The sequence below is a fragment of the Sneathiella sp. P13V-1 genome, from assembly GCF_015143595.1.
In the GTDB taxonomy this organism is placed as follows: Bacteria; Pseudomonadota; Alphaproteobacteria; order Sneathiellales; family Sneathiellaceae; genus Sneathiella.
On record NZ_WYEU01000002.1, the window covers coordinates 859116 to 915520 of the forward strand.

Sequence of the window (56405 nt, forward strand, 5' to 3'; positions counted from 1 at the left end):
AAGCGCGTTTGATATTGACGCCTTGGATATCTATGGCCTGTCAGAGGTTATGGGACCCGGTGTTGCCAGTGAATGTCTGGAAACAAAAGATGGTCTGACTATTTGGGAAGATCATTTCTACCCGGAAATCATTGATCCGGAAACGGGTGATGTTCTGCCAGACGGTGAAAAAGGTGAGCTTGTCTTCACATCTCTTACCAAAGAAGCTTTCCCGGTTATTCGTTATCGTACAGGTGACCTGACACGCTTGCTCCCGGGAACAGCGCGTTCCATGCGCCGGATTGAAAAAATTACAGGCCGTGTGGATGATATGTTGATTATCCGCGGCGTGAACCTCTTCCCTAGCCATGTTGAAGATCTAGTCGTTGCAACGGAAGGTTTAACTGCTCATTATGTGTTGGAAGTAACACGTGAAGGAATTCTGGATGAGTTGACCATCCGCGTTGAAAAAGATCCTGTTGCCCCTGCAGATGATAGCGCGGCTGGATATCTTCAGAAACGCATTAAGGGTGTTCTTGGTGTTTCAACAAAAGTAATCTTGTGTGATCCAGGTGAAGTAGAGCGTTCAGTTGGCAAGGCGAAAAGGGTAATTGATCGCCGAAACCTCTAACAGATAGGCGATAAAATGAGCGGAACATTCAACGGTTTTTCCAAAGATCTTCTGAAATTTTATGAAGAGCTAAAAGAAAATAACACTCGCGAATGGTTTCAGGAAAATAAGCCCAGATATCGAGAGGTCGCGCTTTTACCGATGTGCGACTTCATTCAGGATTTTGCAGAACGCCTTGACGATATAGCCCCTCGATATATTGCGGATCCGCGCCCAAATGGCGGATCCGTTTTTCGTATCCACAGGGATGTTCGGTTTTCTAAAGACAAAAAACCCTACAAGGAACATCTGGCGTGTCAGTTCCGCCATCAGGCAGGTAAAGACGCCCACGCGCCAGGCTATTATCTTCATGTGGATTTAGAAGGGGTCCGAATGGGCTGTGGTATCTGGATGCCCCCTGCCCCAAAACTTGCGCTGATCAGGGCCGCTATTAATGAAAACTCGGACAGGTGGAATGAAATCAGGACGGCACCAGAAATTCTGGATATGTTTGATGGTATCCACGGGGATGGCCTGAAGACGACCCCTAAGGGATATGCAAAAGATCACCCCAATATCGAAGATCTTCGTCGCAAAACTTTTTTCCTTATGCGAAAATGTCCACACGACATCCTGTTTAGCGAAGAATTATTAGATGTTGTTGAAGAGACATACCGCAAGGCTGATCCGTTCATGAAATTCATGACTGATGCAGTGGAACTTCCCTTTCAATAAGGGAAATCAGCTAAATCCTTAAAATTACGAAAATTTTAACTTCTGGCTGTTAGCATTCATATAAATTGGCTTTATCGCTAAAACAGGCGAACGGAGTTGTGTGATGATGAATGTAATTGAATTTCAACCGGATTCTATGCTGGACCTATACAGCACGGCGCATTTTATGATCATGCAACAAGGTGAAAACGCGATCAACCTTCTGGACGAAGAAGCGCAGTCCCTCAGGAAAAAGGGCGCGACTGAAGAGCTGAATGCTTGCCTACATCTCTTGAGAGTAGTTCAGGAGCTGATTGATATGGAAATCAAAGGCCCCATTCACTAATAAAAAAACCTCCCAAATGGGAGGTTTTTTCTTTGGTATTTTCGAACGATCAGTTTTTGAGAACCACACGTCCCATAACTTTACCTTCACGAAGATCATTAAGCGCTTGATCTGCCTCACACATTGGGCGGTGATCCAAGTTCAGTGTCTGCAACTTTCCTTGCTTGGCAAGATCCATCAATTCGTGCATCTCCTCTAGGCTGCCCACGAATGTACCTTCGATTGCGATCGCTTTAATCGGGAACATTGGAAGCGGCATAGAGAACCCGCCACCAAACAGGCCAACGATTACCAATTTACCGCCTTTTGCCAGTACGCTTGAGCCGAATTTTGCGCTGCTTTCTGCGCCAACAAAATCAATGGCACCGTTCACACCACCGTTGGTCAGACGCATCAGTTCTTTGAATTGATCGCGGTCATTTGGATCAAAAGCAGCGTCTGCGCCCGCATCAAGACCCATTTGACGTTTTTCAGGATCAATGTCAGCAACATATATTTTTGCGTTGGTAACGGATCTGGCAATGGCCAATCCAGCCATACCAACACCACCGCAACCGATAATCAGCAAAGATCCATTATCTGTTCTGGATTTAACCTTTTTAAGAGCGCTGTAGGCGGTCAGGCCTGAGCATGTGTAGGTACAAGCGGATTCTTTGTCGATGCCTTCATAATCCAACAGGTATTTTGCATCAGGAACAACAAGGTGGTCGCTGTAACCGCCATCCACATCAATGCCGAGGGCCTGTGGCCGGTTGCACAGGTGACCATTACCCGCTTCGCAGATATGGCATTCGTCACAGCCGATCCAAGGATAAACAACGCGCTTATCGCCAATGTTTACACCGGAGACGTCATCTCCAACAGCAACAACCTCACCCACGATCTCATGACCTAGAGTAAAGGGAAGTGGGCGTTTACCCTTAACATCAAGATGTTTGCCGCCACCAAGGTCAAAATGTCCTTCCCATATGTGAATGTCACTGTGGCACACACCGCAGGCGGAGATTTTCATCAACACCTGTTTACCGCTCACTGCTGGGGCTTCTTTTGTGTTTTCTACGAGTGGCTGACCATACTCTTCAAACTGATAGCTTTTCATGATTATCCCTTGCGCTCCTGCTGGATCTTATTGCTTCTTTTTATGAAATCCTATGGAGACACAATACCAAGCCGGGCAGCTTAGTAAAACACCTATTTATGACTATCCTGTCGAAGCTGGTAAGAATTGCCCTCCGTCTTCAAGAAACTCTCTGATAGCCTTGTCAAATGGAGCCACCAGATTTCTATTCTTGCTGGAAAGCCATACATGGTAGGTTAATTTAGACGCCAACAGGATTGTTTTTTCTTTTTCCAGCTTAAAAGCATTCACCATTCCTTCTGGCAGTAAAATGGCATCAACGCGTTTTTTTCGAAATATTGAGTGAAGAGTATCTATATTATCTACAGCTACTATATTTCGAGGGACGAAATTTTTTACAGCTTCATCCATCCAAACCCAACCCCGCAGAATTCCTATTTTCCCCTTATAATCCTGATATTTTTTCAAATCTGGGACGCGGCTGACAAACATTCCATTTGTCGTGAAAAGTGGAGTTGGAACCTTAATGGCGCTGCTGCCTACCCGTCTTTTATAATAGCTGATCCGCCCAACTTCTCCGTCAATATCGTGACTGAGAAGCATTTTCGTTCCACGTTTTCCTGGAATGTACAAAATTTTAGCGCAAATGCCGTTTTTGGATAACTGTTTCTCTAGTTGAGAGGCTAGTGAGGGATAGTTTTCAAAGCTCGAATCTGCAGCCAGGTTTAAGCAATCCGCATAGGCATTAGCGCTCACTAGTAGTGACGCCAAGCACCCTAGAATAAACTTAAACAAAACACCCATTCATCAACTACCTTTCGCCCCCACACTTAAGATAGTGCAAATATATCAGTTTAGATAAGCATTACAATAATATAGGGATAGAGAGAAATACCAAAACAGCGTTTTTCAGCTTGGTGAAGCGTGATGACGCTTCACCATATTTCTTGTCAAAAAGACTTAAAAACGGCCTGCCTGATAATCATCAAAGGCTTGAAGCACTTCCGATCTTGTGTTCATGACGAAAGGCCCACCCCTGACGATATCTTCCTTGATCTGCTTACCAGAGACAAAAAGGCAACGAGAAGGTCCGTCTTCGGCCTTCACAGTAACTTCGTCGCCATAATTCAAGACAGCGAGGTCACCTTGATGGATTTCTCTTTCGCCAACCGTTGTGATGCCTTCAATACCAAAAACAAAAGCATGATGATCTTCATCTACCGCTTGCGTGAAGTCTTGGCCTTCTTCAAGTTCAATATCCATAAACTGAGGTGTGGTAATCTCGTTGGTCACCGGCCCAACATCACCCGAGGATAATTCACCCGCCACCAATCTGACATTCACACCATCAACATTGATGACGGGGATGCTTTCAGGTGGAAATTCCTGATATCCCGGGTCCATCATTTTATGTGTAGAAGGCAAATTCACCCAAAGCTGGAACCCTTTTAAGAGCCCCTCTTCCTGTTCCGGCATTTCAGAATGGATAATTCCACGGCCAGCTGTCATCCACTGTACACCCCCCGGGATAATCACGCCTTCATGGCCTGCGTTATCCTTGTGTCGCATACGGCCCGCCAAAAGATAAGTAACGGTTTCAAACCCGCGATGAGGATGTGAAGGAAAACCCCCGATGTAATCCTGCGGTTGGTCCGTACCGAACACATCAAGCAGAAGAAACGGATCCAGATTATCAAGTTCCGGACCGCCAATATATCGCCGAAGTTTGACACCATCGCCATCTGAAGCCTCGACACCTTTCAGATAACCAAGAATTTCGCGTTTTTTCGTTGTCATCGTTTCAACCTTAAAAACGCACCCCTTTCGGCATAACATAAGGTCAAATGACAGGAATTAAACCAAAATCTTTGAAAAAAGTATGAAGAGTGAGATGCATGGCGGGAAGTTGCCTCCCCTGGACTAAACTTCCCGCCGTCTCCCCCCTCTGGGAATTGCATTAATAATTCTGTCCGCCTTCCGGAGGCTGGAACACAGACAAGATTTTCTCTTTCCAAACCTTGTCTTCATAAAAATCGCCTGGCTCCTGATAAGAAATGCCGCGGCGTTTCATTTCCGCGCAGAAAATATCAGCGACCAACTGTGGTGTTAAATCATGTGTGTGATCATCATATGACGCGGCTTCAGCCTCGTTTTTAAAACAATGAGCTTTCCACAATACGGACACCCGGACCTGTCCGAAGTCAAAAACCTCCCGCAGCTTTCCATCGTCGATCAGTTCCCATTGATCTTTTTCATTGAGTTGCAGGATCGCGTCATAGCCAACATCATCATAATTCTGGCGCTGTTCTGCAGGACCAATCCCGCCAACGCGATGATACATATATTCGTTATCCGCCAACACACAGCGATTAAAGTATGGCGGAGATTCTGTTCTCGACGGTTGCCCAAGTCCGTCTGGCCAATATTCAAATTCACCGCCAATTCCGTCGTAAAACCATGTAATGGCCGATGCTACAGGAATTGCCCATTCGTGAAACAGGCCCGAATACCCCATAGGTGCCAGCATCCAGCTTGGAACTTCCTTGTTCTGAGCCCCGCGGAAGAACGGCAGGTCCAAATGAAAAGGCGCTTCGGGTGTCGGTAGGTTCAGGTTTGTCATCATGGCGACAGGGCGAATAACTTCCGCTTGAAATGATGACTTGGCGGCTTCGATAAAGCGTTCATTGTGAAAGAACGGCTCTGCGCCCTCAAAAACCACATTCCCACCTAACGCCCAAAAATTACGGAACCAGCCACCAGCCAATTGTTCATCATTCTTATGGACTGCCGCTAGAGTCTTATAGGGTGCCCCTTTTCGAATGAGGTTCATGATGCCATCAGCATCATCAAATGCTTTGTCCATCTTTATGGGAGGTGCTAGCAGGTTTTTGCTGCGAACTATTCTGTTCATGACCGTTATCCAGTTCTTTTTGTTCTGAAGATAGGTAACTTGCGCAGCATGCTATCCAGACATTCGTTCTACAGCAAACGACTTATATTTGCGCATGCATTAGAAAATGTTATGCTGGGTTAGATAATGTGAGGAATAATGAAAAGAGAACTTCCCCCACTCAATCAGCTTAAGAGTTTTGAAGCCGCTGCAAGACATCAAAGCTTCGCTGCAGCAGCACTGGAGTTACACGTAACACCAGCTGCGGTCAGCAGGCTTGTGAAGTCACTGGAAGAATATCTGGAAGTACCTCTTTTTAACCGTGGAGCCAGTCACGTCACTCTCACATCGCACGGGCAAAAATATCTGGGACGTATCACTGGTGCCTTAGATGAAATTGCTGTTGCAACATCAGAAATAAGAGGCGAATGGGAGCGAAAACTGACCATCGCTGCTTTTCCATCCGTTGCCCAAAGGTGGCTCATCCCAGTGTGGGCCGAATTTTCAAAACGTTATCCCAATATGAAGATTGAAGTCAGGAACACGATGACCCCACCTGGTCATGGTGCTGATGGAATTGACGCCTCCATCCGCGTGGTCCCTCCCAACGACACAACCTTGATTTGGGAGAAAATCCACAACGATACTTTATTCCCTGTATGCAGTCCTTCTTATCTCAAGCAATGTGTAAATGGCCGTTATACGCGCATACACTGCCGAACGCGAAACTACGATTGGGGTAACTGGTATGAACATGCAAAAATCCCCAAACCCCAAAGTCAGCACATTGCGGACATGGAATTCGATAGTCTTTTGTCCGCGATTGAGGCGGCTATTCAGGGAATTGGCGTTACAGTTGCCATCAGAAGCGTCGTGGAACCTGAGCTAAACTCTGGCGCTCTTGTTCCTGCTTTTCCGAACATCTCCCCCATACCTTGTCCTTTTTACCTTACCTACCCCCAGTTTCGCGCCAACCACCCTACCCTTACGGCGTTTATGGAATTTGTGACGAAAAAGTAAGAGTTGATTGGCAGCTTAAAATCAACCTTGTTTAGTTTTTATAAATTACATTATGTTATGTATAAACACCTCAATAACAAGGAATGTAAATGTCAAATCGCACCCTCGATATAGATGCAGTACAGGCATTTGTTCATGTCGCTGAACTGGGCAGCTTTACCCATACGGCCAAAGCCATGCGGACGACCCAATCTGGAGTGAGCCTTAAACTAAAACGCCTAGAGGAGCGATTAGGCTATAAACTCTTGGAGCGAACCCCACGCCGCGTCAGCCTGACAGAAAAGGGGTCCATTTTTCTCGATAAAGCGAAAGATCTGCTTGTAGCCCATGAAGATGCCCTTCAAATATCAAATAACACCAAGATCAAGCTAGCAATCGGCATTAGTGATCATGTCGCAGGTCCAGAGCTGCCGTCACTCATTTCCAGAATAAACACACATGACCCAAAATTGTTGATTGAAATCCGCATCGCCTCTTCCGCCGATTTGTTACGCTCTTTTGATCAGCGGGAACTGGATACCGTTTTGGTAAGGTTCAACAAAGATCGCACAGACAGTGAAGTAATAGCCTATGAAAAATACAGCTGGTTTGCGGCACCAAATTGGAAAATGAAGGCTGGAGATCCTCTTCCACTTGCAACAATGCCAGAACCTTGTGGTGTGAGGCATATGGCCGGTTTACTTCTGGATGAGGACGGCATCAAGTGGACCGAAACTTTTGTTGGCGGCGGCATACCTGCTGTATCTGCGGCCGTCATCGCAGGCCTTGGCATTTCAGCACTTCCCGCACGCATGTTGCCTATGGGTGCCAAAGATGTTGGGCAGGAACTTGGCCTTCCCGAATTGCCTCGCCTGCCGATTACGCTACATACGCGGGTTGTTGATCAGCGTTCCCGGCAAGCGATTGACGTTCTATCTGCGGCTTTCAAAGCTGTTGTGCGTGATTAAAACGACCCAGCAACAAAGGATCGCTTCAATCAGCCAGCGCGTATTGCGCTAAGCCATTGCCCATAGACCAGTTTTCGGGTTGAGCCTCAACGATATTGATGAGGATGTCTTCTGAGCGCACGCCAGGATCCAGCCGAAGCCGTTCAACAATTTTTTGAAATAGTGCTTTCTTCTGATCCTTATTGCGGGTGTTCATCGCAAAGATCTGTATATAGATCAAATCCTGACTTCTTTGTACATTCAGATACTTGCCGTTATAGCTAAAGTTGGCTGCTGACAGTTCATTTACAGTCATGAATTGATCATCTTCAGGAACATTAAAAGTCTCACGCATCGCTAAATAGATGTTATCCATAACAGAACGGCGATAACTGTCTGATTTACCTTCAATGAGTGAGATATTGACCAAGGGCATACACGTTTCCTTTCACAAGTATTAGTGCCTGCCTGGAAGATATTGCGAATATATTTATTTTTAAATCCGATAGAATCAGATTTCTGTCATAACAAAATTTAATTTATGAAAATTCACCCCGAGAAATTTGCCTTTGTGTTTAAATATCCTACCCTTCCTGTAGAGACATTTTGTATGAGGTTTTCTATGAAGTTCACGTTTTTATTCCTGATCAGTTTCTTCTTATACGCCGTTGGGCCAGCAATAATTAATCCCGGCTTACAACAGGGCTATGCTTTGGCAAAAAGCGACAAAGCCAAGAGCAAAGTAGATGGCCTCAGTAAAAGCAAAGAGGTGAGAGACGGTAAAAGTGACCGTATGCTCGAGAAACTAGAAGGAGAGCGCGACAGGAAAACGGAAAAAGCGCAAGATCAGTATGATCGAAGCAGTGACAAAGCCTCGCGAACTGAAGATGAGGACAAAAAAGCGAAAACCATGGAAAAAGCGACAACTAAACAAGATTCCATGATTGAGAAAACAAACAAGAAGTTCGACAAAAACTCCAGCAAGCTCAAAAAATAGGTTTTCTTTCCTAGAAAAAGAAAAGGGCAGTAGAAAATCTACTGCCCTTTATTCTGGCGATCCCGGTACGACTCGAACGTACGACCTACAGATTAGAAGTCTGTTGCTCTATCCAGCTGAGCTACGGGACCTTTATGAGTAACCTTTAACCGCGGACGCGGCTAAAAGCAAAATTATCAGCGTAAGCTTTGATGTTCAGTTTGCGCTCTTTTGGCTCCTGCACATTAAACGGAATACCGTTTTTCTCGCAGAACGCGATAGCACTTTCTTTGTCATCAAAGTTCAGGGAAACCTGTGCGGAAGTATCACGGGAGCCTGTCCAACCCATCAAAGGATCTGCAAAGCGGGCGCTACCCGGTGTATAATCCAAACGCCATTTCTTCATCCGGCCGCGGCCAGATTGCATGGCATTTTTTGCAGGTCTGTAAATTTTAGCTTTCAAGCTCATACCTGTTATTTCCCAATATGCGCAAATGCCGTCGCCGGCACATAATCAATTTCTTCCGGTCCAGGCGGATCCCAGTATAGTTCCAGCGTGGACGTATTCTTCTTCTCAAAGTAGAGAATACGCACCGGATACCAGCCCGGCTCAGAAATCTCAAGCGTTATTTCATCTGAAAACCGATCTGCGTGAACATCAGGGTCTTCATGAACGAGTTTTCCGCCAATTGTTACACGTACACCATCATTAGAGTGTACCATGACAGTATAATTGCCAGTTCTTTCGAAATTGATAAAACCTGTGATATCGGCTCCCACTAAATCATTCGCCCCGGATGTCAGCACGTCCCCAGTGCCGACCTGATAATTTAGCATAGGAATTGGGGGGCCATCTTTGCCCTTTTCATATTCCATCCACTCTTCGAACTGGCGAATACTATTGAGTTTCACGCCATAGTATTTCACTGCCAAGCCTGGCTTTAAATTTTCTGCGGTTGGCTGAGGGCTTGCCGGGGCCATTCCAGAAATGGATGACGCCAGTGTAACCCCAGATGTAAAAGCGAGCGCCCCTGTAACAACTGAAAGAGCTGCCACGCCTGTCTTTAACTTCCCTATTAATGACTTCGTGCTTTTCATGAATGTCCACCTCCCAGTGAAGATTGGATTTATCTTAAAATCCAATTGCGTCAAAGAAAAGTCACCATTTAGGCTCGGGGTGGAAAAAAATAGACGACAGAATCAAAAAAGCCTCTCAAGTTTATGACTTGAAAGGCTTTTTGATGGTCGGGGCAGCAAGATTCGAACTTGCGACCTCTCGCTCCCAAAGCGAGCGCACTACCAGGCTGTGCTATGCCCCGTCGGTGGCGTGGCGCATGATTTAAACCATAGTTCGTAACCCTGCAAGCGATTTTAAAAAAAAATTCAAATTTTTTTCGTTTTCATCCAAGAACGGCTATTTTCTGGGCCTCAGGAAATTGAATATCGCATCTGCCTTAAATATTGCACGGTGGCCAACCCTTAATTCTCCGCGTGCAAATGCGAGACTTCGAGTCTCTCTTACCAGTTCGCAATGTGCCTCAATCCAATCCCCTTTTCGGGCAGGAAGAAGAAACTCAGAATTCATTTTGAGAGTGACGCCTCGTTTATCAGAAGCATGGAAGATTGTTCTGGCAAGCGCCGAATCCATAAAAGTCATCAACATGCCCCCATGAACAAAATTGAGACCATTTAGATGGCGATCATCAACTCGAAAGCCCCGGATGATTTCAGAACCCACTCTTTTTTCATAAAAGGGGCCATTTCGTATGGTAAACTCTCCTCGCCCATCACCTTGAACATATCCTTCTGGAATATTATCCATTGGGGTTTCAGTCTTTTTCATTCTTGTTATCCTGAATATCAATCTCGCAGGGAATGATAGGTCAAAATGTCTCCAACCTGCATCCCCTTTTTTCCGGCGAAGCCCCCCGGAACCTCCAACACCCATCTAACCGGAGTTCCTGACGTGATCGTTGTCAAATCGTGAGGTATAGCATTTTCATGTATCTTAACAACTATCCCTTCGGTATCCGCAAAAACCATATCCAAGGGGATCAGCGTATTCTTCATCCAGAAATAAACAATTGTCGGTTTTTCGAAATCGAATAGCATCCCAGACCCTTCGGCAAGTTCTGTCCGATACATAAGCCCTTCGGATCTTTCCTCTGGTGATTTGGCAAGCTCAACATGGACGGTAACCTCTCTATTCTCACCAGATACAACCACCCTACCGTTTTCAGCTGTGGCCGAGGATGAAAAGAAAAAACATGCGAACAGAATACCCAAAAAAAGAGAGCCATAATTCTGCAATAAATACTTTGCCATCAGAATTTGTATCCTTATATTGAACCAACTCCTCGGGGGGAGCCATGGTGGCTGAGAGGTTCTGAACGGAACGACCCCTGTACCTGATCAGGTTAGTACCTGCGTAGGAACGAGAGCATCATGGTTGTTGAAGATACATCACGCCGCTTGTCTATGGCAACAGAGGGTGACCTGCCAGCAAAACCGCTGGAAGTTCTCTTGCGGCTGAACTCGCTCAGTTTCGACCAGACCACCATCCTTAAAGATATTTCTCTGGATTTACCTGCAGGGAAATTCACATGCCTGTTAGGCCCAAGCGGTGTTGGCAAAAGCTCTATCCTTCGTATCCTGAGCAATTCTCTTGAGGGGATTGCTGAATACAAGATTGAGACTTCTGATGACCTTCCTCTTAAGGGGCGCGTTGCCTATATGGCGCAAAAAGACCTCCTTCTTCCATGGTCGGATTGTCTACAAAATGTCATTATTGGAGAGAAATTAAGGGGAAAGATTGCAAATCTTGCCAAAGCAAAAGAACTGCTGAATGACGTTGGTTTATCGGATGCAATAAGTAAAAAGCCTGATGAATTATCAGGCGGCATGCGACAGCGCGTAGCTTTGGCCAGAACATTAATGGAAGATGCCCCTCTCGTTCTGCTGGACGAGCCTTTCTCTGCTTTGGATGCCATCTCCAGACATGATTTACAAAATCTGACAGCTAAGAAACTCTCTGGGCGAACCGTATTAATGATCACCCACGATCCACTTGAAGCACTACGAATGGGACATCAGGTCCTGGTACTCGCTGGGCGTAATCCGAAGCTATTCAAAATAGATGGGTTATCAGAAACAACACCGAGGGAGGTTAGCGACGCCGATCTACAACAGGCCTATGCAGAAATCCTCTCTATCATTGGTATGGAGAAGACCTGATTATGGGAAAGGCACTTCGCATATCGATCACATTTGGAGGGTTGATTTTAATCTGGGCATTTATTGCTTGGGCAACTGAGCTTCCAAAATTCATCTTGCCGAGCCCCGTTCTCGTCTTCACAACACTTTGGCAGAAATTCCACATTATTCTGCCTCATGCCACCACAACACTTGTTGAAATCCTGCTAGGTTTATTTTTTGGAATACTTGCTGGGATGATTTCTGCATTGATAGTATCTTTGCACCCTGGCATCAAACGTTGGGTTTTACCTTTGTTGATTGCGAGCCAAGCTGTTCCTGTCTTTGCCATCGCACCGCTTTTAGTTTTGTGGTTTGATTACGGCATGACGTCAAAAGTCGTCATGGCGACCCTGATCATCTATTTCCCGGTTACTGTTGGATTTCTGGATGGCCTTAATCGCACCTCCAGCGATTGGAAGGAAATTGCCCACATCATGCAGGCCAGTGGGGAAGCCTCCGCTGCCTTAAACGTCATTAGACTGTATCGTTATATCAAGATCCCTTTCGCTTTGCCGTCACTTGCCTCTGGCATTCGCGTGGCAACCGCTGTTGCTCCTATCGGTGCTGTTGTGGGCGAATGGGTAGGATCGTCTTCAGGTCTTGGGTATCTGATGCTTCACGCTAATGGGCGCATGCAAACTGATCTTCTTTTTGCTGCACTTATTACTCTCACAATTATCTCTATATCATTGTTTTACATTATTAATTTTATCGTCAAACGCTATCTCAACTGGGAAACTGAACAGGAAACCCTTTCATGATTAAACTTCTGAAATCCAAGACCGCACTCGCCGCGGCTTGTCTCTCAGCCCTTCTTATTTCCAGTCCTGCCAATGCAGCTGAGAAACTCACTGTATTATTGGATTGGTTTGTAAATCCGGACCATGCACCTCTGATTGTTGCCAAAGAAGCCGGCATCTTTAAAAAGAACGGTCTGGAGGTTGAACTTATTGCTCCTGCAGACCCAAACGATCCGCCTAAATTGGTGGCTGCGGGTAAAGCTCCACTTGCAATCTCCTACCAACCTCAGCTTCATGTTCAAGTTGGTGAAGGCCTGCCACTTAAACGTATCGGCACCCTCGTCGCGACACCGCTTAATAGCCTTGTTGTATTGGACAACAGCCCGATTAAATCCATTAAAGACCTGAAGGGAAAGAAAGTTGGTTTCTCTGTTGGCGGGTTCGAGGATGCCCTTCTGAAAGCCATGCTTGAAAAAGAAGGACTGGCCCTTTCAGATATTGAACTGATCAACGTGAATTTCAGCCTGTCACCGTCGCTTCTTGCGGGGAAAGTCGACGCTGTTATTGGGGCGTTCAGGAACTTTGAACTGAACCAGATGGATATCGAAGGCTATCCAGGACGAGCCTTCTATCCTGAAGAAGAAGGTGTTCCGTCATATGATGAGCTGATCATTGTGGCAAACAACAAAAACCTTGATGATGCGCGCTTCCGTCCGTTTCTGGATAGCCTTGAAGAAGCAACACAGTACATCCTGAACCACCCCAAAGCGTCATGGGAGTTGTTTATTAAAAACAACAAAGAACTGGATGATGAGCTAAACCGTCGCGCATGGAAAGATACTCTTCCGCGCCTTGCAATGCGCCCAGCAGCCTTGGACACTAACCGCTATGATCGCTTTGCAAAATTCCTGGAAAAATCAGGACTTATCAAAAAAGCCTTACCGGTTGCCGATTACGCGATCGAAGTAAAATAAGCAAAAAGAAACGGCCTCTGAACAAGTCAGAGGCCGTTTCAGTAACAGAGCAATTAATCAGGTTTTTCTATTTCGGCAACCTGCGGACCTTTGTCACTATCTGCAATTCGCACTTTCAGGGATTGACCTGCCTGTACAGGTAAGAAGCCTTCATTTCGAATTGTCTCCATATGAATAAAGATATCCTGTGTATCTTCACCGCGGGTGACAAACCCATATCCTTTAATAGGATCAAACCACTTTACAGCCACATCCACAAAATCCCCTTGTCCCTTTAGAACGGGATGTTTTGCGATATTGCTGGGTTCAATGGGGCTTGGCAAGAAAGGTACCGCGGTTGAAGTATCAATATCTAAAATCTTTATCGCTTGCAGCCCTTTGTCACGACGCACAACCTGACAGCTCAGCGTGACCCCCTCTGCCACAAATTCATGACCGCTTTCCCGAAGGCAAGATAGATGGAAGAAAATATCGCCATTTCCTTCCTCAGGGACCAGAAAACCGAATCCCTTTGTTGTGTTAAACCACTTCACTCGCCCCTTTAACTCGAAACTCTCTTCGCCTGCAAGATAGGTTACATTATCAGCAGCCTTATCCTGCATTGCGTCCACTTTTGCTGACATTTGGATACTCCCACTCCCGTCATAAGTTCGTCTCCCCCAAGACGTAGTACCAATTAACTATATATTATCCCTAATATTAGGTTAAGTTAATTTTAATGTAAATCTAATCCAAATAGAAATCAAACGCAATAGTTCTCCCATCGGACCTAATCTAAATAATAAACTATTTCTGAAAAAAGATTAGTTCGTCAATTGTACTGTCTTATGAAACGCCTATATCTCCGAATAGTCAAATAGTCATATTGTGAACGACACTGCTTTTAGGTGCTATCTTCTTGCGAGAAGGCGCCTCTCATGGCATACACAGTGCGATCAAAGGGAAAGTCGACGATTTAACAGGGTGGAGAGAAGTGAGACTAATAAGTCTGATTTTGGTTACTTTTGCCGTATGGCTATTATTTTCAGGTATTTACACACCGCTATTAATTGGTTTTGGCATAGCGTCTTGTATACTTGTTGCAATCATTGCGCGGCGTATGGATGTGATTGACCATGAAGGGCATCCGATACACTTAAACCCCGGAATAGTCAGTTACTGGTTTTGGCTTTTCTGGGAAATTGTGAAATCAAATATTGATGTCGCTAAATGTGTCCTGTTCCCTGGCAAATATCTCCAGCCAAGTATGTTTAAAAGTAAAGTCAGCCAGAAAAGTGATCTGGGAAAAGTAATTTACGCAAACTCGATTACCCTGACACCCGGGACAGTTACTGTCGATTTGGATGACGATACGGTCCTTGTTCACGCGCTAACACAAGGTACCGCAGACGGCGTTAAATCTGGAGAAATGGATCAACGCGTTACCCGGGTGATGAGGGAAGCATGATTATTTACGTAGTAGCCGCCATTGCCATTCTGGTCAGCATTGCCATGGCCCTTGGTCGTGCATTACTGGGCCCCACCGCTTACGACCGTATTTTGTCCGTAAACGCAATTGGGACCAAAACAGTACTTTTGATTGCTGTTGTGGGCTTTATGAACGGACGCCCAGACTTTTTGGATCTCGCCATTGTTTACGCGTTAATGAATTTTATCGGCACTCTTGCTGTTCTCAAATACTTCAAATTTGGAAGCCTGAAAACCGGCCTCTCCCGTACTAGATCAGGAGGGGATAAGTAGTTATGGATTTGATACTTGATATACTCACATGGGCAGCCATCTTAGGCGGTTGTTTCTTTGTTTTCATTACCGGGTTAGGACTTCTTAGATTTCCTGATCTTTATTCCCGCATTCACGCGGGTGGTATGGCAGATACCCTTGCTTCTTTCTTGATATTGGGTGGTTTAGCGCTACAAAGTGGCTTTACGCTCGTTACAGTAAAATTATTTTTCATTGTCGCATTTCTGTTTTTTACAAGCCCGACAGCAACTTATGCCCTTGCGCAGGCCACTTTTGTCGCCGGCTTGAAACCGCGCATGGATGGGTTTTCCACTTCTGAAACTAAAAACGAAAACAAATCAGAAGAAGGAGATCGTTAATGGAAGAATTTACAGACATTTTCCTGATGCTCCTTCTAATAGCTGGAACATTGGGGGTTTTATATGTGAGCAACCTGTTTGTTGCTACGATGTTGCTCGGCGCGGTTAGCCTGATTGTGGCGCTTATCTTTGTCACATTGGACGCAGTCGATGTTGCCTTCACCGAGGCTGCCGTGGGCGCCGGGATCAGCACAGTACTATACCTTGGCACTCTGGCGATGGTGGGATCAAAGGAAAAAACAAGGTCCAAGAAATCCCCATTGCCCTTGCTGGTTTCATTGGCAGTCGGCGGACTGTTGATCTATGCAACTTTGGACCTTCCGGTCATTGGTAGCCCTGATACGCCGGTTCAAACAAGTCGCCTAACAGATCGCTTTATTAATGTAAGCCCCAATGAAATTGGTGTTCCCAATATGGTGACCTCAGTTCTGGCTAGTTATCGTGGCTTTGATACCTTCGGTGAGGTTACTGTTATTTTCACTGCTGGGATCGCGGTTCTGATGATCTTACGACAGAGACACACACGACGTGAAGAAGAGCCGATAGAAAACCCAACTAATCCCGATCAGAAAGGCAGTCTACACGACATCGTGCCCCATGTGGTCTCGAAACTGCTGATCCCCTTTATTTTGCTTTTTGGTTTGTATGTACAGTTCCATGGCGATTTTGGACCGGGGGGCGGTTTTCAGGCCGGCGTAATCTTTGCAGCTGGTTTCATCCTTTATTCCCTGGTCTTTGGATTGGATAATCTAAAACAGCTCATTTCAGCACGATTTGTTGAATTTCTTCTGGCCGCCGGTGTCCTGCTTTATGGAGGGGTCGGTGTTGTCAGCATGTTAATGGGCGCAAATTTCCTAGATTACAACGTACTAGGATCAACGCCTGTAGCAGGCCAGCATCTAGGTATTTTGCTTGTTGAGCTTGGTGTCGGCATAACAGTGACAGCTGCCATGCTCGCCATTTTCTTCGGTTTTGCGGGTCGTCCTGACGAAATCGAAGATAGTAACGGACATTGATCGGGGCGGCAGAGAATATGTTTTTTGATCATTTTAATTATTGGATCTTCGTTATCCTTTTGATGATTGGTTTGTACACGGTTATGAGCCGATCGAACCTCATCAAGAAGATGATTGGCTTGTCTATTTTCCAGATCGCCGTTTTCCTTTTCTATATATCCCTTGGAAAAATTGAGGACGGTACCGCACCGATCTTGCTAGAGGGAGATGGTGTGATCTATTCCAATCCTCTTCCTCATGTTTTGATTCTGACGGCCATTGTGGTGGGGGTTGCAACGACTGCCCTTGGCCTTGCGTTGATTGTTCGTATTAAGGAAAGTTTCGGTACGATTGATGAAGATGAAATTCTTCTACAGGAGGAAGACAAGTAAATGAGCGCCTTGTTTTCCCAAGCCCCCGTTTTAGCTATTCTTATTCCGCTGATGGGTGCCCCTATCAGTGCCGTGTTCCGTGGCCCTGTTTTGCCATGGGCCCTTGCCACTATTTTAAGTGCCGCATCGTTCTGGCTAAGCATTGATCTACTCATTCATGTTAATACACATGGTCCCATTTCATACGAACTTGGGGGATGGCCGCCTCCTTGGGGTATTGAATATGTCGTTGATCCGCTAAGCGCTTTTGTCATGCTGATCATCAGCGGCATTAGCACCGCCGTTCTGTTTTATGCCCGTGAAAGCATTTTGAATGAGGTCGCAGCCAGTCGCTTGGGTATGTTCTTCGGTGCGTATCTATTGGCTCTGGCAGGTATGATGGGAATTACCATCACTGGTGATGCCTTTAACATCTTCGTTTTCCTGGAGATCACATCCCTGTCTTCATATGTGTTGATCTCCATGGGCGAAAAAACCGATAAGCGCGCGCTCACGGCTGCGTTTCAGTACCTTATCATGGGCACAATCGGTGCGACGTTCATTCTGATCGGTGTGGGCCTCCTTTATGCCATGACGGGTACACTGAACATTGCCGATATCGCATCGCAGTTTGACCGAATTTCTGGAACGACACCCTTAAGGGCCGCAGTTGCGTTTTTGCTGGTGGGTATTGCCATCAAATTGGCTATGTTCCCGTTCCATATTTGGCTACCAAATGGCTACACATATGCGCCAAGCATTATCACAGCCTTCTTCGCGGGTACCGCAACCAAGGTATCTGTCTATCTTCTGATCCGCTTTATCTACACTGTTTTTGGCGCAGATTTCAGTTTTGGGGAGTTCCCGCTGACATCCATGCTACTGCCTCTTGGCATCGCTGCATTCTTATCCATGTCAGTTGTGGCTATCTTCCAAGACAACCTGAAACGATTGCTAGCCTATTCCAGTGTGGCGCAGCTTGGATATATGACAGTTGGTATTGCCCTTGCCAGCGAAGCAGGTCTGGTTGCCGGTATCGTTCATATGTTCAACCACGCTATTGTAAAGACAGGTCTGTTCCTGTCTGTTGGGGCCATGTTCTTTGTGGCAGGCAGCACGTACATCAAGGATCTTGCTGGTATTGGGCAGCGAATGCCAATCACGTCGTTCGGATTTGTCTTGGGTGGACTGGCTCTCATCGGTGTTCCGCTCACACCGGGCTTTATCAGTAAATGGTATCTGGTTCAGGCCGCTTTGGAGCGTGGAGACTTCGTTGGATACGGCTTGGTCATTGCTATGCTCATCTCCTCACTGTTTGCAGTGATTTATATTTGGCGAGTTGTAGAGATTATGTATTTCCGCCCTGCCCCTGAGGGTACAGCGCGTAAAGAAGCACCTTTGTCACTGGTTGTTCCATGTTGGATTGTTATTCTTGCGAGCTTCTATTTCGGTATTGAAACGAGTCTGAATATCGGATTTGCTGAAAGCGCAGCATCCTTCCTGATGGGAGGAGCAAAATAATGCTGACACCTGATCTTCAAGTCGCACTTGCGCTCGTCATTCCACTAATTGGCAGTGTTGGCATTGCCCTCGCAGGTTCTGCGCCTAACATTCGTGAAACAGTAACCCTGGTGACTGCGGGTGCGCTATTCTTGAATGTTATCAGCCTATTACAGGTTGTTTTGAATGGCGGAGCACCTGAGTATTCGTTAATTTCCAATCTACCCGGTTTGGAAATCGCCTTCAAAATTGAACCACTGGGTATGATCTTCGCGATGGTGGCCTCCACCTTGTGGATCATCAACTCGATCTATTCCATAGGTTACATGCGTGGAAACAGAGAGCCCAAGCAGACCCGTTTTTACATCTGCTTCGGAATAGCCATTTCCGCAGCTATGGGTATTGCTTTCGCTGAGAACTTACTGACGTTGTTCATTTTCTACGAGGTTCTCAGCCTTTCCACCTATCCGTTGGTGACCCATAAAGGTAATGACGCCGCGTTGAAAGGCGGGCGTATCTATCTTGGTATTTTGCTTGGTACGTCTATTGGCCTGTTCTTGCCAGCTATCATCTGGACATGGGTCCTAACAGGCACAACAGATTTCACACCGGGCGGTATTCTGGCGGGTCATGCCACACCATTGGTCACGGCTATTCTGTTGTTCCTCTTCATGTATGGTATTGGTAAAGCCGCTTTGATGCCAATTCATCGTTGGTTGCCTTCTGCCATGGTGGCCCCAACACCAGTGAGTGCATTGTTGCACGCCGTTGCCGTTGTGAAAGCAGGCGTATTTTCGGTTCTGAAAGTTGTGATCTATATTTTCGGTATCGATTTCCTGAACGGACAGGTAGCAACTGAAATTCTGATGTGGCTTGCAGCCTTTACGCTGCTCGCAGCGTCAACAGTTGCGCTTACCAAGGATAATCTAAAAGCCCGGCTTGCTTATTCCACCATCAGTCAGCTTGCATATATTGTTCTTGCGGCATCTTTGGTGACACCAATGGCGATGGCAGGCGGCGCGATGCAAATTGTGATGCACGCTTTTGGTAAAATCACCCTCTTCTTCTGTGCGGGTGCGATCTATACAGCGACGAAGAAAACTGAAATTTCCGATATGCGTGGACTTGGCCGCCAGATGCCATTTACCTTCTTTGCCTTCTTCATCGGAAGTCTCAGTATTATTGGTATTCCGCCTTTGGGGGGAAGCTGGGCGAAATTCTATATCATGCTGGGCGCTGTGGAAGCGGAGCAGCTTGTCGTACTTGCTGTGCTGCTGATCAGTTCACTTCTCAATATTGCTTATTTGATGCCGATTGTTGTTCGCGGGTTCTTCTATCCACCACTTGGAAAATCAGATCCCGAAACCCCAATTGGTCAGGAGCAATCTTTCATTACCCGCGCAAGTATTCAGGAAGCTCCGCTTCTGTGTGTGGCGCCGCCTGTTGTGACAGCATTTGGATGTCTGGTTCTATTCTTCTTCATAGATCCTATTTACCAATTCTTGCTGCCTATTCTGACGCCATAAGGATTTGTAGAAATGTCTGATAAAGAAAACAAAACCTACTGGTTTGAAAAAGACGAGAATAAGGATCGCCTGTTCTATTGGCTGATTGCTTTGGCGGCTGTTATGGCTCTGCCTGACATCCTGTCCCTGCTTGGCATCCTCTATGAGACACATCCTTACACGAAAGCAGAAGAAGTTCCTGTGTTTTACGGTTTGTACGCAGCCATTGGCATGATGGCGGTTTTGACAATTGGTCGCATGTTTTCCCACTTCCTGACAGTGCGGGAGGACTATTATGATTGATGGTCTGAACCCCGGCCTGATCCTTATTTTGGGGGCGCTGATTGTCCCTTTCACAAGTGGTTTTATTCGCAACTTGTATTTGCTCGCCTTGCCTGTCGTAGGTCTCTACTACACTTGGTCGCTTGGTCTTGGCAGTTTTGGCGAAGTTGAAATTTTGGGCTTCTCTTTAGTCTTGACCAAGATTGATGCCCTTGCCCGTGTATTTGGTACGATCTTCCATATCGCGGCTTTTGCGGGGCTTCTATATGGACTGCACGTTAAAGACACACAGCAACAGGTTGCCACACTCATTTATGCAGGTGCCGCCATTGCTGCCGTCTTTGCAGGGGATTTGATCTCCCTCTTCTCCTATTGGGAACTAACGGCGATCTCTTCTGCATTCCTGATTTTTGCAAGCCGTAACGAACGGGCGTATAAAGCTGGTATCCGCTATCTGATCATTCAGGTGACAAGTGGTGTTGTGTTGCTCGCCGGTATTGTGCTTTACGCCTATGAGACCGGTAGTATGGCCGTTGGCCCCATGGAGCTAGATTCTCTTGCCAGTTGGTTATTCCTGATAGCCTTCGGCATTAAAACAGCCTTTCCTTTGCTTCATAACTGGATACAGGACGCCTACCCCGAAGCCACCGTCTTTGGCACCGTTATTCTATCCGCCTTCACGACGAAGTTGGCTGTTTATGCCTTGGCACGTGTGTTTGCGGGTGAAGATCTTCTGTTGATCATTGGTGGTATTATGGTGGTCTTCCCCATCTTCCATGCCACGCTTGAAAATGATCTTCGCAGAACCATCGCCTATTCCATGAATAGCCAGCAAGGTTTCATGGTCATTGGGGTTGGTATTGGCACTGAACTTGCCCTAAACGGTGTCGCAGCACATGCAACTGTTAGTATTCTCTATACTTGTCTTCTGTTTATGGCGACGGGCGCTGTGCTTTACCGCTCCGGTACAGCCAAGATCACAGAGCTTGGTAATGTCTATAAAGGGATGCCACTTACAACAGCTTTTGCCGTCATCGGCGCGCTGGTCATTATGGCATTCCCACTCACTGCGGCGTTCGCATCTAAAAGCCTGATCCTGTCGGCCGCTCTTGATGGCAAGATGGTCATTCTTTGGCTGGTAATGTTGTTCGGTGCCGTTGCTGTTATTGACAATGTGGGCCTTAAAATTCCGGTATTGGGTTTCTTCAAATCCGGCGGCGATATGAAACTTAAAGAAGCGCCAACTCATATGCTGCTGGCCATGGGGTTTTTGGCAGTTCTTGCAATTGGCATTGGTGTTTTCCCGACTGCCTTCTTTGCCTTGTTGCCGTATGAAATGGATTATCACGTCTACACCGCAAGCCATGTGGTTACTCAGCTTCAACTGATTGTCTTTGCAGCTGTTGTCTTCGCAGGTTGCCTGAAGTTCGGCCACTATCCAAAACCACAAGATACACGCACCCTTGATTTTGACTGGATCTATCGTCGACCGTTGAAAAAATTTGCTATTCTTTTGGGCACTGCCATTAACACGGCCTATGTGTGGATTCTGGAAACGTCACAAGCTGTTATCAGTTGGATTATCGAGAAAAGCCGGGAAACCCATGCTGGACTTGGTGCGATGTCGAGAACGACCGCATCTGGCACCGCTGTCTCCATTGTGTTGCTCTTATTCGGTATCACCCTTCTTCTGGTTTACTAGAGGTTTCAAAATGAAGCAGATTTTCATGGCATCCATGATAGGATTGTCGCTTGTTGCAGCTGGATGTACACACCCGGATGACAAACTATCTGCTTCAATTGATAACAGTGTGAAACTCAGTGATATCGGAGATCGCATTCAAAAAGCGGACTTCGTTCTCATTGGGGAAAAGCACGACAATCCTGAGCATCACAAAGTTCAAGCAGCAATCCTGAAGCAGAATTTAAATAAAGGTGATGTCGTCGTTTTTGAAATGTTGAAATCAACGCAAAGCAAAGCGATTGATGATTTCAACGCTGGTAAAACAGAACTGAGTGCATTTGAAAAAGCACTGGTTTGGGAGAAATCCGGCTGGCCGGATTGGAACTATTACGCACCCCTTTTTGGGACCGCCCGAGATAAAGGCGCAGAAATCAGATATGGTAGCCTGCCTATCAAAGAATTGAAGAAAACCAGTTTCAACAATGATGCCTTATCAGACAGCGCGAAAAGTGATTTACAGGATGACATCCGCGAAGGGCATTGTGGTTTATTACCTGAACAGGCCATCAAACCTATGACAACGGTTCAGATGCAAAAAGATGCGTTCATGGCACAGCAAATGTTGACTGGTGAAGGTGATAGCAACCGCCGCTTCTTAATTGCTGGGAATGGACACGTTCTCAAAGACCGCGCTGTTCCCCGTCATCTTGCAGGCAAGGAAGGTAAGATTGTTGTCATTGGCTTTGGAGAAAAGGGACAGGAAGAAGCCAATATCTACGACAATTACGATATTTATTGGATAACGGACAGCGTTGGAAAAACGCAGGAAGATTACTGCGCAGACCTTAAAAAGCGTTTTTCAAAAATGAAAAAGAAATAATTATTTCTTTGTGGAGATTTTGCGCTTTGGTGCCCAGCGGGTTACTGAACGTCCGTCTGCTGTGAACATAACTTCCTGATCAGCCGTTGGTGCAGCATCCAAACTTGGATGTTCGTTTTTAAAGGAACTTCCATCCGGGAAACGGTTCACGCTTCCCTTATCACGAATAGACGCAATACCTGCTGGATAGGCCTTTGCCATCTCCGCAATGTCGATTTCACTATTGCGGGATTTTTCGCGAGCATTGTTGATCGCATTATCCAAGGACAGAATTGTATCAATCCCCTCTTCCCCTTCTGATACAAGAATATCCCATACGGCCAGTAGAACATCTTCCACATCATCGTCAGGTGTCACAGGATCTTCCAGTTCCACATAATCCATGCTGAGGTATAGATCCGGTTCGATCGGTCCAACGTCAGTTGCAAGAAACGTCGCTGGCATCATTTTCGCCATGTCATTTTCGGCCACATAAACTGCCTGAGAAAGGTACAGCATTTTCAGCAATGCGGACGGCATTAAGATGACTTCATCGCTGGAAGCCCGGTTTTTATACCAGGCGACAATGTCAAATGTGGAACGTATTGCTGGACGCATGATGACTTCCCTGAAAATAATGCTTAGGCTAAAGTAGAATGTAATGGTTAATGTGCTCTTAATCACAATATAACGTTCAAATTCCATATGGTGAAACAGAACCTCGTGCAGGCCCTTGCGGCATTTGGAATGAGCGGTTAAATTCGATTAAAACAAATGGAGAGGTGTCTCGCATGGAAATGCACGGCGAAGAATTGATCAATGCCCCAAAGGAAAAAGTGTGGGAGGCGTTGAACGATCCTGAAATTCTAAAACAAGCCATTCCCGGATGTGAAGAAATCGAAAAAGACAGCGACACATCCTTCACCGCCAAGGTTAAAGTCAAGGTTGGCCCTGTAAAAGCCACTTTTAAGGGAGCGGTAAGCTTGAGCAATATTGACGCACCTAATGGGTACACCATCACTGGTGAAGGTAAAGGCGGCGCTGCTGGTTTTGGTAAAGGTGGTGCCGATGTGTCTTTGACTGAAGCTGATGGTGGAACGCTTTTAAAATATGATGTGAAAGCATCTGTGGGCGGAAAAATGGCGCAAATCGGCTCCCGTCTGATTGACAGCACTGCAAAGAAACTGGCTGGTGAGTTTTTCACAAACTTCAATGAGCTAGTCAGCACGGGTGCCGCAGAAGAAGCACCCGCGGTAGAAACAGAAACATCTGCCGCAGCAGAAACGACGCCGGAACCGGCACAGGCAGAAAATGTGGCACCAACTCAGTCCGCGACACCTGAACCACAAGAACCTGAACAACCTGCAGGTTGGATGAAGCCATCCATTCTTATTCCCGTGGCTATTGTTGTCGCCGCTATCCTGTATTTTTTGACGCAGGGAAATTCTTAGAATTAGTGTAATTCATTTTTCTTTGTCTTGACCATAAGGTCAAAGATGAGGACACTAAAAAACAGACGGGTAATGTTCCCAAAAATAAAGTTAAGGGGCTGGAACATTCCCGGACATCGCGAAGATGAAAAATTTGGAGCTAGGGAGGATACCAAATGACAACCGTTACGATGACGGTAAACGGAAAAAGTGTCACCGCAGATGTGGAACCAAATACACTTTTAGTTCAGTTTATCCGTGAAAATTTGCGTCTTACCGGTACACATGTTGGCTGTGATACCAGCCAGTGTGGTGCCTGTACTGTCCATGTGAACGGCAGCAGCATGAAATCATGTACAATGCTGGCAGTTCAGGCTGACGGTGCGGACGTTACGACTATTGAAGGCCTTGCAAATGGGGACAAACTTCACCCTATGCAGGAAGCTTTCAGAGAGAATCATGGTCTGCAGTGTGGTTTCTGCACGCCGGGCATGATCATGAGCGCTGTTGATCTGGTCAACCGCAACCCGAACCCTTCCGAGGACACAATCCGTCACGAACTGGAAGGCAATATCTGCCGCTGTACCGGCTACCACAATATTGTCAAATCAGTGAAAGCTGCATCGGAGAAAATGGGAGGGTGATAAATGTCAGTAGAAAACGGGATCGGCGCATCTGTCGTACGTAAAGAAGACCAACGTTTTATTACAGGTAACGGCAATTACCTGGATGATATCAATAAAGCTGGCCAGTGTTATGGCTATTTCCTTCGCTCGCCTCATGCGTTTGCGAAAATCAACTCAATCGATCTGACCGCAGCGAAAGCAGCCCCTGGTGTTGTAGACATCTTCACAGGTGCCGATATGGCAGCCGATGCTGTGGGTGGTTTGATTTGTGGCTGGGGCATTAGTAACAAAGATGGCACCCCCCATGCGGCCCCTCCTCACCCGTGCCTTGCAACAGACAGCGTAAAACACGTAGGTGATCAGGTTGCATTTGTTGTGGCTGAAAGCCTTCAGGCAGCAAAAGATGCCGCCGAACTGATCGAAGTTGACTATGAAGAGCTTCAATCTGTCACAGATGTGCGTAAAGCTGCCAGTGGCGCGCAAATCCACCCTGAGGCACCGGGCAACCAGTGTTATGACTGGGAATTGGGTGATAAAGAAGCGGTTGATGCGGCCTTTGCAAATGCAGCCCACATCACGAAGATGGATTTGATCAATAACCGTCTCGCCCCAAATCCGATGGAACCGCGTGCGGCCCTTGGCGAATATGATAGAGGGACTGGAGAATATACACTCTACACGACTAGTCAGAACCCCCATGTGGCACGTCTGATCCTGTCTGCATTTGTGAATATAGCGCCTGAAAACAAACTTCGAGTCATTGCTCCAGATGTTGGCGGCGGTTTCGGAAGTAAAATCTTCGTTTATGCGGAAGAAACCACAACAATTTGGGCCTCAAAACGTGTTGGTCGTCCAATTAAATGGACTGCCGACCGTTCAGAAGCCTTCCTGACGGACGCCCATGGGCGTGACCATGCAACTCATGCTGAAATGGCGTTTGACGCAGACGGTAATATTCTTGGCTTCCGCGTTTCAACCCTTGCCAATATGGGCGCGTATCTGTCCACATTTGCTTCTGCCGTGCCAACATATCTATATGCAACGTTGCTGAATGGTCAGTATAAAATGCCATGCATTTATGCGGAAGTTCAGGCGATGTTCACAAACACCACTCCGGTTGATGCCTACCGTGGTGCGGGCCGTCCAGAAGCCACATATGTTGTGGAACGCATGATGGAACGTGCCGCGCGCGACATGAATATGGATCCAACAGAATTGCGCATGAAGAACTTCATCGCACCTGATGCCTATCCTTATGAAACACCGGTTATCATGACATATGACAGCGGTGATTATCCTCAGACCATGAACCTTGCAAAAGACATGATTGATTATGCAGGTTTCCAGGCTCGTAAAGCAGAAAGCGCCTCACGCGGTAAACTCCGCGGTATCGGCTCAGCTGCTTATATTGAAGCTTGCGGTATCGCGCCATCTGCGGCTGTTGGCTCTTTGGGTGCTGGTGTTGGCCTTTGGGAAAGCGCAGAAGTTCGTTTCAATCCAACAGGTTCCGTGACTGTCTTTACAGGTAGCCACAGCCATGGTCAGGGTCATGAGACAACCTTTGCCCAGCTGGTCGCCGATAAACTTGGTGTTCCATATGAATCCATCGAAGTGGTTCACGGTGATACAACCAAGGTACCATTTGGTATGGGTACTTACGGTTCCCGTTCTCTGGCTGTTGGTGGTTCCGCTATTGTGAAGGCTGCTGATAAAATCGTTGATAAAGCCAAGAAGATCGCTGCCCATCTGATGGAAGCATCTGCAGATGATATTGAACACAATCAAGGTGTTTATTCCATCGCGGGTACCGACAAACAGATGACAATCGGTGAGTTGGCTTTTGCGGCTTATGTTCCGCACAACTATCCGGAAGATCTGGAGCCAGGCCTAGCTGAAAATGCTTTCTACGATCCGCTTAACTTTACGTTCCCAGCAGGAACGCATATTGCTGAAGTGGAAATTGATCCGGCAACCGGTATTGTTGAGGTGGTCGATTGGGCCGCAGCTGACGATTTCGGTAACGTGATCAATCCAATGATCGTTGAAGGTCAGGTTCATGGCGGTGTTGCCCAGGGTATCGGACAGGCGCTGCTAGAAGGAGTTGTCTATGATGATGACAGTGGCCAGCTATTGACAGGCTCTTACATGGATTACTGTATGCCACGAGCAGATAACCTGCCTAACTTCAAAGTGGAAGCAACAAACACCCCATGCCCAAGCAACCCGCTTGGTGTGAAAGGGTGCGGTGAAGCTGGTGCCATAGCAGCCCCTGCAGCACTGATGAATGCGATCACTGATGCATTGGGTAAGGAAATCGACATGCCTGCGACACCAGAGAAAGTCTGGCGTGCAGCGCAAAGCGCATAAGAAGGGAGATAAAAAACAATGTACAGTTTTGACTATGAACGCCCTTCGGGCATTGACGCAGCCGCAGCCGCTGTTGGCGAGGATGATAAGTATCTGGCAGGAGGACAATCCTTCCTGCCAACCTTGAAACTTCGTTTGGCGCAGGTTGATAAACTTGTTGATCTTGGCGGGATTTCAGATCTGGTGGGAATTACGGTCTCTGGTGGTGAAGTTACTATCGGCGCAATGACAACCCACGCAGCTGTTGCGACTTCCGCAGATGTTAGAAATGCGATCCCTGCCCTTGCAGATATGGCATCCAACATCGGTGACGCGCAGGTTCGTAACCGCGGCACAATTGGCGGCTCCATTGCCAATAATGACCCGGCGGCATGCTATCCATCTTCACTGATGGCACTTGGTGCAACAGTTCACACAAACAAACGCAGCATTCCTGCTGATGATTTCTTTGTGGATCTGTTTGAAACGGCTTTGGAAGACGGTGAATTGGTCACGAAAGTTTCCTTCCCAATTCCAGAAAAAGCAGCCTATGCCAAATTCCCGAACCCAGCGTCACGTTTTGCGTTGGTCGGTGTATTTGTGGCAAAGACAGCTGGTGGTGCACGGGTTGCCGTGACAGGCGCCGGACCTTGTGTTTTCCGTCAGGGCGACATGGAAGCAGCACTTTCAGGCAACTTCTCATCAGATGCCATCAGCGGTATTTCTACAGCAGCTGATGATCTGAACTCAGATATTCACGCATCATCTGAATATCGTGCGCATTTGATCAGTGTCATGGCAGCACGTGCCGTGGATGCGGCATCTTAAGCAAAAATTCGGGGAAAAGTTTTGGCTTTTCCCCAATTCTGTAGCCTGTGACACACAAAGGTGGGGCGCCTGTTGATGTGAGGGCTGAAAACCATAATTTATATAAGCCCAAATAACCCAACGAGTAGATAGAATGCCTTCAACTCTTCCCTCTTCCATTGATGCGGTTGAAACTCTCCTTAAAGAAGCAAACTATGTTGCAGATCGAAGTCTTGCGACCGTGTTGTTTCTGTCGTTAAAAATGGGGCGCCCCCTGTTTTTGGAAGGTGAAGCGGGTGTTGGTAAAACTGAAATTGCAAAAGTGTTGGCAGATCAATTGGACCGCCCTCTCATCCGTTTGCAATGTTATGAAGGGCTGGATGTTTCTTCCGCTGTGTATGAATGGAACTATGCACGGCAAATGATTGAAATTCGCCTCTCAGAAGCAACAGAGACGACTGACAAGAAAACCCTCGGCCAAAATATTTTCTCAGATGAGTTCCTGATTAAGCGCCCTCTTCTTCAGGCGCTTGAAGATACAGGTAAAGGCGCACCTGTTCTGCTGATTGATGAGCTAGACCGTACGGACGAGCCTTTTGAGGCCTATCTGCTGGAAGTGCTGTCAGATTTTCAGATTACGATCCCGGAACTTGGCACAATTAAAGCGGCTGAACCACCGATAGTTATTATTACGTCAAACCGGACCCGTGAAATTCACGACGCCCTTAAACGGCGTTGTCTCTATCATTGGGTTGATTATCCGGATGCGGAGCGTGAAAAAGACATCATTCGCCGTAAGATCCCGGGCGCAGATGAACGCTTAACGGCACAGATTGTCGCCTTCGTTCAGAAACTGCGTGAGGATCCGTCCTTGTTTAAGCTCCCCGGCATTGCAGAAAGTCTTGACTGGACCAATGCCCTGACCGAGCTGAACACAATCTCTTTGGATCCGGCGGTTATCAATGACACACTTGGGGTGCTCCTGAAATATCAGGATGATATTGCCAAGATGCAGGGATCAGAAGCAGCTGAAATTCTGACCCAGATCAATCAGGAACTGGAGAGTTCCGGTGACACCGCAGGCTGATCCCGTTGAGACAGCCAACGAAGCGGGAACCTTTGCTGAAAATATCCTGCATTTTGCACGAACGTTAAGGCGCGCAGGCCTTCCCGTTGGCCCCGGCCGCGTGATTGAAGCATTGCGTGCCGTCGAATGTGCAGGCCTTCAACGGCGGGATGATTTCTATTGGACCCTTCATTCGGTTTTCGTCAATCGTCATGATCAGTGGCCTCTTTTTGATCAGGCTTTTCATATCTTCTGGAAAAACCCGGACATCTTGAAGAAGATGATGGATATGATGCTTCCCACCACTTATCTCGATAAAGTTTCAGGCGATGAAGACGAGATTTCAAAACGACTGTCTCAGGCCCTTGCTCCTGATGAGGCACCAGATAGCGATAATGATCAGGAAAATGAAGAAGTTGAGATAAATGCAGAACTCACCACGTCAGAAAGTGAGCTTTTGCAGGAAAAAGACTTCGAGGATATGAGCACAGAGGAATTGGAAGAAGCCAAAAAGGCTATGCAATCCCTAAAGCTGCCTATTCGTGAAGTGAGAACCCGTCGTCTTGTTGCGCGGAGTTCTGGCAACCGTATTGATATGCGCCGAACATTACGAGCCGCGCTACGTTCAGGCGGTGCCACTATCCCACTTCGCTATCGAACCAACATTAAGAAACACCCGCCCTTGGTGATCATGTGCGACATTTCCGGCTCCATGTCCCAATATAGCCGTATGCTGCTTCATTTTCTCCACGCCATCACTAATGACCGGGACCGAGTTCATACATTTGTTTTCGGAACGCGGCTTACCAATATCACAAGATATATGCGTTACCGCGATGTGGACGAGGCTTTGGACGCGGTTAGTGAAAAAGTCGAAGACTGGTCTGGCGGCACCCGTATCGGCAGCACTATTGAAGAGTTCAACAAATACTGGTCTCGCCGGGTTTTGGGGCAAGGTGCTGTTGTACTCTTTATTTCTGATGGCCTGGACCGGGATCAAGCAGACATTCTGGGACCTGAGATGGAACGGTTACACAAATCCTGCCGTCAACTTATCTGGCTTAATCCCCTGCTTCGCTATGATGGGTTCGAACCTAAAGCCCGGGGCATTAAAGCCATCCTGCCCCATGTAGATATTTTCCGTACCGTGCACAATCTACAAAGTCTATCGGACCTTTCTGAGATTTTGTCCCAACCTGACACGAATACCGACAACACAAGGAGACTGATCGCATGAATAATATGCTCGATAAAGCAGTCAAAGATGATGTTTTGGCTCAAGCCCTTAGCTGGAAAGAAGCCGGCAAACGGGTTGCCCTAGCTACAGTTGTCCAAACCTGGGGATCTGCCCCTCGTCCCATTGGCAGTCAACTCGCCATTGATAATGACGGTCAAATGGTGGGTTCCGTCAGTGGTGGTTGCGTTGAAGGTGCCGTTATTCAAGAGGCGATCACCCTCATGGAAGAAGGCGGACATAAGATGCTGGAATTTGGTGTGACCAATGATGAAGCGTGGGAAGTGGGCCTTGCCTGCGGTGGCAAAATCCGAATTTTCGTTGAAACTGTGAATTAGAGTGCCTCATGGACTTGCAATTACTTAAAGAACTGGCTGAGGCGAAAGAAGCCAAGCGTCAGGTTGTCGTCGCAACCCACGTTGATGATGGCAACTCACAACTTTTATTTCCGTTTGAAACGGATGAGATCAATCCGCTTCTTGAAGCTGCTCGTGAAGCACTCCGCCGGGATAAGCCAACTGAATTTGAAGATGGTGAAGACAAGTGGTTCTTAAACATCCATAACCCGTCTTTGCGCATGTTCATTGTTGGCGCTGTGCATATTGCACAAAAGCTTGCCCCTATGGCTGCAGCCTCAGGCTATGACGTCACGGTTATTGATCCACGCCGCAGCTTTGGCTCCACTTTCCGGTTTCCCGATGTCCATCTGGATGACCGCTGGCCAGATGAGGCTATGGATGAACTAGCCCCTGATCGCCGCACTGCTATCGTGACGCTTACACATGATGCAAAACTGGATGATCCGGCATTGGAAGCGGCATTAAAATCAGATGTCTTCTACATCGGTGCCTTGGGAAGCACCCGCACCAATGCTAAACGCCATCAACGCCTGACTAACAAAGGTTTTACCGAAGATGATTTGGCGCGGATTAATGGCCCGGTTGGCCTGAATATCGGGGCACAATCCCCTGCTGAAATTGCCATATCTATCATGGCGGAAATCACAGCAATCTTGCGTAAAGGATCAACAGATGATCTTTGATCGACTGGATCTTGAAGATGCTGAAGGGGCTTTCCTTGCTCACGCTGTTGAAGCAGGCGAGTGTGGCATTTTAAAAAAAGGGACTGTCCTTACTAAAGAACATCTAGAGGCAATTAAAGCAGCGGGTGAACAAACCGTCCTCGCGGCCAGACTTGAAGACGATGATGTGGACGAGAACGATGCCGCTTACAAAATTGCGGTGATTTCAGCCGGTGCGGAAGTGGACGTACGTCCTCCCTTCACAGGTCGCTCCAACATCACCTCAAAATCAGATGGTGTTGTAGAGATCAATAGCAAGCTATTGAAAAAGATAAATAAAATTGATCCATCCATTACCATTGCAACAGTAAACAATATGGATATGGTGACATCAGGTCAGATGCTTGCCACTATCAAAATCATTCCTTTTTCGACAAAACAGAAATTTCTGGATAAGGCTGAAAAGAAAGCGAAAAAGAAGAAAACACCTCTTATTCAGGTTCACCCGTTTAAGAAAAAGAAAATTGGGCTCATCTCCACCCTGCTTCCCAATACGCCAGACAAGCTGATAACCAAATCTACGGTTGTTCTTGAAAACAGATTAGAGGCGTGTGGCAATCATCTTTGGCGAACGGCAACCTGCAGTCATCATGAAGATGACCTGGGAACTGAGATAAACAGCCTTGTTCGAGATGGGGCTGAGATCATTCTTATTTTCGGGGCGTCAGCTATCACTGATGAGCGGGATGTCATCCCAACCGCGATCAAAAACAGCGGTGGTGACGTTGAACATTTCGGCATGCCTGTGGACCCGGGAAACCTCCTTCTCCTTGGTAAAATTGGGGATACAACTGTTGTCGGCATGCCGGGATGTACACGATCGCCAAAACTCAACGGATTTGATTGGGTGTTACAGCGACTTCTGGCGGAGATCCCTGTTAAGGCCAAAGACATCATGCGAATGGGCGAAGGCGGATTGTTAAAAGAAATTCCCGGACGTCCTCAACCCAGAGGAAAACAATTGCCTGAAACTGAAAAAGAAAAACCAAAAATTGCTGCTCTTATTCTCGCTGCCGGTCAATCAAGGCGGATGGGCCCTGAAAATAAGCTGTTGGCCCTGATTGATGACAAACCCATTTTGCGGCACGTGGCAGAAAATCTGGCAAATACAGGCGTTGAGCAAATTTCCATGGTTACCGGCCACGAAGCCGATCAGATCAAAAGTCTGGTTTGGGATATGCCCATTCAGATGATTGAAAACCCAGACTATGCGGAAGGTTTATCCACATCATTGAAGGCCGGAATGAAAGCTCTTCAGGATAAGTATGAAGGGATTATTGTTTGCCTTGGTGATATGCCCTTTGTGACACCAGATCAATTCCAGCAGATGATTGATGCTTTTGATCCTGTTGAAGGCCGGGCCATTATCGTCCCGACATTTAAAGGCAAAAGGGGTAATCCCGTACTGCTCTCTTCACAGTTTGCCGATGAAGTGGAAAAAATCAGCGGCGACATGGGCGCAAAAGCAATCATCAGTGAAAACGACCATTTGGTCCACGGTGTCGAATTTGACAGCGATGCCATTTTTACCGATATAGATACTCCGCAAATGCTAAAAGCTGCATTGGATAAGAAAAGCTGATCAGCGAGTAGAGGTATAGTAGTGATTGAAGAACTCTATCAAAAGAACCTGATGCGCCTTGCCGCTGCAGCCACTGGTGCCGGAAAGCTTGAAAATCCAGATGCTGAAATTACATTAGATAATCCAACTTGTGGTGATCGCATTACCATACAGGTACGTCTTGACGATGGGACAATAACGGAACTTGCACAGGAAAACCGTGCCTGTCTTCTGTGTCAGGCGTCTGCATCGTTGCTTGCGGAAAATGCAGTTGGATTGAATCTTGATGAACTACAAAAAATAAAATCTGTCGTTCAGGAGATTTTAGCCAAAGGGGCGGAGGAGTTCCCGGAAAACTGGGAGAAGTTGGAACATTTTGACGCCGTTAGAGAACATAAAAGCCGGCATCTCTGTGTTCTGCTGCCCTTCAATGCCTTGGAAACCTTGTTAAAGACTTAAGTTGAGTAGTATGGACCACAAAATCATAACAAAAAAAATGAACAATGATGTCCCCTCACCCTGCACCGGTGTGTGTACAATGGATCTTGATAATCAGTATTGTCTTGGCTGCTACCGGACCCGCCATGAAATTGGTGGATGGGCGCTCATGGGAAATAAAGAAAAAATTGCTGTGATTAAAGAATTACGCGGTCGCAGAAGAGAAGCAGAAAAAGGCTAAATGCCTCATAAATGCCCTAATGTGTCCCTTCTTTAACCAAACTCCTTCCCCATGATGTGATTATCAGCAAAAGGGGAATGGCGATGTATTTCAAATTACTTGCAGGCTTAACAGGCCTATATCTTTTCGTTTTAATGGCTGTAATGGGTAGCACAGCACCGAAAACGCTCGCGTTCAATACACAGTCCATTCAGAATCAAATTTTCAAACAGTTGCAATATGTCACTTGTGACACTCCGTTTGATTTGAAAGCCACACATAAAGACTGGCATATCTGACATTTATGACGCAGCGCACATTTATGTGTGCTTAATACACGTTCCCCTAACATTCTCGTGATTGCTGTCACAGACTTCCTGCATCTTGCACCTATTATATCGCACCGTTATATCAAGCCGATATATGGGCCTGCGATCTAACCATTTGGATTGCAGATATTGGATGCAGTTAAATGAATGTGCGTATTCTCTGCCTTGGTTTTCTGACCTTTGGTGATGCCACCGGGTACGAGATCAAGAAAGCGTTTCAGGAAAGACTTAGCCTGCTCTACGATGCGGGATATGGCTCAATTTATCCATCACTGAATAAATTGGCGGAGGAAGGTCTTGTTACCCTTCGTGAAGAAGTACAAAGCAAACGCCCAGACAAGAAAATCTACTCCATAACTGATCTCGGGCGGAAAACCTTTGAAGATTATATTCTTCGGATGCCCGGTGAAGATCATTTCAGGTCTGAAGCACTTACAACTCTGATGTACGCGCATCTGTTGCCAAAAGATCATCTTACCAAAGTACTGGATAGTATTGTCTCCAACTATCAACAGAAAATTCATCTTCTGTCCGAAGATTGTGATAGGAAGCAAACACCATCCGAAAAATTCCTTTGTGGCTTCGGAGTTCATGTCCGTGAAGCCGCCATTGACTACATTAATAGAAACCGACACATGCTCGAAAGCTGCCCTGATGAACGGGTCAGCAAGATTGCATGAATGCAATTCATAAGGGGTGCATAAAGTGAATCGCTCAGTAATACTCGCCGTAATCATCGCCGTTGGCGTGACAGCATGGATTGTGTCGGGACAATTCCAGGATCCACAGGCTGAAAATCTAACAGAAGGTCAGGTCATTGCTGCCGCTGCACAAGGCGAAAGCAGCAAAACGACCTCATCACCAGCGGAGCCCGTGGCAAATGAAAAAGAACCTCAGCAGGTTCTTGTTCGTACATATTCTGCGCGTGAACGCGAGCAGGAAATTGTTGTGCGCGGCAAAACAGAAACAATTCGTTCTGTTGATCTGAAAGCTGAAACACCAGGCCGTGTGGTTGCTGTAGAAGTTGAGAAAGGACAAAGGGTTAAAAAGGGTGACGTGTTGATCCGCTTTGCGGTGAAAGATCGTAAAGCGCGACTTGCGGAAGCCGAAGCCCTTATCCGTCAGCGTCAAATCGAATACAACGCCTCCAAGTCTCTCAGTAAGAAGGGCTTTAGCGCCAAAACAACCTTGGCAGCATCTAAGGCGCAGTTAGACAGTGCCCTTGCGCAAGCGGAAACAGTGCGTATCGGTTTGGAAGATCTTGTGATCACAGCGCCTTTCGATGGGGTGATCGAAGAACGTCAGGCTGAAATCGGCGCCTACATTAAAGATGGTTCCACTGTTGTAACTCTGATGGATGAAGATCCCTTCCTTGTCACCGGACAAATCGCAGAAGTTTATGTCAACAAAATCAAGGTAGGTGACTCTGGTTTTGCCAAGCTCATCACAGGTGAAGTAGTTCAAGGAAATGTGCGCTATGTCAGCAAACAATCAGATGCTGCCACACGTACTTTCCGTGTTGAACTGAAAGTTCCGAACCCTGATTACAGCTTGCGTTCGGGTGTTACAGCCGAGATCACCTTTAAAACTGACAAAATCATGGCGCATCAGATTTCTCCGGCGATCCTGACATTGAATGACGAAGGTGATCTGGGTGTCCGCTCGGTTAATGATCAGGATATTGTTGAGTTTTACCCAGTTCAGATCCTTACAGATTCGAACGAAGGTGCGTGGGTTGCAGGTCTTCCCGATCAAATTCGCCTGATTGAAGTCGGTCAGGAATTTGTGCGTGAAGGTGAAAAGGTTCGTCCGCAAACTCATACCGCTGAGGTGAAATAATGAACGCCATTATTGATGCGGCGATCCATCGCTCCCGCACAGTAATCACGACACTAGTTCTGATCCTGCTCGCGGGTACGGTAGCCTATTTTGACATCGCAAAAGAAGCTGATCCGGATATTAATATACCGATTATCTATGTGTCCATGACCCATGAAGGGATTTCTCCAGAAGACGCGGAACGTTTGTTGGTAAGGCCCATGGAGATCGAGCTTCGCGGGATCGAGGGCGTTAAAGAGATGCGTTCCACCGCGGGTGAAGGCCATGCGTCTGTTCTGATGGAATTTGAAGCCGGCTTTGATGCAGATACCGCTTTGGATGATGTGCGCGAAAAAGTGGACATTGCCAAGAACGAGCTTCCGGATGAAACAGATGATCCATCTGTTCACGAAGTGAATGTGGGCCTCTTCCCTGTTCTGGTAGTGACACTTTCTGGTGAAATGCCAATTCGCTCCCTCATTCGTATTGCCAAAGATCTGCAGGACGACATTGAAGGTCTTCCGGGTGTACTGGCCGCCGATATTGGTGGTGACCGCGAAGAAGTTCTTGAAGTTATCATCGACCCGGTGAAACTTGAAAGCTACCAGATTTCCAATACCGACTTGATCAATGCGGTACAGCTAAACAACAAACTTGTTGCCGCAGGCGCAATGGATACAGGGAAAGGCCGTTTCTCAATCAAGGTTCCAGGATTGTTTGAGACCGCCAAAGATGTGTTCTCTATTCCCCTTAAAGTATCCGGCGAAGGTGTTGTCACCCTGGGAGATGTCACCGATATCCGCCGTACCTTTAAGGACGCAGAAAGCTATGCGCGCCTTGATGGCAAGCAAGCTGTTGTGCTGGAGATCAAGAAGCGTCTTGGTGAAAACATCATTGAAACCATTGAAGACGTAAAAGCACTTGTCGCGGAAGAACAGAAAGTCTGGCCAGAAGGCCTGGAAGTCACGTTCAGTCAGGATAAATCAACTGATATCCGGACGATGCTGGCGGATCTTCAAAACAACATCATCAGTGCAATTATTCTGGTGATGATCGTTGTGATTAGCGCCCTTGGTCTCAGGACCGCAGGTCTCGTAGGTCTGTCTATCCCCGGCTCATTCCTGATCGGTATTCTTTATCTGTATCTGTTCGGTTTTACCATCAATATCGTTGTGCTTTTCGGGCTTATTCTAGCCGTTGGTATGCTAGTGGATGGTGCCATCGTAGTAACGGAATTTGCCGACAGGAAAATGGCGGAAGGGTACGATAAAGTTGAGGCTTATGGCCTTGCAGCAAAACGTATGGCGTGGCCTATCATCGCTTCAACGGCGACTACATTGGCAGTATTTATGCCTTTACTGTTTTGGCCGGGTGTGGTTGGTGAATTTATGAAATTCTTGCCGATCACCCTGATCGTGACTCTGACGGGTTCCTTGCTGATGGCTCTCGTTTTTGTGCCAACACTTGGTTCTGTATTTGGTAAGGCGGGTTCCATGAACCCCAAAACCCTCTCTGCTTTGGCAGCGGCTGAAACCGGTGATATACGTACAGTTGGCGGCGCAACAGGTGTTTACGTTCGCACACTCGGAGTTGCGCTTAGGTTCCCTTTTCTGATTGTTCTTGCAGCTTTTGGCATCTTGATCGGTGTTCAGCTATACTATTCCACGCACGGCAATGGCGTAGAGTTCTTCCCTGAGGTTGAACCTGAGATGGCGCTCGTCTATGTCCATGCGCGGGGTAATATGTCCACAATCGAGAAAGATGAACTGGTTCAACAAGTTGAACTGGAAGTTCTGAAACTGGATGATTTCAGCTCCATTTATGCGAAAACAGGTGGTGGGTCCGACGGTCAGGATATTTCTGAAGACGTTATTGGCGTTATTCAGATGGAGTTCAAAGAATGGGATGAACGTCGTCCAGCAGCTATCGTCTTTGATGACATCCGTTCCATGACGAACCACATCGCTGGTATTTCTGTAGAGACACGGGTACCTGATAATGGTCCGCCGACCGGTAAAGATGTTCAGATTGAGCTTTCCTCCCGCTTTGCGGAAAAACTGGCACCGGAAGTTGCAAAAATTCGTGCGTATCTGGACAACAATGTGGCTGACCTTCTTGATCTGGAAGATAGCCGCAGCATTCCAGGTATCGAATGGGAAATTTCTGTGGACCGCGCGCAAGCAGGTCGCTTCGGTGCCGATGTGACCACTGTTGGTAAAACAATTCAGCTGGTGACAAATGGTATTAAAGCACACGAATATCGGCCGCAGGAAGTCGATGACGAAGTTGAAATTCGCCTTAGATACCCGGAAGAATACCGCAGCCTTGAGCAGTTGGATAACCTTCGGGTCAGTACCAATCACGGTATGGTTCCAATCTCGAACTTCGCAACGCGGACACCACAGCAAAAAGTGGGAACGATCAACCGTGTAGACGGTCGCCGCGTTATGACCATTAAAGCCAATGTTAAAGAAGGCGTTTTGGTCGATGCAAAAGTGCGCGAGATTGAAAAATGGCTAGTCGAAGAAGCTAACCTGGATCCTGCTGTTTCTTACCGCTTTAAAGGTGAAGATGAAGAGCAGAAGAAAGCACAAGCCTTCTTGGGTAAAGCCTTTGCTGTCGCCATGTTCGCTATGGCAATTATTCTGGTCACTCAGTTTAACAGCTTTTACCATGCCTTCTTGATCCTATCCGCTGTGATCCTGTCAACCATTGGCGTGTTTGTGGGACTTCTAATCACCGGACAACCATTTGGCATCGTGATGACGGGTATTGGTGTTATCTCGCTTGCGGGTATTGTGGTGAACAATAACATCGTGCTTATTGATACCTTCGCGCACTTGAGGCGTCAGGGTATGAATGCGATGGAAGCGATCATGCGAACAGGCGCACAGCGTTTGCGTCCCGTGATGCTGACTACGGTAACCACGATCTTCGGTCTGCTGCCTATGGCGATGCAGGTGAATATTGACTTCATCACACGCGAAATCACAACGGGTGCTCCGTCATCTCAGTGGTGGGTACAGCTTTCAACTGCTGTTGCCTTCGGTCTTACTTTTGCAACGGCACTGACACTGATCGTTACGCCTTGCCTGTTGATGGTGGGTGCGAATGTCAGCGACTTCTTCGCCCGGCGCAAAGAGAAGAAGCAACAGAAGATCCAGATGAAGATCAAAGCGGCAGGAACACCTGCTGAATAGACAACAAAAAAGGCAGCCTACTGGCTGCCTTTTTTAGTTCCAAACAGAAATAAAATTAATTGCTGATTTCTTTTCCAGTATCAACTTCCACCACATTCTCAGCCGCAGCTTTTGCTTTCTTAGCGGCTTCTTCCCGTGCAAGGCGGCGATGGGTGCCGATGGCAAAAGGAATTGTTCCAAGATAGAGAAGCGCGATACCTGTCAGCACGTGCCACGGATAAATTGTCATCACCGCAACCGTGCCTGCAACAAGCATCAGGAACATGATGATATAACCCCGTGGAATGCGGATACGTTTAATGGAGAAAGTTGGAATACGGCTCGCCATCAGGAAGGCCATAAATAGAAGCCACGCTGCGTTCAAAAAAGCTGATTTGAATATCTCAGCGTCAGAGTAAAAACTAACCACCATAAACAGCAATGAAATCGCTGCTCCAGCCGGCGCAGCGATACCCGTAAAGTATTTGCCTTCCCAATCTGGTGTATCTTCTTCCAGCATTGAATTAAAGCGTGCCAGACGGAGACCACAGGACACAGTGAAAATAAGGGCAATAATCCACCCTATTCCTCCGAGGCCTGAATTCAGGGTCCAAAGATAAAGGACAAGAGCTGGCGCAACACCGAAGCTAACAAAATCAGATAGCGAGTCCAATTCGGCTCCGAACTTTGAGCTCCCTTTTAAAAGCCTTGCCATTCGGCCATCGAGACCGTCCAGAACACCGGCACTCAAAATAGCGATAACAGCAGGTTCCCATTTACCTTCAAGAGCAAATTTTACAGATGTCAAACCGGCACAAAGAGCCAGCGTTGTCAGCATATTAGGAATGAGGGAGTTAATCGGTAGCTCCCTCAATTTACGACGCCCCAAAGCCATTTATCGAACCTCCACCGCAACTGCAGTTTCATTTTTAGCGCTCAAATCAGCGAGGATCGTTTCTCCGCCAATCATAATCTGACCAACCCCTACGAGTGGCTCAACACCATCAGGCAAATAGATATCTGTACGGCTTCCAAAACGGATCATTCCGAACCGCTCGCCGGTTTTTACATCCTGCCCTTCGTTAAGATTACAGACAATTCGTCGCGCGACCAGCCCTGCAATTTGCACAAAGACAATATCTTTGCCATCTTCTGTGCGCACATGAACAGCCTGGCGTTCATTTTCCTCAGAGGCTTTATCCATTGCCGCGTTTAGAAATTTACCAGGTCGGTACACTGATTTAATGACCTTACCCCCGAGCGGAATACGGTTCACGTGTACATTAAAGACATTCAGAAAAACACTGACACGAAGCATTGGATCATTACCCAAACCCAGCTCTTCTGGAGGAACGGCACGTTCAACGAGTTGAACAACACCGTCAGCAGGGCTAACAATCACCCCATCGCGTGTTGGAACATGCCGGTCAGGATCGCGGAAAAAATAGACACACCAAGCGGTGAGAATAATACCAACCCAGCCCAAAAACGGGCCAGTTAGTAAAAACAGCGCCAATGCCACGATTGCAAAGATAGCAATAAACAGATGGCCTTCTTTATTAATCGGCACCAAGACTGTTTTCAATGTATCCATATCAAGACAACTTTCTCATTTTTCTTCCGGGGACAAGGCTATATCCCAATTCATTCGGAAAAAGAACCAATAAGACTACTTATCTTAATTTAGGACTAATCCAGCACCTTCGCCAGTTTTTCTTGATAATCTGCAACTTCCTGCTGACGGGCCCACATTTCTGCGTACTGTCCGTTTAACTCCAACAATCGGGTGTGCGTCCCCTGCTCCACAATGCGCCCCTTATCAAGAACAAGAATTTCATCTGCATCAACCACTGTCGACAAACGGTGTGCAATTACAAGGGTTGTGCGACCCTTGGAAACTTCTTTCAGACTTTGCTGAATGTCACGTTCTGTTCGTGTATCAAGGGCGGAAGTTGCCTCATCAAACAGCAAAATTCGTGGGCGCTTGAGGATCGTGCGGGCTATGGCCACGCGTTGTTTCTCACCACCTGAGAGTTTCAAGCCACGCTCCCCCACCATAGTATCAAACCCATCGGGCAGCTTTTCGATGAAGGTATCAATACTTGCCAGTTGCGCAGCTTCTTTGATTTCCTCGTCCGTAGCGTCTGGGCGTCCATACCCGACATTATAAGCAATGGTGTCGTTAAACAAAACTGTATCCTGTGGGACAATGCCTATGGCCTGCCTAAGGCTTGCTTGCTGAACCTCCCGGATATCCTCACCATCAATGGTAACAGAACCTTCGTTCACGTCATAAAAGCGGAATAAAATACGGGAAATGGTGGATTTGCCGGCTCCAGATGGCCCAACAATGGCAACTTTCGAACCTGGTTTTACCGTAAATGAAATATCGTGAAGGATTTGTCGTTTGTCGTCATACCCAAATGACACTTTATCAAAGACAATTTCCCCCTTACCGTCTTTCAGAGGTTGGGCATTTGGGTCATCATCAATCTCACGCCCTACACTGATAAGCTCAAACATCTTCTCCATATCAACAAGGCTTTGCTTGATCTCGCGATAAACGAAGCCTAGGAAATTGAGCGGTTGGATCAGCAACATGAGGAACGCATGCGCCGCAACAAAATCACCCACAGTCATACTGCCATTCGCAACGCCGTTGGCTGAAATTAACATCACCGCGACAAGACCCAGAGCGATAATGAAACCTTGACCAACGTTGAGATATGCGAGTGTCGTTTGACTACGGATCGCTGCACTTTCATAACCGGCGATCGCCTTATCAAAACGACGGCTCTCATGTTCTTCATTACCGAAATATTTTACGGTTTCAAAATTCAGCAAACTGTCGATTGCTTTTGTATTGGCCTCACTGTCCTTTTCATTCATGGTCCGACGATATTTCAGACGCCATTCAGTGACAGCCAAAGTGAAATAGATGTAACCAACCAAGGTTACAGCAGTCACTAAAGACATCAGGAAGCCATACTCGACCCACATAATCCCGCAAATAAAGATGATTTTCAGGAGTGTCGGGACAATATTGAACAACATGAAACGAAGCAGGAAATCAATCCCTTTCGTGCCGCGCTCAATTACTCTGCTAAGACCACCCGTCTGACGGTCCAAGTGAAAGCGAAGTGACAGTTTGTGTAAATGCCTGAAGGTTTGAAGAGCCACCTGACGAATAGCGTTCTGACCGACTTTAGCAAAAATAGCATCCCGGAGTTCGCCAAAGGTCTGCTGGAAAAGACGCGCGAACCCATAAGCCATCACAAGACCAACCGGAATAAAGGCCCAAGCCTCAACAGTATTTTCTTCACCGGACAGATAATCGACCAGGTATTTAAGAATATAGGGGGTGAGAACCGCCATAATTTCCGCAGAAATCAACAAGGCCATCGCAATGCAAATGCGGATTTTAAGATCTCCGCGCCCTTTTGCCCAAAGAAACCCCATTAACGTCCAAGCGGTGGAAAGATGGTTCCGTTGATCAGAATGGCTATGGCTGTCGAAACTCATGTTCTGCATTTCTTCTTCTAGCCCCTATTCTTTTTTATTTTGCGCAAAATGGTTACTAGTTCTTAACCACTTGCGACCATAGTCTTACCATATCATTCCTATACATATAGTGATATTTGAAGTTAAGTGATGACCGTCTCATCTGATGTACCCAACAGCCAAGGATTTGACGCCCTGATCGCAGAGGGCGGGGAAAAACTTGTCTGGATCGCCCCCACTGCACCATTGACTTTCAGGTTCAGGTGGCAAAATGTCACCTTTTCCGGCCATTTGAGTAAGAGTGGTGAAGACCACCGATTGTTATTGCTTGGTGATATAGGCCCGCTCCCTTTTTCTGCTGAAGATCCGGCCTTCCGTGAACGGCTGATGAAACTGGTTCGCTGGCAGCCTGAAAAAGATCACGCCCGTTTTGTGCTGGAGCCCAAGCGCCAGCATATTTATCTGATGGTTGATGATATCTTAAGCGGAGAGTTGAGCGGCATTCAGATGATAGCCTCAACTACTCAGCTTCTCTTCCATATCCGCCCTTATCTGGAGCTTGCCCGCGATATTGGCTGGAAACCACTTGTAGAGCGGAGCGACGAAGTCATTAACTTCATCGACACACCCGCCAAACCAAAATCCGAAGAGTAGCCCTACTGACTTTCTGGAATTCTGAAAATCTGTCCCGGATAAATCAAATCCGGGTCACGGATCTGACTTTCATTTGCCTGATAAATAAGGGTGTATTGCAAACCATCCCCATACATACGACGGGCGATGCGCCATAAGCTGTTGCCTGGCTGAACAACGGCGCGAATTTCCAGTCCGCCCTTGGCAAGGATCACATCTTCTGCCGCTTCCCTTTTAAACGGGAGTTCAACACGGGAAATTACTTTGTCGTCCTTATTCGATTGGTCCACACGCAGGTTATACTTGCCTGTCGGAACGTCATTTTCAGGGCTTAATTTCCAATCTCCATTTTCGTCAACTTGGGACGAACCGATATGTTTGTTATCCAGATAGACATCTACCTGATTGCCCGGTTTACCCTGACCGGAAAGGGCGACATTTCCCTTCTCGTCATAATCAATACTTCCTACTGCCAAGTCCTCTGCTTTTGAAACATCCCCTTTTGGTTCAGGGAGTTGCAGTAACTTGCTCACACGTTCGGAAATATCGGTTTCTTTTCCATCTTCCGGTTTTGGGGCCAACACAGCAATGGCAGGATCACGTTTTTCGATCACTTTCGTGCAATCTGGAACCTGCATGATGACCATTCTTGGAGTTTCAACTTTTTTACCGTCTGGATTGATGGCTGTCGCGTTGATCTGCTGGGCCCCGGATGCTAATGGTTTGTCAGCAAGGAACACCCACTCCCCACGCGACGAAGTGACCGCTTCTCCCAGTTTTGTCTCATTGGCGAAGATTGACACAACGGACGTAGGCTCCGCGCGACCGGCAACAAGTAACCCGCAATTCTCATCAACACGCACCACGTCAAAACTTGGGTTCGCCATAGCAGCGATGCCAGTTTTAGTTTCCTGTTTTTCCAGAACTTTAGGTTTCTCGATAACAATAGGTTTCGAAGGTTTCGCCTCTGTTTCTTTCACAGAAGGTTTCTGATTATTGCTTTGTTCGGCTGCTTTTTCTTCCGGTGCAAGGGTGCTTTCCGCCCGTTTTGTAGAAGCTGGACCGCCGGATGCGGGTTTTTGTGTTGTGGAAGTTGTCGCGTCACTTGGAACAGATTTTTCCGGATCATTGAAGAACAGGAAGAAGGCCCCCACAGCCAACCCCAACAGAATAACAAGTATTGCAAAGACCCGCACGTCACTATCTCCATTAACCCTGTTTTGAGGCAGTATGACCTGTTGCCGGTTGAGACGCAACCAATTGGCGAGCGATCACAGAGTTAATATTGGATTTTAGTCTTTTGGTGTCGCTATTGCAGGTAAGGAAAGAAGGTAATCGGCCATCGCTGCACGATCTTCAAGGGAAAGCCTTGATGTGCCTTGACTGATGACGATCCCCATTTCCCCTTGCACATCATCAAAGTTCGGCTTCATCCCGCTTTCGAAGAAACTGATCAGATCACCGCGAGACCATTCGCCAATACCATCGGCATGAGGTGTGATATTAGGAACTTTCCCGGCGGGTTCTGATTTCAAGGAGCCCGCCATAAAACGGTCTTGTATAAATCCACCCATCTGGTTTCTGGGTGTATGGCACTCACTGCAATGCCCCAAAGCGTGGGTAAGGTATTTGCCCCGCTCTTCTGGATCTATAGGCGTGTCATCGAAGAATAAAACACGCCAGAAAGCTTGAAGCCAGCGCCATGAAAAAGGAGCGCTTATTTCATGCTCTTTGTTCGCGATATCAGACGGTGCAACTGTTTTCAGAAATCCAAATATTTTTTTGGCATCTTCATCTGTCATTTTGGCGTAGCTGGGATAGGGAAAAGATGGAAAGTAGTATGAACCGTCAGGCCGAATACCGTGTTTAACAGCCTGAACAAATTGATCTTCTGTCCAGTTCCCAATACCGTTTTCTTCGTCTGGCGTAATATTTGGTGTGTAGAAGACTCCAAACGGTGTCTTGAGAGCGTGCCCGCCTGCAAAGGGTGTAGCTCCCTCTTCTTTTGTATGGCAGCCTTTGCATCCGGCAATCGCAGTCAGATATTCACCTTCCGCAGCTTGTAAAAGTGAAGAAAATGAAAAAAGGCACACCATTCCCATCAATACCGAAAACAGTATGCCTTTTAACAGTTTCATAGATATTAGTGCTCAGGTGTCCGGAAAGGTTTGTGGCATCCACCACATGTTTTACCAGTTGCACCGAGTGCTGCACCTATGGTTGCCTGATCTTTCGTCATCACTGCCGTATATAATTTGACTGCAGCAGACTCGAAATTTTCAGCTGCTTTGGCAAACGCCTCTGGCTGCGCCCAGATTTCTTCTTTTGATCTTGTCTTCGGACCACCTGATCCTTCTGGAAACAGGTTTTTCATTTCTTCAGAAATAGCGACTATCCGTTTCGCATGCTCTTCTAAAGCCGGGGAAAAACCAGCCTCACCTTTAGCAAACCCGGCAATGGCTTTCATGCCCGCGCCAAGCTCTTTCATTTTGGCAATACGCATATCCGCGTCTTTGTTACCAGTACTGCCTTCATGGGCGGATGCCGCAACAATGCCCGTCCCCAAGGTTAAAGCAACTCCACCTGCTACAAATAATTTTATGACTTTATTCATTAGCTCATCCCACTTTGTTTTAATTATCCTACTAAATAAGCAAATAGTGACAAAATTCGGGCAGGAAAGTGACAGTGCTATTCCGTCACGTTCACAGTCATGGTTTTTCCACCATAACCATGTTTTTTATCCCTCGCCCTCACCGTAATTTTTTTAACCTCCATCGGAATTGACAAAGACATGGACCGGGTGAAAGGCTGTTCATTTTCATGAGGGTGCATCAAGATACGGGAGCCCAATACCTTCCCTGCTTCATCCAATACATCCCATTGGTCCGCGTAATGACCCCACCCAGTATCATCATGCGCAACTGTCACAGAAATTCGGTACATATCCGCGTTTGATTTCGTCAGTTTCACCCCGATCACATCCGCCTTGCCTGCAAATGCAGGGCTTGACGCCAGCAGGACAAAAGCGCACATAATCAGTATCATAGATTTCCGAAATCCATTTCCTAAACAGGCGAAACTCTTCATGACGAACATTACTTCCCTCTGTGTCTACTGCGGTTCCAAAATGCCAGCTGATGAAGACTTTAAAAAAGCTGCGCACAATCTAGGGCTTCAGCTTGGTCAGAATGACATCACCCTTGTTTATGGAGGTGGTCATGTTGGCCTGATGGGGATCACGGCCGATGCGACACTGGAAGCTAACGGAAAGGTTATCGGTATTATTCCCGAACATCTACACGAGATTGAGGTTAGTCACGAAGATTTGACGGAGCTGTATGTGGTGGACAGCATGCACACGCGTAAACAGATGATGTTTGAAAAATCTGATGCATTTGTCGTTCTACCAGGGGGCCTTGGTACCCTGGATGAAACCTTTGAAATGATCACCTGGCGTCAGCTTAAATTGCATGACAAACCTATCATTCTCGTGAACTACAAAGATTACTGGAAACCGTTTATGGATCTGGTTCATCACATGATCAAAGCAGGCTTTGTCGAAGCCGGTGCGCTGAACTATTTCACAGTTGTAGAAAGCCTTGATGACGTGCTTCCAGCAATTAAAAGCTCTCCCGACGCAAAAATCGACGCAGATATTCGAAAAATGTGAGAAAAAATGTCACATTTTGCAAAGCACAACTTGCTTGTTCTGCAAGCAATGCTATTTTGCGCGCACTGAACAAATTTGTTAGGCGAAGAAGGATCTCTCAACATGGCAAAGATTCAAGTCAAGAATCCAGTTGTTGAACTGGACGGTGACGAAATGACCCGGATTATCTGGGACTTCATTAAGAAGAAACTCATCCTCCCTTACCTGGATATCGACCTGAAATATTACGATCTGGGCATGGAATCACGTGATGCCACAAACGACCAGATCACTGTTGATGCTGCAAATGCCATCAAGCAGTATGGCGTTGGTGTTAAATGTGCGACCATCACACCTGATGAGCAGCGTGTTGAAGAGTTCGATCTGAAAGAAATGTACCGCTCCCCTAACGGAACTATCCGTAATATTCTGGGTGGTACAGTTTTCCGTGAACCTATTATCTGTAGCAATGTACCTCGTCTGGTTCCAGGCTGGACAGACCCAATCGTTATTGGCCGTCACGCATTTGGTGACCAGTACCGTGCAACGGACATGCTGATCCCGGGTCCTGGTAAACTGACAATGAAATACACACCTGCCGATGGCGGTGAGGAAATGGAATTCGAAATCTTCGATTTCCCTGATGCCGGTGTTGCTATGGGCATGTACAACCTGGATGAAAGCATCCGTGGTTTCGCCCGTGCCTGCATGAACTACGGTCTTGCACGCGGCTGGCCTGTGTATCTCTCCACTAAAAACACCATCATGAAAAAATATGACGGTCGTTTTAAAGATCTGTTCGAAGAAGTTTATCAGAACGAGTTTAAAGCAGAATTTGACAAAGCAGGTATCACATACGAACACCGTCTGATCGACGACATGGTTGCATGTGCCATGAAATGGTCCGGTAAATTTGTATGGGCATGTAAAAACTATGACGGCGACGTACAGTCCGACACAGTTGCACAAGGCTTTGGCTCTCTCGGCCTGATGACATCCGTTCTGATGACACCAGACGGACAGACAGTTGAAGCTGAAGCGGCTCACGGTACAGTGACACGTCACTACCGCGAACACCAGAAAGGCAACGAAACTTCCACAAACCCAATCGCGTCTATCTTCGCATGGACACGTGGACTTCTGCACCGTGCCAAACTGGACGGCAATGATGAGTTGAAAGTTTTTGCTGAAACACTTGAAAAAGTTTGTGTCGCTACCGTTGAAGGCGGCGAAATGACAAAAGACCTGGCCCTTCTTGTAGGACCAGATCAGTCATGGCTGACAACAAACGAGTTCCTGGCAGCGATTGACCGGAACCTGCAAAAAGAATTGGGCTAAATTCCCATTCATATTTAAAAAGGCCGGTTTTTGCCGGCCTTTTTTTGTGTCCGGTGGGCATAAATGACACATCCCCCAAACGAACACACCTTAACCATTTATTAACTATTTTACCGAAATTCCTGCTCTGACTAATATAGCTCTGTATTCAGAGGGGGATGCGGTGATGAAAATCAGATTGAGACGGGTTTGGTTTGCTCTTTCGGCGTTGTTGGCGCCGATAGTTGCTTCAACTACCGTGAATGCGGCCTCTCTTAATCTTGTTGAAACGCCACCTCTTGGTTACAACAACCAATCTAACCTCAGTATTACCGGGGCGACTTTCACCTCCAATTCTGGCTACCACTTGTACACAGGTTTCCCTGGAGATGGGAATAACGGAACGATCTGTGCCGGTGGTTCTCTGGATTGTCTCGGGGATCTTTGGGTGAATTTTGACGCGCCTGTCAAAAACGTATCCATCGATTTTTTAGGATACGATCAAGGGGATGAGGTTTTTGTCACCCTTTTTGATCTTAATAATAATCCATTAAGTTCAATCGGTGTGACAGGAAATGGGACAGTTCAGTTCGTTGGTCCTTTTGAAGTGTCCCGTATTTTCCTCAACAATGACTCAAATACGAACCTGCCTTTAAACCCGCGCGGAATGCTTTACCAGAATTTCAAATTTGATCTGGTGACGCCGGACGTGATCAGTTCCGTCCCCTTGCCCGCTGGTCTTCCCCTATTTGCGGCGGGGATTGCTATAGCGGGCTTTCTGGTGCGCAGGAAACGTAAATAACCTATCCATTTTGTTTAACGCTATCTTCTGGTGTCTCATTGCGCTCAGACATGCCGTAATCCCGAAGCACTTCTGTCACTCTCAAGCGGTAGTCTTTGAAATAGGTATGCCGCCCTTTTTTCTGAGCGTCCCTATGACTAGGAAGATTGCGCCATTCTCTGACTGCCTCCTCATCTCGAAAGAAGGAAAGTGATAAAAGTTTTCCTTCATGCGTCAGGCTCTGGAAACGCTCTACGGAAATAAAGCCATCAATCTGCTCAAGCTCAGCTTTTAATGTAGCGGCAACATCCAGATATGAGTTTAGATATTCCGGTTTGACCTCTACTTCAAATATGACAGCAATCATGGCTCTATTTCCTTAAATCCCTTAATAAACAGGTGCGCTTCTCTTCCAAAGAAGCTCATTTGAATACTCTGCCCCGTCACGCCCCTTCTGTGGCGTTGTCTTCAACAAGAGGTTATCCCCTTGCCAAATGATGGTTCGAATAAGATCGGTGCCGAGCCACTCCGGAATTGTCGATAAACTTACCTCATGAAAAACTTCATCGCCCTTCACATAAAAGCGACCACCATAGGAAAGTGACTTTTTAGCTGACGTGTCACTACGCGCAGGTTCATCTCCAAAGTCAGCACGCATCAGAAATCCTGACATCATTCCTTCGCGAGTGTAGATAAGCTGGCCTTTTCCGTCTTCTCCCATGGGGAAGCTATAAAACTCACCATTGCGAACAGAACGCCAGTCTTGCAACTCCCAAACGCCGATAAGTTTTTCGACAATCTCTTGAGACATAGATTTTCCCTTATTTTTATTATTTTCGTTAGTCTGCATCAGATTGCCCCAAAAGCCGAGACAAAAAAACCGGCCGCGAAGGGCCGGTTTTTGTTTCAAGTTACATTCGACTTATTCGCTTTCATCCTCTTCAGGGGTGCCTTGCATTTCATCCCCAAGGATACCGGCATTAGCGCGGATTTTGTTTTCAATTTCCGCAGTCATTTCCGGGTTTTCTTTCAGAAAGGTTTTCGCCTGTTCTCGTCCCTGACCAATACGCTGGCTATCGTAGGAATACCAGGATCCGGATTTCTCAACGATTTCGGCCTTTACACCCAGATCCAGGATCTCACCCATTTTGGAGATGCCTTCGCCATACATGATGTCAAATTCAACAACCTTGAACGGCGGGGCCACTTTGTTTTTTACCACTTTCACACGGGTCTGGTTGCCGACAATATCTTCCTTATTCTTAATCTGACCGATGCGGCGAATATCAAGACGAACGGATGCATAGAATTTCAGGGCGTTACCGCCGGTTGTTGTCTCAGGGTTACCGAACATCACACCGATCTTCATACGGATCTGGTTGATGAAGATCACCATACAGTTAGAGCGTGAGATAGAGCCTGTCAGCTTACGAAGCGCCTGGCTCATCAAACGTGCTTGAAGACCTACATGGGTATCGCCCATTTCGCCTTCCAACTCAGCCTGAGGCACCAGAGCAGCCACACTGTCAATAATCAGAACATCCACGGCGCCAGAGCGCACAAGTGTATCGGCAATTTCAAGGGATTGTTCCCCGGTATCGGGCTGAGAGATCAACAGCTCGTCAATATCCACACCCAATTTGCGGGCATAAACCGGATCAAGTGCATGTTCCGCATCCACGAACGCGCAAGTACCACCGGCTTTTTGGGCCTCTGCCACGACGTGCAGCGCCAATGTGGTTTTACCAGAGCTTTCCGGTCCGTAAATTTCAACAATACGTCCCTTAGGCAATCCACCAATGCCAAGGGCGATATCCAATCCCAACGATCCTGTAGAGATAGCCTCAATATCCAGGGCTTCCTGCTGACCCAGTTTCATAACCGAGCCTTTACCGAAGGCCCGTTCAATCTGACCCATTGCTGCTTCTAGAGCTTTTTTCTTATCCATGCTACCTGCTTCGACGAGTTTCAATGCTGCTTGTACCATCTGGTCCCCCATCCTTATTTCATAGGATCACTGCGGATGCAATAAAAGCAATGTACATGTTTTGTTCTCATTAGCAACATATTTTTAGAACATTGATGATAAATAGCTATTCGGATATGTTCCTTGTATGTTCACACTGGAAATATTGGGAAAATAAATCCTATATTTTACGATCAGTTCGGCAAGTTTCGAATCTAATGTACCCTTTCAGTAAGAGTTTTACGCAAAAAAATAACTGCAGAAATGTTTCGATTTTCTGCAGTTATTTAAATTCCCGATTTTTTAAGCGTATTCTATTTCGCTGTATTTCCCTCATAAGAAGGTACAGGTATTGTTTTGTTCAGGGAGTTCATACGCTCAAGATTAATGATGGTGGAAAGCATCAAACGATCGTGTGACCAGTCTTTTGGATTGTGCATCAAAATTGAAGTCGCAAAGACGATCCCAACGAGAGAAAGCGAAACTGCTGCAGCAACCAGTTTGGAGTCCTTCCGACCCTGATCACTTGTCATTGCAACGATGCGCTTTCGAAGCAAGCTGCGCTTTGATTTTTCAGAGTGGCTTTTCTCCACCAGTGCAACCGTCGGCAGTTGACCATGCTGCTCAGTGCTTGAACGACTTGCACGCAATAGGCACTCACAATAAGCGCGAATACCGTGAGGTGAACGGCGGACAATGATCTGGTCGCATGCGTATTCACGCAGCATTCTGACTTGTGCGCACCAGACATAATACGCAGGGTTCCAGAAGAAAAGCGGTTTCAGGATTTCCATAAAGAATTCCCATTCCACATCGCCTTGACGGATATGCTGCAACTCATGGCCTACCGCAATCTGAAGATCCAATTGATGGGTCAGCATGCTTTCAGGAATGACGATATAACGTTGAAACAACCCACGTGTTGAATAAGGAATTGAGATCTCATCACTTACCAAGATATGTACATAACGGAAGCGTTTCAGAAGATAACTATTCTTCAGTTGGACCCAAAGACGATACCCTTGCAGAACTAGTCGAAGGACAAAAAACATCGAAGTGGCGGCAAATAAACCAACGAATATTTTTGCTGATATACTGCTTAAATTTACAATTTCGCGAACGATTTCTTCACGGAGCCCAAGGGTTGACTGCAACTGCTCCGCGTCCATTTTGAAGTTACCATTTAGATAACCGGCGACAATCATATCCGAAATGTTTAGAGAATTTTGTGAGGCCCAACCGCCAAAGAAATAAACGACAATGGGACTTAAGAATATGGCTCCGATGCTGCCATTCAGAAATAACAGCTGGGACTGGAAATTACTTTTCAGCCCAATACGAGGGGAGATCGCTAAAACCGTTGACCAAACCAAACACGTCACCAGCAAAAGTATGTTGGCATCTATGAATACGTCGAGTGCGGTTTCAACTGTCATTTTTCTCCCAACCTCTTGTCGAGCAAATCTCTAATCTCCTGAAGAGCATCATCTGACAGTTTTTCATCATCGACTAATCGCGCGACTAGGGACGATGGTGTATTATTAAACAGCTTTGCAGATAGGTGCGCTAAGGATTTAGACTGATAATCAGCTTTTTCTATAGTTGGGGAGTAGACAAAGGACTTCTCAGTTTTCTCGCTAACAAGAAACTTTTTCTGCTCAAGAATTCGCATAATTGTGGACGCAGACGTGTAAGCAAGTTCACGTGGCGGGGAGAGATTTTTCATCACTTCTCGCACAGTGCCTTTACCCAAGTCCCAGACTGCATTCATAAATTCCAACTCAACTTCAGTCAGGAGTGTGTTGTCTTTCTTTTGTCGCATTTAAAAAATGTCCACCATATCAAATGAGAATTTCATTGCTCGAGCGGTTCCTCCCTCACCAACTTTTATTTTCTTTTACTATACTAAGATATTAGTTGATCGACAAGAACCCTCTTTTCAGACTTTTCTGAAGCAGAAAACTCCCCAGATGATGGCAAGGCCAAGTGGCCACCAAAGAGGCTGGCCAACAAGCCCTAGCCACGCAAGAAAGATATAAGCTGAGCCCAAAAGCGTCAGAAACAAACGATCCCCGCGAGAGGTTTTGAGGCCAAGCACCCCCCTACGTTCGCTTTGCCCCGGTGCGCGGATTTCCAAAACGGTTAAAATAGCCATTGCTGAAAACAACGCGATAAAACCAATGGCCGTTGGCCAGGTCCAAGCCATCCAACTTAGCATGATGGCCTCTCCTTTATTTTGTTAGTTACTTTAATACTCATTAGACACGACCCATGGCGAAGCCCTTGGCGATGTAGTTACGAACGAAGTAAATAACGATCGCGCCAGGAATAATTGTCAATGTACCAGCTGCTGCCAACAGACCAAGTTCATACCCCGCGGAGGAAGCTGTTTTAGTCATGGTCGCAGCAATCGGTTTTGCTGCAACAGCTGTTAGCGTTTTTGCTAGAAGCAACTCCACCCATGAGAACATGAAGCAGAAGAAAGCAGCCACACCAACACCAGATTTAATTGTTGGAATGAAGATTGTCGTAAAGAAGCGACCGAATGAGTAACCGTCCACGTAAGCCGTTTCATCAAGCTCCTTAGGCACACCACTCATAAATCCTTCCAAAATCCAAACGGCAAGCGGAATATTGAACAGGCAATGTGCGAGCGCCACAGCCAAATGTGTATCAAACAGATTGACGGATGAATATAGCTGGAAGAACGGAAGTGCAAACACGGCAGCAGGCGCCATACGGTTTGTCAACAACCAGAAGAACAAGGTTCTGTCACCCAGGAAGCTAAATCGCGAAAACGCATAAGCAGCTGGAAGAGCAACTCCTACGGAAATCACCGTATTGATCGAAACGTAGATGATTGAGTTAATATATCCCCAATACCAAGTCGGATCCGTGAAAATAGTGATGTAATTTTCAAGCGTCCAAGTTTGCGGAAACAGCGTAAATCCCGCAAGAATTTCATTGGTCGTCTTGAAACTCATCGCTATCAGCCAATAAATCGGCAGCAACAGGAACAGAATATATAGGATAGGCACAATACTTCTTTTAGACATATTCTATTCCTCCTCATCTTTTTGGTTGGTCATAACTGAATAGAACACCCAACTTACAAGCAAGGTAATGGCAAAATAGATAAGTGACATTGCCGCAGCCGGACCCAGATCAAACTGGCCCAATGCAATTTTTACCAGATCAATGGAAAGCAACGTGGTTGAGTTACCCGGACCACCACCCGTGAGAACAAATGGTTCTGTATAAATGTTAAAACTGTCCATAAAACGTAGCAGGATGGCAATTGTCAGAACCGTTTTCATTTTTGGAAGCTGGATATAACGGAAAACTGCGAATGCAGATGCACCATCAATCTTGGCGGCACGATAATAGTCATCCGGAATAGAAACCAGACCTGCATAGCTCAGCAAAACGACCAATGATGTCCAATGCCAGACATCCATCATAATGATGGTAATCCAAGCGGCAATTGGTTGTTGAGTCATATTATAGTCAATGCCAAGTGTGTGATTTAGGAAATACCCAAGCAGGCCGATGTCAGGCAATGTGAAGATGTTCCACATCGCGCCCACTACATTCCATGGGATCAACATCGGCAATGCCATGGTCACTAGACAAACCGGCACCCAAAACCCCTTGCGTGGCATAGCCAGTGCCACCGCAATACCAAGTGGCACTTCAATTGCCAAAATGAGACCAGTAAACAGGAACTGACGACCAAGTGCCGCATGGAACCGATCTGATCTTAAGAGTTGTTCAAACCAGTCCAGTCCTTGCCAGAAAAAGACGTTGTCACCGAAGGTTTCCTGAAAGGAATAATTCACTACGGTCATAATTGGGATCAGTGCGTTAAAAGCGACCAATAGCAATACAGGAAGAACAAAGATCCAGGCTTTTTGATTATACGTTTTCATGATCTTAATCCGCTTTCTTCGTTACTAACCAACCGTCGCGGTACAGTCTGGTTTGATCCTGCTGGAAAATAACGCCAACAGTTTCACCTTTATTTGGCGCTTCTTCGGCAACGATGCCGGTAATTTTCTGTTCACCAACCATCACTTCAACAACCTTATGACGGCCAACGTCTGAAACTTTTCTAACGGTGCCTTGCATTTCTGACTGACCGAAAGACACAAACTCAGGACGTACGCCTATAGCACAATCTGTTGATTGGCCCGCATCGATAGGTCCTTCCAGATCGACAGTCTGACCCCTGAATTTCGCGACACCTTCTTTGACCTCGCACGGGATGATGTTCATTCCCGGTGAACCGATGAAATGGCCAACAAATGTATGTTCAGGACGTTCAAAAAGCTCAACTGGTGTGCCGATTTGCACAATTTGACCAAGATCCATCACGACAACACGATCCGCGAAAGTCAGAGCTTCTGTCTGATCATGGGTTACGTAAATCATTGTTGCGTTTACGTTATGATGCAGCTCTTTCAGTTTGGAGCGCAGTTTCCACTTAAGATGCGGGTCAATCACGGTAAGTGGTTCATCAAACATCACCACATTCACATCATTACGTACCAAACCACGACCCATAGAGATTTTCTGTTTGTTATCGGGTGACAAGCCAGAGGCCCGTCTTTTCAGAATATCTTCCACTTCTAGCATTTCCGCAATTTCACGAACCCGCTTATCTACGGTCGCCTCATCAACTTTTCGGTTCCGAAGTGGGAAGGCAAGATTGTCATAGACAGTCATCGTGTCGTAGATCACCGGGAACTGGAATACCTGTGCAATATTGCGCTGGTCCGGTGTTAGCTGGGTAACATCTTGATCGTCAAATAAGATCTTCCCCTCCGATGGCACCAGCAAACCAGAAATAATGTTCAGCAAAGTAGACTTGCCACAGCCAGAAGGACCAAGAAGCGCATAAGCACCGCCATCTTCCCAATCCAGGTCAATCTCCTTTAAGGCGTAATCATCTGGTCCTTGTGGATTTGCTTCGTAACTATGTCTTAGGTGTGAGAGTGTGATTTTAGCCATTATCAGTCTCCCACCACATTGCCATCGGTATCAAAATAGAAGCAATTTGAGCTATTCATGTAGAATTGATGCTCCGTTCCAATACTGAATTCGTGAACACCATGGGCTAGTGAGACCCAGGTCACCTCATCCATTTCGAAATGAGCACTACTTTCAGACCCACTAAGCTCAGTCACCTTGACTACTCCTGTTACGGCAACGTTAGCTTGATCCGATTTAAATGGGAGAACATGGTTTGGTCTGATCGCAACGGTGTAAATTCCATCAGCAAGATTGCCCGTATGCTGATCCACATCCCATTGAGCCAAATTACCCATAACGATCTTGTTATCTTTTTTCTCTACTTTGGCGTAGTTGATTGGCGGGTCAGAAAACACCTGAGCAGAAGCCAAATTAGCAGGAGACCTGTAAATATCTGCTGTCACACCAAATTGTGTAACGCGCCCGTCATCCATCAATGCAGTTTTACCGCCAAGCAGCAGGGCTTCTTCAGGTTCTGAAGTGGCATAAACCACAACTGCGCCACGTCCCGCAAACAGTTCAGGAAGCTGCTCACGCAATTCTTCACGAAGTTTGTAGTCAAGGTTGGCAAGCGGTTCATCCAAAA

Annotated in this window: 65 protein-coding genes, 2 tRNA genes and 1 riboswitch (2 of these 68 cut by a window edge); of the genes, 37 read left to right on the top strand and 30 right to left on the bottom strand. The window is 46.7% G+C overall.

The window, feature by feature from the left end:
* The 3 genes from paaK to GUA87_RS11065 form a co-directional block, all read left to right on the top strand.
* Nucleotides 1-610: the end of a phenylacetate--CoA ligase PaaK gene (gene paaK, locus GUA87_RS11055; RefSeq protein WP_193716611.1), read on the top strand. It extends 692 nt beyond the left edge of the window; the window shows 610 of its 1302 coding nt (coding positions 693-1302); its start codon lies off the left edge, out of view; it ends in the stop codon at nt 608-610.
* 15 nt (nt 611-625) lie between these two features.
* A complete protein-coding gene (locus GUA87_RS11060) occupies nt 626-1324 on the top strand; it encodes a DUF2461 domain-containing protein (protein WP_193716612.1) in 699 nt (232 codons plus the stop codon).
* 103 nt (nt 1325-1427) lie between these two features.
* On the top strand, nt 1428-1649 hold the full coding sequence (locus GUA87_RS11065) for a hypothetical protein (RefSeq protein ID WP_193716613.1): 222 nt from the start codon (nt 1428-1430) through the stop codon (nt 1647-1649).
* A 49-nt stretch (nt 1650-1698) separates the two neighbouring features.
* On the opposite strand, the gene GUA87_RS11070 is transcribed toward GUA87_RS11065, so the two are convergent.
* The 4 genes from GUA87_RS11070 to GUA87_RS11085 form a co-directional block, all read right to left on the bottom strand.
* Nucleotides 1699-2748, bottom strand: coding sequence for an alcohol dehydrogenase (locus GUA87_RS11070; protein WP_193716614.1), 1050 nt, complete (start codon nt 2746-2748; stop codon nt 1699-1701).
* Between the two features lie 102 nt (nt 2749-2850).
* Nucleotides 2851-3483, bottom strand: coding sequence for a substrate-binding periplasmic protein (locus tag GUA87_RS11075; protein WP_193716615.1), 633 nt, complete (start codon nt 3481-3483; stop codon nt 2851-2853).
* 204 nt (nt 3484-3687) lie between these two features.
* Nucleotides 3688-4524 (bottom strand): pirin family protein, encoded by an 837-nt coding sequence (locus tag GUA87_RS11080; RefSeq protein WP_193716616.1) that lies wholly within the window; start codon nt 4522-4524, stop codon nt 3688-3690.
* 160 nt (nt 4525-4684) lie between these two features.
* Nucleotides 4685-5638 (bottom strand): hypothetical protein, encoded by a 954-nt coding sequence (locus tag GUA87_RS11085; protein ID WP_193716617.1) that lies wholly within the window; start codon nt 5636-5638, stop codon nt 4685-4687.
* 138 nt (nt 5639-5776) lie between these two features.
* Here GUA87_RS11085 and GUA87_RS11090 point away from each other — a divergent pair, with 138 nt between their 5' ends.
* Both GUA87_RS11090 and GUA87_RS11095 read left to right on the top strand, forming a co-directional pair.
* Nucleotides 5777-6637, top strand: coding sequence for a LysR substrate-binding domain-containing protein (locus GUA87_RS11090; RefSeq protein WP_193716618.1), 861 nt, complete (start codon nt 5777-5779; stop codon nt 6635-6637).
* Between the two features lie 89 nt (nt 6638-6726).
* Nucleotides 6727-7584, top strand: a complete 858-nt coding sequence (locus GUA87_RS11095; RefSeq protein WP_193716619.1) for a LysR family transcriptional regulator — start codon at nt 6727-6729, stop codon at nt 7582-7584.
* A gap of 25 nt (nt 7585-7609) precedes the next feature.
* On the opposite strand, the gene GUA87_RS11100 is transcribed toward GUA87_RS11095, so the two are convergent.
* On the bottom strand, nt 7610-7999 hold the full coding sequence (locus GUA87_RS11100) for a tautomerase family protein (protein WP_193716620.1): 390 nt from the start codon (nt 7997-7999) through the stop codon (nt 7610-7612).
* A 186-nt stretch (nt 8000-8185) separates the two neighbouring features.
* Between GUA87_RS11100 and GUA87_RS11105 the strand changes: the two genes are divergently transcribed.
* On the top strand, nt 8186-8560 hold the full coding sequence (locus GUA87_RS11105; RefSeq protein ID WP_193716621.1) for a hypothetical protein: 375 nt from the start codon (nt 8186-8188) through the stop codon (nt 8558-8560).
* 54 nt (nt 8561-8614) lie between these two features.
* On the opposite strand, the gene GUA87_RS11110 is transcribed toward GUA87_RS11105, so the two are convergent.
* The 6 genes from GUA87_RS11110 to GUA87_RS11135 form a co-directional block, all read right to left on the bottom strand.
* Nucleotides 8615-8691: transfer RNA gene (locus tag GUA87_RS11110), tRNA-Arg, on the bottom strand.
* Nucleotides 8692-8705: 14 nt separating this feature from the next.
* Nucleotides 8706-9002 (bottom strand): ETC complex I subunit, encoded by a 297-nt coding sequence (locus GUA87_RS11115; protein ID WP_193717030.1) that lies wholly within the window; start codon nt 9000-9002, stop codon nt 8706-8708.
* Nucleotides 9003-9013: 11 nt separating this feature from the next.
* Nucleotides 9014-9637 carry a PA14 domain-containing protein gene (locus GUA87_RS11120; RefSeq protein ID WP_193716622.1) on the bottom strand — a complete coding sequence of 208 codons (624 nt, stop codon included), beginning with the start codon at nt 9635-9637 and terminating at the stop codon, nt 9014-9016.
* A gap of 144 nt (nt 9638-9781) precedes the next feature.
* Nucleotides 9782-9858 (bottom strand) — tRNA-Pro (locus tag GUA87_RS11125).
* Between the two features lie 95 nt (nt 9859-9953).
* The gene (locus GUA87_RS11130; RefSeq protein ID WP_193716623.1) at nt 9954-10382 is read right to left on the bottom strand and encodes a PaaI family thioesterase; all 429 of its coding nucleotides are present in this window, start codon (nt 10380-10382) and stop codon (nt 9954-9956) included.
* 17 nt (nt 10383-10399) lie between these two features.
* Nucleotides 10400-10864 (bottom strand): DUF192 domain-containing protein, encoded by a 465-nt coding sequence (locus tag GUA87_RS11135; RefSeq protein WP_193716624.1) that lies wholly within the window; start codon nt 10862-10864, stop codon nt 10400-10402.
* Between the two features lie 25 nt (nt 10865-10889).
* Nucleotides 10890-10991, top strand: a riboswitch (TPP riboswitch).
* On the opposite strand from GUA87_RS11135, the gene GUA87_RS11140 reads away from it, so the two are divergent.
* The 3 genes from GUA87_RS11140 (at nt 10985) to GUA87_RS11150 (ending at nt 13508) form a co-directional block, all read left to right on the top strand.
* Entirely contained in the window at nt 10985-11773 is a 789-nt protein-coding gene (locus tag GUA87_RS11140) for an ABC transporter ATP-binding protein (RefSeq protein WP_227711833.1), read from the top strand. (Overlaps the previous riboswitch by 7 nt.)
* Nucleotides 11774-11775: 2 nt before the next feature.
* Nucleotides 11776-12555, top strand: coding sequence for an ABC transporter permease (locus tag GUA87_RS11145; protein WP_193716625.1), 780 nt, complete (start codon nt 11776-11778; stop codon nt 12553-12555).
* On the top strand, nt 12552-13508 hold the full coding sequence (locus GUA87_RS11150; protein WP_193716626.1) for an ABC transporter substrate-binding protein: 957 nt from the start codon (nt 12552-12554) through the stop codon (nt 13506-13508). The genes GUA87_RS11145 and GUA87_RS11150 overlap by 4 nt, the downstream gene beginning before the upstream one ends.
* Nucleotides 13509-13561: 53 nt before the next feature.
* Here GUA87_RS11150 and GUA87_RS11155 read toward each other — a convergent pair whose 3' ends face one another.
* Nucleotides 13562-14131: a cold-shock protein gene (locus GUA87_RS11155; RefSeq protein ID WP_193716627.1), complete on the bottom strand. Its 570-nt coding sequence runs from the start codon at nt 14129-14131 to the stop codon at nt 13562-13564.
* A gap of 350 nt (nt 14132-14481) precedes the next feature.
* Here GUA87_RS11155 and GUA87_RS11160 point away from each other — a divergent pair, with 350 nt between their 5' ends.
* Genes GUA87_RS11160 through GUA87_RS11205 form a run of 10 tightly spaced genes read left to right on the top strand, consistent with a single transcriptional unit; the run spans nt 14482 to nt 22824 of the window.
* The gene (locus GUA87_RS11160) at nt 14482-14955 is read left to right on the top strand and encodes a Na+/H+ antiporter subunit E (RefSeq protein ID WP_193716628.1); all 474 of its coding nucleotides are present in this window, start codon (nt 14482-14484) and stop codon (nt 14953-14955) included.
* Nucleotides 14952-15248 (top strand): monovalent cation/H+ antiporter complex subunit F, encoded by a 297-nt coding sequence (locus GUA87_RS11165; protein WP_227711834.1) that lies wholly within the window; start codon nt 14952-14954, stop codon nt 15246-15248. The genes GUA87_RS11160 and GUA87_RS11165 overlap by 4 nt, the downstream gene beginning before the upstream one ends.
* A gap of 2 nt (nt 15249-15250) precedes the next feature.
* Complete coding sequence (gene mnhG / locus GUA87_RS11170; RefSeq protein ID WP_193716629.1) at nt 15251-15607, top strand: monovalent cation/H(+) antiporter subunit G; 357 nt, start codon at nt 15251-15253, stop codon at nt 15605-15607.
* Complete coding sequence (locus GUA87_RS11175) at nt 15607-16623, top strand: Na(+)/H(+) antiporter subunit B (protein ID WP_193716630.1); 1017 nt, start codon at nt 15607-15609, stop codon at nt 16621-16623. The genes mnhG and GUA87_RS11175 overlap by 1 nt, the downstream gene beginning before the upstream one ends.
* A gap of 17 nt (nt 16624-16640) precedes the next feature.
* Nucleotides 16641-16994, top strand: a complete 354-nt coding sequence (locus GUA87_RS11180) for a cation:proton antiporter subunit C (protein WP_193716631.1) — start codon at nt 16641-16643, stop codon at nt 16992-16994.
* A complete protein-coding gene (locus GUA87_RS11185) occupies nt 16995-18494 on the top strand; it encodes a monovalent cation/H+ antiporter subunit D family protein (protein ID WP_193716632.1) in 1500 nt (499 codons plus the stop codon).
* Nucleotides 18494-19999 (top strand): monovalent cation/H+ antiporter subunit D family protein, encoded by a 1506-nt coding sequence (locus GUA87_RS11190; RefSeq protein ID WP_193716633.1) that lies wholly within the window; start codon nt 18494-18496, stop codon nt 19997-19999. The genes GUA87_RS11185 and GUA87_RS11190 overlap by 1 nt, the downstream gene beginning before the upstream one ends.
* 12 nt (nt 20000-20011) lie before the next feature.
* Nucleotides 20012-20281, top strand: a complete 270-nt coding sequence (locus tag GUA87_RS11195) for a hypothetical protein (protein ID WP_193716634.1) — start codon at nt 20012-20014, stop codon at nt 20279-20281.
* Nucleotides 20274-21962 (top strand): Na(+)/H(+) antiporter subunit D, encoded by a 1689-nt coding sequence (locus GUA87_RS11200; RefSeq protein WP_193716635.1) that lies wholly within the window; start codon nt 20274-20276, stop codon nt 21960-21962. The genes GUA87_RS11195 and GUA87_RS11200 overlap by 8 nt, the downstream gene beginning before the upstream one ends.
* A gap of 10 nt (nt 21963-21972) precedes the next feature.
* Nucleotides 21973-22824, top strand: coding sequence for a ChaN family lipoprotein (locus tag GUA87_RS11205; protein WP_193716636.1), 852 nt, complete (start codon nt 21973-21975; stop codon nt 22822-22824).
* On the opposite strand, the gene GUA87_RS11210 is transcribed toward GUA87_RS11205, so the two are convergent.
* The gene (locus GUA87_RS11210; protein ID WP_193716637.1) at nt 22825-23421 is read right to left on the bottom strand and encodes a hypothetical protein; all 597 of its coding nucleotides are present in this window, start codon (nt 23419-23421) and stop codon (nt 22825-22827) included. It lies immediately after the preceding gene.
* A 173-nt stretch (nt 23422-23594) separates the two neighbouring features.
* Here GUA87_RS11210 and GUA87_RS11215 point away from each other — a divergent pair, with 173 nt between their 5' ends.
* The 14 genes from GUA87_RS11215 to GUA87_RS11280 all read left to right on the top strand — a co-directional run bounded on the left by GUA87_RS11215 (nt 23595) and on the right by GUA87_RS11280 (nt 38959).
* The gene (locus GUA87_RS11215) at nt 23595-24254 is read left to right on the top strand and encodes a CoxG family protein (protein ID WP_193716638.1); all 660 of its coding nucleotides are present in this window, start codon (nt 23595-23597) and stop codon (nt 24252-24254) included.
* Nucleotides 24255-24409: 155 nt separating this feature from the next.
* On the top strand, nt 24410-24877 hold the full coding sequence (locus GUA87_RS11220; RefSeq protein WP_193716639.1) for a (2Fe-2S)-binding protein: 468 nt from the start codon (nt 24410-24412) through the stop codon (nt 24875-24877).
* 3 nt (nt 24878-24880) lie between these two features.
* Nucleotides 24881-27226 (top strand): xanthine dehydrogenase family protein molybdopterin-binding subunit, encoded by a 2346-nt coding sequence (locus GUA87_RS11225; protein WP_193716640.1) that lies wholly within the window; start codon nt 24881-24883, stop codon nt 27224-27226.
* Between the two features lie 18 nt (nt 27227-27244).
* A complete protein-coding gene (locus GUA87_RS11230; protein ID WP_193716641.1) occupies nt 27245-28033 on the top strand; it encodes an FAD binding domain-containing protein in 789 nt (262 codons plus the stop codon).
* Between the two features lie 133 nt (nt 28034-28166).
* Entirely contained in the window at nt 28167-29099 is a 933-nt protein-coding gene (locus GUA87_RS11235; RefSeq protein WP_193716642.1) for an AAA family ATPase, read from the top strand.
* Nucleotides 29083-30315, top strand: a complete 1233-nt coding sequence (locus GUA87_RS18220) for a vWA domain-containing protein (protein ID WP_193716643.1) — start codon at nt 29083-29085, stop codon at nt 30313-30315. The genes GUA87_RS11235 and GUA87_RS18220 overlap by 17 nt, the downstream gene beginning before the upstream one ends.
* Nucleotides 30316-30320: 5 nt before the next feature.
* Nucleotides 30321-30650, top strand: a complete 330-nt coding sequence (locus GUA87_RS11245) for an XdhC family protein (RefSeq protein ID WP_193717033.1) — start codon at nt 30321-30323, stop codon at nt 30648-30650.
* Between the two features lie 8 nt (nt 30651-30658).
* Nucleotides 30659-31354 carry an XdhC family protein gene (locus tag GUA87_RS11250; RefSeq protein ID WP_193716644.1) on the top strand — a complete coding sequence of 232 codons (696 nt, stop codon included), beginning with the start codon at nt 30659-30661 and terminating at the stop codon, nt 31352-31354.
* Nucleotides 31344-32975 carry an NTP transferase domain-containing protein gene (locus tag GUA87_RS11255; protein WP_193716645.1) on the top strand — a complete coding sequence of 544 codons (1632 nt, stop codon included), beginning with the start codon at nt 31344-31346 and terminating at the stop codon, nt 32973-32975. Before GUA87_RS11250 ends, GUA87_RS11255 begins: the two co-directional genes overlap by 11 nt.
* A gap of 21 nt (nt 32976-32996) precedes the next feature.
* A complete protein-coding gene (locus GUA87_RS11260) occupies nt 32997-33413 on the top strand; it encodes an iron-sulfur cluster assembly scaffold protein (protein ID WP_193716646.1) in 417 nt (138 codons plus the stop codon).
* A gap of 37 nt (nt 33414-33450) precedes the next feature.
* Nucleotides 33451-33633, top strand: a complete 183-nt coding sequence (locus tag GUA87_RS11265) for a DUF1289 domain-containing protein (RefSeq protein WP_193716647.1) — start codon at nt 33451-33453, stop codon at nt 33631-33633.
* A gap of 451 nt (nt 33634-34084) precedes the next feature.
* A complete protein-coding gene (locus GUA87_RS11270; protein WP_193716648.1) occupies nt 34085-34621 on the top strand; it encodes a PadR family transcriptional regulator in 537 nt (178 codons plus the stop codon).
* Nucleotides 34622-34646: 25 nt separating this feature from the next.
* Entirely contained in the window at nt 34647-35780 is a 1134-nt protein-coding gene (locus GUA87_RS11275) for an efflux RND transporter periplasmic adaptor subunit (RefSeq protein WP_193716649.1), read from the top strand.
* A complete protein-coding gene (locus GUA87_RS11280) occupies nt 35780-38959 on the top strand; it encodes an efflux RND transporter permease subunit (RefSeq protein WP_193716650.1) in 3180 nt (1059 codons plus the stop codon). Before GUA87_RS11275 ends, GUA87_RS11280 begins: the two co-directional genes overlap by 1 nt.
* A gap of 55 nt (nt 38960-39014) precedes the next feature.
* Here the strand turns inward: GUA87_RS11280 and GUA87_RS11285 are convergent, their stop codons facing one another.
* The 3 genes from GUA87_RS11285 to GUA87_RS11295 form a co-directional block, all read right to left on the bottom strand.
* A complete protein-coding gene (locus tag GUA87_RS11285) occupies nt 39015-39833 on the bottom strand; it encodes a CDP-alcohol phosphatidyltransferase family protein (protein WP_193716651.1) in 819 nt (272 codons plus the stop codon).
* A complete protein-coding gene (locus GUA87_RS11290; RefSeq protein WP_193716652.1) occupies nt 39834-40532 on the bottom strand; it encodes a phosphatidylserine decarboxylase in 699 nt (232 codons plus the stop codon).
* Between the two features lie 95 nt (nt 40533-40627).
* On the bottom strand, nt 40628-42469 hold the full coding sequence (locus tag GUA87_RS11295) for an ABCB family ABC transporter ATP-binding protein/permease (RefSeq protein WP_193716653.1): 1842 nt from the start codon (nt 42467-42469) through the stop codon (nt 40628-40630).
* A gap of 120 nt (nt 42470-42589) precedes the next feature.
* Between GUA87_RS11295 and GUA87_RS11300 the strand changes: the two genes are divergently transcribed.
* Nucleotides 42590-43093, top strand: coding sequence for a hypothetical protein (locus GUA87_RS11300; RefSeq protein WP_193716654.1), 504 nt, complete (start codon nt 42590-42592; stop codon nt 43091-43093).
* Nucleotides 43094-43095: 2 nt separating this feature from the next.
* On the opposite strand, the gene GUA87_RS18225 is transcribed toward GUA87_RS11300, so the two are convergent.
* The 4 genes from GUA87_RS18225 to GUA87_RS11320 all read right to left on the bottom strand — a co-directional run bounded on the left by GUA87_RS18225 (nt 43096) and on the right by GUA87_RS11320 (nt 46120).
* Nucleotides 43096-44268: a LysM peptidoglycan-binding domain-containing protein gene (locus tag GUA87_RS18225; protein WP_193716655.1), complete on the bottom strand. Its 1173-nt coding sequence runs from the start codon at nt 44266-44268 to the stop codon at nt 43096-43098.
* A 96-nt stretch (nt 44269-44364) separates the two neighbouring features.
* Nucleotides 44365-45210 carry a c-type cytochrome gene (locus GUA87_RS11310; protein ID WP_193716656.1) on the bottom strand — a complete coding sequence of 282 codons (846 nt, stop codon included), beginning with the start codon at nt 45208-45210 and terminating at the stop codon, nt 44365-44367.
* 5 nt (nt 45211-45215) lie between these two features.
* Nucleotides 45216-45686 (bottom strand): c-type cytochrome, encoded by a 471-nt coding sequence (locus GUA87_RS11315; protein ID WP_193716657.1) that lies wholly within the window; start codon nt 45684-45686, stop codon nt 45216-45218.
* 77 nt (nt 45687-45763) lie between these two features.
* Nucleotides 45764-46120 (bottom strand): hypothetical protein, encoded by a 357-nt coding sequence (locus GUA87_RS11320; protein WP_193716658.1) that lies wholly within the window; start codon nt 46118-46120, stop codon nt 45764-45766.
* 40 nt (nt 46121-46160) lie between these two features.
* On the opposite strand from GUA87_RS11320, the gene GUA87_RS11325 reads away from it, so the two are divergent.
* The 3 genes from GUA87_RS11325 (at nt 46161) to GUA87_RS11335 (ending at nt 48843) form a co-directional block, all read left to right on the top strand.
* Nucleotides 46161-46745: a TIGR00730 family Rossman fold protein gene (locus tag GUA87_RS11325; protein WP_193716659.1), complete on the top strand. Its 585-nt coding sequence runs from the start codon at nt 46161-46163 to the stop codon at nt 46743-46745.
* Nucleotides 46746-46847: 102 nt separating this feature from the next.
* Nucleotides 46848-48062, top strand: coding sequence for an NADP-dependent isocitrate dehydrogenase (locus tag GUA87_RS11330; protein WP_193716660.1), 1215 nt, complete (start codon nt 46848-46850; stop codon nt 48060-48062).
* Nucleotides 48063-48228: 166 nt separating this feature from the next.
* Nucleotides 48229-48843, top strand: coding sequence for a VPLPA-CTERM sorting domain-containing protein (locus tag GUA87_RS11335; protein ID WP_193716661.1), 615 nt, complete (start codon nt 48229-48231; stop codon nt 48841-48843).
* A 1-nt stretch (nt 48844) separates the two neighbouring features.
* Here GUA87_RS11335 and GUA87_RS11340 read toward each other — a convergent pair whose 3' ends face one another.
* The 10 genes from GUA87_RS11340 to GUA87_RS11385 form a co-directional block, all read right to left on the bottom strand.
* Nucleotides 48845-49189, bottom strand: a complete 345-nt coding sequence (locus GUA87_RS11340; RefSeq protein WP_193716662.1) for an antibiotic biosynthesis monooxygenase family protein — start codon at nt 49187-49189, stop codon at nt 48845-48847.
* Nucleotides 49190-49210: 21 nt separating this feature from the next.
* Nucleotides 49211-49633 carry a lipocalin-like domain-containing protein gene (locus tag GUA87_RS11345; protein ID WP_193716663.1) on the bottom strand — a complete coding sequence of 141 codons (423 nt, stop codon included), beginning with the start codon at nt 49631-49633 and terminating at the stop codon, nt 49211-49213.
* A 111-nt stretch (nt 49634-49744) separates the two neighbouring features.
* Nucleotides 49745-50809: a recombinase RecA gene (gene recA / locus GUA87_RS11350; RefSeq protein ID WP_193716664.1), complete on the bottom strand. Its 1065-nt coding sequence runs from the start codon at nt 50807-50809 to the stop codon at nt 49745-49747.
* A gap of 293 nt (nt 50810-51102) precedes the next feature.
* A complete protein-coding gene (locus GUA87_RS11355) occupies nt 51103-52224 on the bottom strand; it encodes a M56 family metallopeptidase (RefSeq protein WP_193716665.1) in 1122 nt (373 codons plus the stop codon).
* Nucleotides 52221-52610 (bottom strand): BlaI/MecI/CopY family transcriptional regulator, encoded by a 390-nt coding sequence (locus GUA87_RS11360; protein ID WP_193716666.1) that lies wholly within the window; start codon nt 52608-52610, stop codon nt 52221-52223. The genes GUA87_RS11355 and GUA87_RS11360 overlap by 4 nt, the downstream gene beginning before the upstream one ends.
* Nucleotides 52611-52727: 117 nt before the next feature.
* Nucleotides 52728-53006, bottom strand: a complete 279-nt coding sequence (locus GUA87_RS11365) for a DUF2160 domain-containing protein (protein WP_193716667.1) — start codon at nt 53004-53006, stop codon at nt 52728-52730.
* 40 nt (nt 53007-53046) lie between these two features.
* Complete coding sequence (locus GUA87_RS11370; RefSeq protein WP_193716668.1) at nt 53047-53844, bottom strand: carbohydrate ABC transporter permease; 798 nt, start codon at nt 53842-53844, stop codon at nt 53047-53049.
* Between the two features lie 3 nt (nt 53845-53847).
* On the bottom strand, nt 53848-54717 hold the full coding sequence (locus GUA87_RS11375) for a carbohydrate ABC transporter permease (RefSeq protein ID WP_193716669.1): 870 nt from the start codon (nt 54715-54717) through the stop codon (nt 53848-53850).
* 4 nt (nt 54718-54721) lie between these two features.
* Nucleotides 54722-55798: an ABC transporter ATP-binding protein gene (locus tag GUA87_RS11380; RefSeq protein ID WP_193716670.1), complete on the bottom strand. Its 1077-nt coding sequence runs from the start codon at nt 55796-55798 to the stop codon at nt 54722-54724.
* Between the two features lie 2 nt (nt 55799-55800).
* A protein-coding gene (locus GUA87_RS11385; protein ID WP_193716671.1) for an ABC transporter ATP-binding protein crosses the window boundary here: on the bottom strand, nt 55801-56405 show its 3' portion. Its footprint extends 463 nt past the window's final position; 605 of the gene's 1068 nt are visible here — the last part of the coding sequence; its start codon lies beyond the right edge, outside the window; the stop codon is at nt 55801-55803.

Coding starts and splice junctions, on each gene's coding strand:
- GUA87_RS11060 (WP_193716612.1), top strand. CDS start 626: ATGAGCGGAACATTCAACGGTTTTTCCAAAGATCTTCTGAAATTTTAT.
- GUA87_RS11065 (WP_193716613.1), top strand. CDS start 1,428: ATGATGAATGTAATTGAATTTCAACCGGATTCTATGCTGGACCTATAC.
- GUA87_RS11070 (WP_193716614.1), bottom strand. CDS start 2,748: ATGAAAAGCTATCAGTTTGAAGAGTATGGTCAGCCACTCGTAGAAAAC.
- GUA87_RS11080 (WP_193716616.1), bottom strand. CDS start 4,524: ATGACAACGAAAAAACGCGAAATTCTTGGTTATCTGAAAGGTGTCGAG.
- GUA87_RS11085 (WP_193716617.1), bottom strand. CDS start 5,638: ATGAACAGAATAGTTCGCAGCAAAAACCTGCTAGCACCTCCCATAAAG.
- GUA87_RS11090 (WP_193716618.1), top strand. CDS start 5,777: ATGAAAAGAGAACTTCCCCCACTCAATCAGCTTAAGAGTTTTGAAGCC.
- GUA87_RS11095 (WP_193716619.1), top strand. CDS start 6,727: ATGTCAAATCGCACCCTCGATATAGATGCAGTACAGGCATTTGTTCAT.
- GUA87_RS11100 (WP_193716620.1), bottom strand. CDS start 7,999: ATGCCCTTGGTCAATATCTCACTCATTGAAGGTAAATCAGACAGTTAT.
- GUA87_RS11105 (WP_193716621.1), top strand. CDS start 8,186: ATGAAGTTCACGTTTTTATTCCTGATCAGTTTCTTCTTATACGCCGTT.
- GUA87_RS11120 (WP_193716622.1), bottom strand. CDS start 9,637: ATGAAAAGCACGAAGTCATTAATAGGGAAGTTAAAGACAGGCGTGGCA.
- GUA87_RS11130 (WP_193716623.1), bottom strand. CDS start 10,382: ATGAAAAAGACTGAAACCCCAATGGATAATATTCCAGAAGGATATGTT.
- GUA87_RS11135 (WP_193716624.1), bottom strand. CDS start 10,864: ATGGCAAAGTATTTATTGCAGAATTATGGCTCTCTTTTTTTGGGTATT.
- GUA87_RS11140 (WP_227711833.1), top strand. CDS start 10,985: ATGGTTGTTGAAGATACATCACGCCGCTTGTCTATGGCAACAGAGGGT.
- GUA87_RS11145 (WP_193716625.1), top strand. CDS start 11,776: ATGGGAAAGGCACTTCGCATATCGATCACATTTGGAGGGTTGATTTTA.
- GUA87_RS11150 (WP_193716626.1), top strand. CDS start 12,552: ATGATTAAACTTCTGAAATCCAAGACCGCACTCGCCGCGGCTTGTCTC.
- GUA87_RS11155 (WP_193716627.1), bottom strand. CDS start 14,131: ATGTCAGCAAAAGTGGACGCAATGCAGGATAAGGCTGCTGATAATGTA.
- GUA87_RS11165 (WP_227711834.1), top strand. CDS start 14,952: ATGATTATTTACGTAGTAGCCGCCATTGCCATTCTGGTCAGCATTGCC.
- mnhG (WP_193716629.1), top strand. CDS start 15,251: ATGGATTTGATACTTGATATACTCACATGGGCAGCCATCTTAGGCGGT.
- GUA87_RS11175 (WP_193716630.1), top strand. CDS start 15,607: ATGGAAGAATTTACAGACATTTTCCTGATGCTCCTTCTAATAGCTGGA.
- GUA87_RS11180 (WP_193716631.1), top strand. CDS start 16,641: ATGTTTTTTGATCATTTTAATTATTGGATCTTCGTTATCCTTTTGATG.
- GUA87_RS11185 (WP_193716632.1), top strand. CDS start 16,995: ATGAGCGCCTTGTTTTCCCAAGCCCCCGTTTTAGCTATTCTTATTCCG.
- GUA87_RS11190 (WP_193716633.1), top strand. CDS start 18,494: ATGCTGACACCTGATCTTCAAGTCGCACTTGCGCTCGTCATTCCACTA.
- GUA87_RS11195 (WP_193716634.1), top strand. CDS start 20,012: ATGTCTGATAAAGAAAACAAAACCTACTGGTTTGAAAAAGACGAGAAT.
- GUA87_RS11200 (WP_193716635.1), top strand. CDS start 20,274: ATGATTGATGGTCTGAACCCCGGCCTGATCCTTATTTTGGGGGCGCTG.
- GUA87_RS11205 (WP_193716636.1), top strand. CDS start 21,973: ATGAAGCAGATTTTCATGGCATCCATGATAGGATTGTCGCTTGTTGCA.
- GUA87_RS11210 (WP_193716637.1), bottom strand. CDS start 23,421: ATGCGTCCAGCAATACGTTCCACATTTGACATTGTCGCCTGGTATAAA.
- GUA87_RS11215 (WP_193716638.1), top strand. CDS start 23,595: ATGGAAATGCACGGCGAAGAATTGATCAATGCCCCAAAGGAAAAAGTG.
- GUA87_RS11220 (WP_193716639.1), top strand. CDS start 24,410: ATGACAACCGTTACGATGACGGTAAACGGAAAAAGTGTCACCGCAGAT.
- GUA87_RS11225 (WP_193716640.1), top strand. CDS start 24,881: ATGTCAGTAGAAAACGGGATCGGCGCATCTGTCGTACGTAAAGAAGAC.
- GUA87_RS11230 (WP_193716641.1), top strand. CDS start 27,245: ATGTACAGTTTTGACTATGAACGCCCTTCGGGCATTGACGCAGCCGCA.
- GUA87_RS11235 (WP_193716642.1), top strand. CDS start 28,167: ATGCCTTCAACTCTTCCCTCTTCCATTGATGCGGTTGAAACTCTCCTT.
- GUA87_RS11245 (WP_193717033.1), top strand. CDS start 30,321: ATGCTCGATAAAGCAGTCAAAGATGATGTTTTGGCTCAAGCCCTTAGC.
- GUA87_RS11250 (WP_193716644.1), top strand. CDS start 30,659: ATGGACTTGCAATTACTTAAAGAACTGGCTGAGGCGAAAGAAGCCAAG.
- GUA87_RS11255 (WP_193716645.1), top strand. CDS start 31,344: ATGATCTTTGATCGACTGGATCTTGAAGATGCTGAAGGGGCTTTCCTT.
- GUA87_RS11265 (WP_193716647.1), top strand. CDS start 33,451: ATGAACAATGATGTCCCCTCACCCTGCACCGGTGTGTGTACAATGGAT.
- GUA87_RS11270 (WP_193716648.1), top strand. CDS start 34,085: ATGAATGTGCGTATTCTCTGCCTTGGTTTTCTGACCTTTGGTGATGCC.
- GUA87_RS11280 (WP_193716650.1), top strand. CDS start 35,780: ATGAACGCCATTATTGATGCGGCGATCCATCGCTCCCGCACAGTAATC.
- GUA87_RS11285 (WP_193716651.1), bottom strand. CDS start 39,833: ATGGCTTTGGGGCGTCGTAAATTGAGGGAGCTACCGATTAACTCCCTC.
- GUA87_RS11290 (WP_193716652.1), bottom strand. CDS start 40,532: ATGGATACATTGAAAACAGTCTTGGTGCCGATTAATAAAGAAGGCCAT.
- GUA87_RS11295 (WP_193716653.1), bottom strand. CDS start 42,469: ATGCAGAACATGAGTTTCGACAGCCATAGCCATTCTGATCAACGGAAC.
- GUA87_RS11300 (WP_193716654.1), top strand. CDS start 42,590: ATGACCGTCTCATCTGATGTACCCAACAGCCAAGGATTTGACGCCCTG.
- GUA87_RS11310 (WP_193716656.1), bottom strand. CDS start 45,210: ATGAAACTGTTAAAAGGCATACTGTTTTCGGTATTGATGGGAATGGTG.
- GUA87_RS11315 (WP_193716657.1), bottom strand. CDS start 45,686: ATGAATAAAGTCATAAAATTATTTGTAGCAGGTGGAGTTGCTTTAACC.
- GUA87_RS11320 (WP_193716658.1), bottom strand. CDS start 46,120: ATGATACTGATTATGTGCGCTTTTGTCCTGCTGGCGTCAAGCCCTGCA.
- GUA87_RS11325 (WP_193716659.1), top strand. CDS start 46,161: ATGACGAACATTACTTCCCTCTGTGTCTACTGCGGTTCCAAAATGCCA.
- GUA87_RS11330 (WP_193716660.1), top strand. CDS start 46,848: ATGGCAAAGATTCAAGTCAAGAATCCAGTTGTTGAACTGGACGGTGAC.
- GUA87_RS11335 (WP_193716661.1), top strand. CDS start 48,229: ATGAAAATCAGATTGAGACGGGTTTGGTTTGCTCTTTCGGCGTTGTTG.
- GUA87_RS11340 (WP_193716662.1), bottom strand. CDS start 49,189: ATGATTGCTGTCATATTTGAAGTAGAGGTCAAACCGGAATATCTAAAC.
- GUA87_RS11345 (WP_193716663.1), bottom strand. CDS start 49,633: ATGTCTCAAGAGATTGTCGAAAAACTTATCGGCGTTTGGGAGTTGCAA.
- recA (WP_193716664.1), bottom strand. CDS start 50,809: ATGGTACAAGCAGCATTGAAACTCGTCGAAGCAGGTAGCATGGATAAG.
- GUA87_RS11355 (WP_193716665.1), bottom strand. CDS start 52,224: ATGACAGTTGAAACCGCACTCGACGTATTCATAGATGCCAACATACTT.
- GUA87_RS11360 (WP_193716666.1), bottom strand. CDS start 52,610: ATGCGACAAAAGAAAGACAACACACTCCTGACTGAAGTTGAGTTGGAA.
- GUA87_RS11365 (WP_193716667.1), bottom strand. CDS start 53,006: ATGCTAAGTTGGATGGCTTGGACCTGGCCAACGGCCATTGGTTTTATC.
- GUA87_RS11370 (WP_193716668.1), bottom strand. CDS start 53,844: ATGTCTAAAAGAAGTATTGTGCCTATCCTATATATTCTGTTCCTGTTG.
- GUA87_RS11375 (WP_193716669.1), bottom strand. CDS start 54,717: ATGAAAACGTATAATCAAAAAGCCTGGATCTTTGTTCTTCCTGTATTG.
- GUA87_RS11380 (WP_193716670.1), bottom strand. CDS start 55,798: ATGGCTAAAATCACACTCTCACACCTAAGACATAGTTACGAAGCAAAT.